33 protein-coding genes, 2 rRNA genes and 1 pseudogene are annotated in these 48,342 nt (G+C 42.7%); 16 read left to right on the top strand and 20 right to left on the bottom strand.

Going from position 1 to position 48,342, the window contains the following annotated elements; translation table 11 throughout:
* Positions 1-290, top strand: a pseudogene (locus tag BWD47_RS20215) (IS4 family transposase); the annotation flags it as partial.
* A 71-nt stretch (positions 291-361) separates the two neighbouring features.
* On the opposite strand, the gene BWD47_RS18985 reads toward BWD47_RS20215, so the two are convergent.
* From BWD47_RS18985 to BWD47_RS19000, 4 genes are all read right to left on the bottom strand, one after another.
* Positions 362-778, bottom strand: a complete 417-nt coding sequence (locus BWD47_RS18985) for an FKBP-type peptidyl-prolyl cis-trans isomerase (RefSeq protein ID WP_075594485.1) — start codon at positions 776-778, stop codon at positions 362-364.
* A 10-nt stretch (positions 779-788) separates the two neighbouring features.
* Positions 789-3,233, bottom strand: coding sequence for a glycoside hydrolase family 127 protein (locus tag BWD47_RS18990; RefSeq protein WP_075594486.1), 2,445 nt, complete (start codon positions 3,231-3,233; stop codon positions 789-791).
* 77 nt (positions 3,234-3,310) lie between these two features.
* A complete protein-coding gene (locus BWD47_RS18995) occupies positions 3,311-4,648 on the bottom strand; it encodes an MFS transporter (RefSeq protein ID WP_036973616.1) in 1,338 nt (445 codons plus the stop codon).
* 268 nt (positions 4,649-4,916) lie between these two features.
* On the bottom strand, positions 4,917-7,733 hold the full coding sequence (locus tag BWD47_RS19000; RefSeq protein ID WP_036973617.1) for a TonB-dependent receptor: 2,817 nt from the start codon (positions 7,731-7,733) through the stop codon (positions 4,917-4,919).
* A gap of 599 nt (positions 7,734-8,332) precedes the next feature.
* On the opposite strand from BWD47_RS19000, the gene BWD47_RS19005 reads away from it, so the two are divergent.
* The 3 genes from BWD47_RS19005 to BWD47_RS19015 all read left to right on the top strand — a co-directional run bounded on the left by BWD47_RS19005 (position 8,333) and on the right by BWD47_RS19015 (position 13,452).
* Positions 8,333-9,295, top strand: a complete 963-nt coding sequence (locus tag BWD47_RS19005) for a glycoside hydrolase family 43 protein (RefSeq protein ID WP_036973618.1) — start codon at positions 8,333-8,335, stop codon at positions 9,293-9,295.
* Between the two features lie 332 nt (positions 9,296-9,627).
* Positions 9,628-13,050, top strand: a complete 3,423-nt coding sequence (locus BWD47_RS19010) for a LamG-like jellyroll fold domain-containing protein (RefSeq protein ID WP_075594487.1) — start codon at positions 9,628-9,630, stop codon at positions 13,048-13,050.
* 69 nt (positions 13,051-13,119) lie between these two features.
* The gene (locus tag BWD47_RS19015) at positions 13,120-13,452 is read left to right on the top strand and encodes a carboxylesterase family protein (protein WP_244223134.1); all 333 of its coding nucleotides are present in this window, start codon (positions 13,120-13,122) and stop codon (positions 13,450-13,452) included.
* A 13-nt stretch (positions 13,453-13,465) separates the two neighbouring features.
* Here BWD47_RS19015 and BWD47_RS19020 read toward each other — a convergent pair whose 3' ends face one another.
* The 7 genes from BWD47_RS19020 to BWD47_RS19050 all read right to left on the bottom strand — a co-directional run bounded on the left by BWD47_RS19020 (position 13,466) and on the right by BWD47_RS19050 (position 22,116).
* Positions 13,466-14,146, bottom strand: a complete 681-nt coding sequence (locus tag BWD47_RS19020; RefSeq protein WP_074989528.1) for a hypothetical protein — start codon at positions 14,144-14,146, stop codon at positions 13,466-13,468.
* Between the two features lie 141 nt (positions 14,147-14,287).
* A complete protein-coding gene (locus BWD47_RS19025) occupies positions 14,288-16,237 on the bottom strand; it encodes a family 43 glycosylhydrolase (RefSeq protein WP_256719447.1) in 1,950 nt (649 codons plus the stop codon).
* A gap of 12 nt (positions 16,238-16,249) precedes the next feature.
* Positions 16,250-17,317, bottom strand: a complete 1,068-nt coding sequence (locus BWD47_RS19030) for an aldose epimerase family protein (protein WP_227006791.1) — start codon at positions 17,315-17,317, stop codon at positions 16,250-16,252.
* Between the two features lie 215 nt (positions 17,318-17,532).
* Positions 17,533-18,117: an HAD family phosphatase gene (locus BWD47_RS19035; protein ID WP_065979503.1), complete on the bottom strand. Its 585-nt coding sequence runs from the start codon at positions 18,115-18,117 to the stop codon at positions 17,533-17,535.
* Positions 18,118-18,248: 131 nt separating this feature from the next.
* Positions 18,249-19,748, bottom strand: a complete 1,500-nt coding sequence (gene araA, locus BWD47_RS19040; protein ID WP_036973624.1) for an L-arabinose isomerase — start codon at positions 19,746-19,748, stop codon at positions 18,249-18,251.
* A gap of 23 nt (positions 19,749-19,771) precedes the next feature.
* On the bottom strand, positions 19,772-20,467 hold the full coding sequence (locus BWD47_RS19045; protein WP_075594488.1) for an L-ribulose-5-phosphate 4-epimerase: 696 nt from the start codon (positions 20,465-20,467) through the stop codon (positions 19,772-19,774).
* A complete protein-coding gene (locus BWD47_RS19050; protein ID WP_036973626.1) occupies positions 20,464-22,116 on the bottom strand; it encodes a ribulokinase in 1,653 nt (550 codons plus the stop codon). Before BWD47_RS19050 ends, BWD47_RS19045 begins: the two co-directional genes overlap by 4 nt.
* A gap of 231 nt (positions 22,117-22,347) precedes the next feature.
* Here BWD47_RS19050 and tal point away from each other — a divergent pair, with 231 nt between their 5' ends.
* On the top strand, positions 22,348-23,301 hold the full coding sequence (tal, locus tag BWD47_RS19055; RefSeq protein ID WP_075594489.1) for a transaldolase: 954 nt from the start codon (positions 22,348-22,350) through the stop codon (positions 23,299-23,301).
* 124 nt (positions 23,302-23,425) lie between these two features.
* On the opposite strand, the gene tkt is transcribed toward tal, so the two are convergent.
* On the bottom strand, positions 23,426-25,426 hold the full coding sequence (gene tkt, locus BWD47_RS19060; RefSeq protein WP_075594490.1) for a transketolase: 2,001 nt from the start codon (positions 25,424-25,426) through the stop codon (positions 23,426-23,428).
* Positions 25,427-25,773: 347 nt separating this feature from the next.
* Here tkt and BWD47_RS19065 point away from each other — a divergent pair, with 347 nt between their 5' ends.
* The 5 genes from BWD47_RS19065 to BWD47_RS19085 all read left to right on the top strand — a co-directional run bounded on the left by BWD47_RS19065 (position 25,774) and on the right by BWD47_RS19085 (position 34,066).
* Positions 25,774-26,661, top strand: coding sequence for a MipA/OmpV family protein (locus BWD47_RS19065; RefSeq protein WP_036973629.1), 888 nt, complete (start codon positions 25,774-25,776; stop codon positions 26,659-26,661).
* Between the two features lie 3 nt (positions 26,662-26,664).
* The gene (locus tag BWD47_RS19070) at positions 26,665-27,048 is read left to right on the top strand and encodes a DUF3019 domain-containing protein (RefSeq protein ID WP_036973630.1); all 384 of its coding nucleotides are present in this window, start codon (positions 26,665-26,667) and stop codon (positions 27,046-27,048) included.
* Complete coding sequence (locus BWD47_RS19075) at positions 27,048-27,761, top strand: response regulator transcription factor (RefSeq protein ID WP_036973631.1); 714 nt, start codon at positions 27,048-27,050, stop codon at positions 27,759-27,761. The genes BWD47_RS19070 and BWD47_RS19075 overlap by 1 nt, the downstream gene beginning before the upstream one ends.
* A 6-nt stretch (positions 27,762-27,767) precedes the next feature.
* Positions 27,768-28,961 carry an ATP-binding protein gene (locus tag BWD47_RS19080; protein WP_036973632.1) on the top strand — a complete coding sequence of 398 codons (1,194 nt, stop codon included), beginning with the start codon at positions 27,768-27,770 and terminating at the stop codon, positions 28,959-28,961.
* Positions 28,962-29,122: 161 nt separating this feature from the next.
* Positions 29,123-34,066: a S8 family serine peptidase gene (locus tag BWD47_RS19085; protein WP_036973633.1), complete on the top strand. Its 4,944-nt coding sequence runs from the start codon at positions 29,123-29,125 to the stop codon at positions 34,064-34,066.
* A gap of 64 nt (positions 34,067-34,130) precedes the next feature.
* Here BWD47_RS19085 and BWD47_RS19090 read toward each other — a convergent pair whose 3' ends face one another.
* Together BWD47_RS19090 and BWD47_RS19095 are read right to left on the bottom strand one after the other, a co-directional pair.
* Positions 34,131-35,276, bottom strand: a complete 1,146-nt coding sequence (locus tag BWD47_RS19090; RefSeq protein WP_036973634.1) for a DUF1624 domain-containing protein — start codon at positions 35,274-35,276, stop codon at positions 34,131-34,133.
* A complete protein-coding gene (locus tag BWD47_RS19095; protein WP_051501947.1) occupies positions 35,266-37,350 on the bottom strand; it encodes a TonB-dependent siderophore receptor in 2,085 nt (694 codons plus the stop codon). Before BWD47_RS19095 ends, BWD47_RS19090 begins: the two co-directional genes overlap by 11 nt.
* A 179-nt stretch (positions 37,351-37,529) precedes the next feature.
* On the opposite strand from BWD47_RS19095, the gene BWD47_RS19100 reads away from it, so the two are divergent.
* Positions 37,530-37,994 carry an energy transducer TonB gene (locus tag BWD47_RS19100; protein WP_036973635.1) on the top strand — a complete coding sequence of 155 codons (465 nt, stop codon included), beginning with the start codon at positions 37,530-37,532 and terminating at the stop codon, positions 37,992-37,994.
* Between the two features lie 85 nt (positions 37,995-38,079).
* Complete coding sequence (locus BWD47_RS19105) at positions 38,080-38,325, top strand: DUF3297 family protein (RefSeq protein WP_174403901.1); 246 nt, start codon at positions 38,080-38,082, stop codon at positions 38,323-38,325.
* A gap of 54 nt (positions 38,326-38,379) precedes the next feature.
* Here BWD47_RS19105 and BWD47_RS19110 read toward each other — a convergent pair whose 3' ends face one another.
* The 4 genes from BWD47_RS19110 to BWD47_RS19125 form a co-directional block, all read right to left on the bottom strand.
* Entirely contained in the window at positions 38,380-39,675 is a 1,296-nt protein-coding gene (locus BWD47_RS19110) for a DEAD/DEAH box helicase (RefSeq protein WP_036973637.1), read from the bottom strand.
* Between the two features lie 168 nt (positions 39,676-39,843).
* On the bottom strand, positions 39,844-41,028 hold the full coding sequence (locus BWD47_RS19115) for an alpha/beta hydrolase-fold protein (RefSeq protein ID WP_075594491.1): 1,185 nt from the start codon (positions 41,026-41,028) through the stop codon (positions 39,844-39,846).
* Between the two features lie 102 nt (positions 41,029-41,130).
* Positions 41,131-42,951, bottom strand: coding sequence for a glutamine--fructose-6-phosphate transaminase (isomerizing) (gene glmS / locus BWD47_RS19120; RefSeq protein WP_065979511.1), 1,821 nt, complete (start codon positions 42,949-42,951; stop codon positions 41,131-41,133).
* Between the two features lie 95 nt (positions 42,952-43,046).
* Positions 43,047-43,808 (bottom strand): DeoR/GlpR family DNA-binding transcription regulator, encoded by a 762-nt coding sequence (locus tag BWD47_RS19125; protein WP_036973640.1) that lies wholly within the window; start codon positions 43,806-43,808, stop codon positions 43,047-43,049.
* 154 nt (positions 43,809-43,962) lie between these two features.
* Between BWD47_RS19125 and BWD47_RS19130 the strand changes: the two genes are divergently transcribed.
* The 4 genes from BWD47_RS19130 (at position 43,963) to BWD47_RS19145 (ending at position 47,401) form a co-directional block, all read left to right on the top strand.
* Complete coding sequence (locus tag BWD47_RS19130; protein WP_075594492.1) at positions 43,963-44,490, top strand: sugar O-acetyltransferase; 528 nt, start codon at positions 43,963-43,965, stop codon at positions 44,488-44,490.
* 133 nt (positions 44,491-44,623) lie between these two features.
* Positions 44,624-45,163, top strand: a complete 540-nt coding sequence (locus BWD47_RS19135; protein ID WP_083633689.1) for a hypothetical protein — start codon at positions 44,624-44,626, stop codon at positions 45,161-45,163.
* 118 nt (positions 45,164-45,281) lie between these two features.
* On the top strand, positions 45,282-46,556 hold the full coding sequence (locus BWD47_RS19140; RefSeq protein ID WP_075594493.1) for a LysM peptidoglycan-binding domain-containing protein: 1,275 nt from the start codon (positions 45,282-45,284) through the stop codon (positions 46,554-46,556).
* Positions 46,557-46,648: 92 nt separating this feature from the next.
* Positions 46,649-47,401: a hypothetical protein gene (locus BWD47_RS19145; protein ID WP_075594494.1), complete on the top strand. Its 753-nt coding sequence runs from the start codon at positions 46,649-46,651 to the stop codon at positions 47,399-47,401.
* Positions 47,402-47,961: 560 nt separating this feature from the next.
* Here BWD47_RS19145 and rrf read toward each other — a convergent pair.
* A 5S ribosomal RNA gene (rrf, locus tag BWD47_RS19150) occupies positions 47,962-48,076 on the bottom strand.
* Between the two features lie 187 nt (positions 48,077-48,263).
* Positions 48,264-48,342, bottom strand: a 23S ribosomal RNA gene (locus BWD47_RS19155); the annotation flags it as partial.

Below are 48,342 nucleotides of genomic sequence, written 5' to 3' on the forward strand. Positions count from 1 at the left end.
TACTCGCTTACAACTTAATACGTATAATCATGCTTGATGCAACTAAAGAAGAAGATATCTTGCCTACTCAATTAAGCTTTAGCCAATCTATGCGGCAGGTAATCGCTTTCTTCATGTTTACGCCAATACATAGTGCAAGTAAGTTACCTGTTCATTATGATGAGTTACTGAAAACACTTAGGTTGTTTATCTTACCCGATAGGCTACCAGACAGGCATTATCCAAGGGTGATAAGAAGGAAACCAAATAAGTATCCTTACAAAAGAAAATGCCAGTCAGCTCTTAACTGACTGGCATTATGCAATTTTGCAGGTTTTTTATTTACTCAAGTGATCTATTTTGAGATTTTAAGTTGGTATTATTAATTAAAATCAAGCAGGGTGATATCAACTCGCATCGGGCTTTGGCAATCCTGTTCATGCTTTGTAGCAATAAATGTACTGTACACATCTCGCGCAAGATGAGGGGGTATTAATACTTCAAAACGACTGCCTTTACTCATCAGTTGCAATGCTTCTTGCAAGCCCACAATCGCCTCGGCAATTTCATACTCAACAGGTACACCCTCCGCACGGGTGTCAAATAACACCCGACCGTTATTAAGTACTACACGTTGATGCACAGTGACTGTTGCATCCCAGCGGGGCTTATCACCTGTTCCCTGCTCAATAACACGATAACCAAGGCCCGTAGGGGTTTGGTAAACGCTTTGCTGCTCTTTTAAGCATGACGAAAATACCGGCTTCACCGCTTTATCAAACACATTATTGCTTAACATAGCTCACTCTTTATTGCTCGTTGATCAATCGAATGCCATAGATACCACCCGCAACAGAATCTGGGTTGGCTGTGAAACGCAAGGTCAGCATTTCTGACTGTTTCATCGCCTCTGTTAATGGGTAATCAATGGTGTAAAACTCATCGCTTGGGTTGCCAACAGGTAAACTTACCGCGGCCAGTTTCTCCCCATTAAGGATGATTGAGAAATGACGATTCACATCACCGATAAAATAACGAATACGTAATGCTGCAGCGTTTTTATTGGGGTTACGAAGCTGATATTCAAACCAACCTGTTGCATCGCGCCAATGGTGGCCATTATTGACACCAGCGCGGGTTCCTTCACCTTTAAAGCTATGCTCTACTTCTGGTTGCTGCTCACCCGGCGTAATGTGATCAACGGTTAATAACCGAAGCTGCTCTTTCGCTTGCTCAGCCGCTTTTGCGTCAGCTACAAATTGTGTGAATTCAGCTTTGCTTTGCTGTGGCCAATACACTTGATAGCGGCTGTCGTGTAAGCGGAAAAATGGGATAAGTTCCGTGCGTTCCGTCTGTCCAATGCCTTGCTTTGCAATCGCCACATTTTTGTCTGCGATAAATGCCAACGCTTGGCCCGGTTTACGAGTTAAATCAGCAACAAATTGCGCAGGTTCACTGAGCATAATGGGTAATGCTTCTGGTGGGCACGTCGGTCCAGCAGCAATGTGACCCATACGGCTGTTATCAGCAACAAAGCTTAACTGCTCATTCGCAAAAGCCTGTACTTTGGTGGCCATAACCACGGGGCCATACATGACAGAATAATAATCTTGGCCATCCGGTAACTGCTCGGTATAAAGCTTAGGCGCTAATTCAAAGGCAAGCTTATCGCCACTTTGCCATGCATGGCTGATACTGTAGTAACCGTCTTTTTCGCTCGCGGTCACGGCTTTTCCATTTAACGTAAAGCGCAGTTCACCTTGTTGCCAAGACGGTTTACGAATATTAATCACAGACTCTGAGCTTTGTCCCTCAGACAACCGGTTCACCGTGAGTGAAACCTTGGTATCATCAGGGAATTGGCTGTCTTGGGTGATCTGTAAGCCTTGTTGTTGCCAATTTAACGTACTGGGAATAAATAAGTTCACCCATAGCTCTTTACCCGTATTGCTATAAATTAACTCACCATACTTGCTGTGATTCTCAATACCCGAGCCCACACAACACCACATAGAGTCTTGCACTGACGAGTACATACGGTAATGTCCTGGGCGCATTGAGGTAAAGTAAACAAGGCCACCATGTTCTGGGTGCTGTGACGATAAAATATGGTTATATGTGGCGCGCTCATAATAGTCTAAATAACGCGTATCAGCGGTTTTCAAAAACAGTAACTTGCTGAGTTTCATCATATTGTAGGTATTGCAGGTTTCTGGGCCTTCAACATCTTCAACCATTGGCGTAAAGTCACTTTTATCATGAAAATGTTCACGTACTGAATTACCACCAATGGACACCGAGCGCTCTTGGCTCACTGTTTTCCAGAAAAAGTCAGCGCCTTGCTGCCATGCTTTATCATCGCTGGCATTCGCCACTTTCAACATACCAATAATTTTGGGAATTTGCGTATTGGCATGCAGGCCTGTTAACTTATCTTCTGTGTGTAATAGTGGTTCAATAATGATGTTATGAGAGAACTGGCGCGCTAGTTTTAAGTAACGCTCATCGTCACTAATAACATACATATCCGCAAACACATCATTTAAGCCACCATGCTCTGAGTACAGCATCTGCTGAACTTGTTCATCAGTTAGCTTCGCTGTGGTTGCTAAGAACCATTCGCCTAGCTTAAATAACATGTGCTTTGCTTGGCTACTTCCTGCAACTTCGTAGGCATCACGAAGGCCATGGAAGATTTTATCTATATTGTAAAGTGGTACCCAACGGTCGTTTAAACTGAATAAATCAGCCTTGATTTCACCGTTTTCAATCTGCTGCCACATTTCATCGCCATTAGGAATACCGCCTAAGTAACCACCTGTGGCTTGTTGAGCACGATTAAGCTCGCTTAGCATGTAATCTAAACGCAGCTTTAATTCTTCATCCCCTGTTGCAGCCCAAGCAAGGCTCAATGCTGATAAATAATGACCCCCAATATGACCATCAAGACCGGTATTTTCCCAGTTACCATAATTGGGCGCTTTTGGTGTCAGGCCCGCCTCACGCAGGTAAGGAGCAAGCAGCTGATCAGGATGAAGTGCTAATAAATAACGCACATTAGTTTGCTGCGCATGTAAAAACGGGCTGGCGCTTAAGCTTACTTGGTTTAGCGCAAATAAATGTTGTTCGCTGGCATGTTCAGCATGCGCAACAGAGGCGACTTGTTTGCTGTCAATTGGCAACTCACTGCATGCAGTCACCGTTAATATTGCAGCACACAGACTTGCTAAATAACTCACTTTAAATGTGTTCATGCTTACTGTCTCCCAGCGAACCGTTATTTTAAAGAGCAAAGCGCACACTGTGTTAGCGTGCGCGTTTTAAGAGGAGGTTACTTTGGTAGGCGTTTTTGAATGACCATGTCCGTATAGTACTCATCGGTAATCTTGTATTTTTTAAGAATAAGACCAAGTAACGCGTGGAATACACCGGGGATAATAGTAAGCATGAGTGCTAAGCCCATTAAGGTAAACTCCGTTTGCTCAACGTTGGGTTTGTACTCGAAAAATGCCAGTAATAATCCCCCTGCTAAACCAGCTAAACCGCCACCAGCTTTTTGGCAGAATGAAATACCACCAAATGATAAGCCCGATGCACGCACACCGTCTTTAATTTCACCGTAATCCACAGCTTCTGCAATCGCAGACCAGAACACAGGCGCATGTAAATCAACCACAAATGACAAGATGATATAAAGCACGAATGCCATCATTACATCACCCGGTTGGACCACAAAATACATAAGCAATGAAATAAATAACACGGCGATTTGTGATTGACGGAATAGCTTCATTTTACAGTAACGCTGCGTGATCCACGTACTTGCCACCATCGATACGATTGACGCCGCAATACCCGCACTGGTGAATGCCCCCGCTAAATCGGGCACCCCTAAATAATAGGTTGCATAGTACATTGCCACACTACCGCGAATTGCATACCCTAAGGTACCAAGTACACACGCTGCACACAGTAACAACCACTGGTCGTTTTTAAGCAGCACTTTTAATTGTGTAAGCACACTCTCTGTTTGTGGCTCGTGAGTAATACGTTCGCGTGTAGTAAAAAAACAAAATAAGAACAGTGCCACGGCACACGCAGAGACCAGTGCCATTGCGAGTTTATAACCGTACGACAAGCTGCCATTTCCCCAGTAAGACGCAAGTAGCGGTACTGAGAATACAATCACTACATTGGCAATTTTTGCGAAAAACATACGGTAACCATTAGCAGATAAACGCTCTTTAGGATCCGCAGTGAGTACACCAATATAAGAGATATAAGGGATTGCTACACCGGTAAACATCAACGTAGCAAACAGGTAAGTTGCATAGGCCCACGCCAGCTTCATGTTGTAATCAAGATCTGGCGTAGTAAATAGTAATATAACCGACAAACCATACGGTACAGACAAGAATAAGAACCAGTGGCGGAACTGACCCCAGCGGGTTTTCACTTTATCGGTGATGACCCCCATTAATGGATCGGTAAAAGCATCAACAAAACGCGCCACTAAAAACAACACACCCATATCAACCGGATCCAGTCCGTAGATATCGGTGTAGAAAAAAGACATAAAATAAAATAACGCTGCAACCATGACATTCACTGCCATGTCGCCGGCACCAAAGCCAACTTTTTCTACAACGGATAACTTTTGAGATTCCATACCACACCCTAATTGGAAAATATTAAGCCAATACTCAATATTTTAAGCAATGAACACCTTTCAATACTGTGTATCAACTATGTGATACTACACAGCTTGGCCACTGCATTCGTTATTTTTGTAAATTTAATGCTAACCCGAATGATAGTATTATCATACTAATTAAATCGCAACTCTTTTCGTTTAATAACAAACACGCCCACTTTCTAGCAAATCTGAAAAATAAAAAACCCCAGCAAAGCCGGGGTTTTGGGTCTATTCAAGAATTTTAGAAAGAATAACGTGCACCAAGCGCGAATGTACGTGAATAGATACCGTTACCGAAATTAAATAAGTTATCGTTACCTTTACCGTAGTAGTTCTGATACACATCATCTAGGATATTAGTTGCATCAAATGTCACAACAAAGTCATCATTTACATTGTAACTAAACTGGAAGTCTAAACTTTGCTCTGGGCGGCTCCAGAACTGAATCGGATTAGCAAAGCTAGCTGCTTCGTTACCGGTGTAAAACTCTGAACGCCACACGTAAGATAAACGCATGTCAAATGAATCACGCTCGTAAATACCGACGATGCTGTAAGACTCATCAGATACGCCAGCCATTTGCGACTTAACATATTCTGTAATCTCTCCAGCACGATTAAAGTCAGGAGTTTCTTGTGATGAATCAAGTAGTGTGAAACTTGCTTGTACACCAAAACCATTTAACATTTCTGGCAAGTTTTCAGGAAAATAGACAGCCCCCAGTTCAAAGCCCGAAAGCTCCCCGTTTGACGCATTCACTGATGTACTAATCACATAAGGTCTAGTTACACCATCATTACCTTCAAGAATCTCAGTCTTACGTCCAGGTAACACTAAGCCTTCAATTTCGCGGTTAAAGTAAGCAGCGTAAATTGAGCTTGTATCAGCAAAGTACCACTCAAGTGATAAGTCATAGTTTTTTGACTCTGTCGGTTGTAAATTAGAATTACCACCCGTTCCCGTACCATAAGGTATATCAGTTAGTGGGTCTTGTAATCTTACAACCGTGTTCAGGTCAGCAAAATTAGGCATACGCAGTGTTTCTGTATATGCTACACGTCCTACCACGTCATCAGTGATGTTCCAGTTAAGTACTAGACTTGGTAAAATTTTATCTGTTTTATTTTTACCTGTTGTTAGCTCACCATTGTTATCTGTATCATAAAACTTCATGTCTTGTTCATAGTTCACATAACGTAAACCAAATTCACCACTAATATCTTCCGTTAAAAAGAAATTAGTGGTTGCATAAAATGCATAAGAAGTTTCATCAATATCAAAAGATTTAGCTATACCTTCAACTTGAGTATCATATACTTGGCGAACCGCATCGGCATTTTTCAGTAAATAACTACCATCTGCAGTAATGAAACTATCAAATACATCTGCACGACCATCAAAATAATCATCTACTTTAAAAATTAAGCCACTTCCATCTCCTGATGCGCCTGCAGCGACTAGCTGTTCCATTAGGCTTGCAACTGAAGTATTGCCAATAACTTTATTATCATCTCTAGTAAATTCTTGTGCTGAACGGTTTTCGAAACGCCCACCAAATCGAACTTTATCTATGTAAGTACCGCCAAAAAGATACTCACCGTCAATTGTGAAAGTGATGGCATCACCGCTATTACCAGCAGCACTGTCATAAATAGTACTAGCATTCCAATTTTCTATCGCAGCCATATCAGCTTCGTTTACTGTGGTGTTTGGATCATCCCAAAATGAGATACTTGGCACACCATCATTGTCATTAAAGTCAACATCTAAACCATACGAAGTGCGATCAAAACGCATTGCAAAAAAGTCCGACTTATATTCACTGTCTTGATAAACCACTTCAGATTTAATAGTTAGATAATCGCTTGCTTGCCACTCGGCACCTAATGCATATAAGTAGCTATCTGTTGTTTCAGAGTTATAGTCACCACTTTGGAAGCCACCAGCACCGATTGCTTGTTTTTCTTTAACGACGTTAGTGCCATCAAATACTGTGGGGGTTTCAATAAAGCCGTTACCAGTTTCAAAGGTATTTGAAAACCATAACGCATTTTGAGATTGATTCTCGTAACCCGTGTAGAAACCTTCCGCCGTAATTTCAAGTGTTTCATTTGGTGCCCACTGCAAAGATATTGATGCTGCAGGGCGCTTACGCAAACCTGTAAATGAAGTACCGAAAATAGCATCTCGCGCTAATAAATACTCAGTTGGTTCACCTTCTACGTTCAACGTAGAACCCTCTGATGATGGTAGACCATTTTCTAAACCACCTTGCCAAATTAGATTATCTTGAGAGTCACGGTCAGGGATTCGAGAATACGGTGAATAATTATGATGCGGCTTGTCAGTAAAAAATGGAAATGCTGCACCTGCTGTAATTGTATCATCGCGATAATGTGTTTCAGCGTATGAAATATTAACTAAAGCACCAAACTCACCTGCACCATCGATGTCCCAACGGTTAGAGAGTAACGCACTGATATTTGGATCAACTTTATCTGGCTGATCAGCATAAATAGCACGTGCCGCTAAAACGACTTTTTCACCGTCAAAGTTGAATGGGCGATGCGTTTTAATGTCGATCGCCCCTGCGATACCACGCTCAATTTGATCTGCCGAACGAGTTTTATAAACTGTAACACCTGATAGTAAGCTTGCTGGAATGTCTTGCAGTGCCACATCACGGCCCGCACCAGTAAATATAGCACGACCATTAATAGTCGTATTGACGTCAGTAAGGCCACGGATTGAAACCGCACTTACTTCACCTGCACCACGGCCCGTTGTTTGTACACCCGTCACACGTTGAAGCGCTTCAACTACGTTGTTATCAGGGAATTTACCAATATCTTCTGCAACAATAGCATCCACGATTTGAACGCTTGCACGTTTTTCATCAAGTGCTTTGTTTAAACTGCCGCGAATACCTGATACCTGAATAACTTCCATTTCATCGACGTTCTTTTCAGGAGTATTTGGTGCTTGCTCTTGAGCGAAAGCAAATTGACAGGTAAATGCCATAACTACAGCACTGGCTATGTGTGTTCTTTTAAACATAAGCGGTGTTCTCCAAATTATAGTTATATCGGCCCGCTGAACTTTCCCCATTCAGTTACCGAAGAGTGACCACTTTATTGTGCATCGTGTGTTGTCAAAACGGTGCGCAAGTGAGTCTATATTTTATTATGTTAATACATTGCTGCCTGAACTTTAATCATATTGTATGATTATTTGACAGTCAACTCAAAAAGCCAAATTAAAATAACTGCCATTATGTTTACAAAAAATGCCGCAATTATAACATGTTACAAACTTAAAGCGTGCTGCGTTTATGCTTTGGTTATTCATTAATACCGATTATTATCATAAACTTAGCATGTAATCATTTGCTTGTTTAATTTGTCTTTAGTTCACCTAGAGCGACAAAAAAGGGCTAACAAGTTATTTACCCAGCGAATTTTGATGCTACTATGATTAAAATACAATAATACAATATAGAATTAATTTTTGCTGCACTTTTGCTGATTTGTTTCGATGTAAACAATCAGTTACTCAGTATAATCAGGCGTACACTGTGTATTATCTGGTCATTTAGAATGAGTTTTAAGCACAAAAGCAGCAGTTCGTACAACAATCATTAGTCACAGAGGACACTCATGAAGAAATTGAAAGCGTTAGCACTGCCATTGCTTTTTTCGAGCAGCTTAGCCGTTGCACAAAACCCATTATTTACCGATGTTTTTACAGCAGATCCCGCAGCACTTGTTCACAACGACACCGTATACCTTTATACAGGCCATGATGAAGCACCTAATAACGATGTATTTTTCGAAATGCATGACTGGCTCGCCTTTTCGTCTACCGACATGGTGAATTGGAAAAAGCATGGCCCAATTATGAAAGCCACTGACTTTAAGTGGGCAAAAGGCGAAGCGTGGGCTTCACACATGATTGAGCGTGATGGCACCTTTTACTTCTTTACCACAGTTCGCCACAACGATACAAAACCGGGCTTTGCTATTGGTGTTGCAACGTCTAAGTCACCGACAGGCCCATTTAAAGACGCCATAGGCCATGCGCTTGTTACAGACGATATGACCAAGCACACACCGAATGATTGGGATGATATTGATCCTGCTATTTATACCGAAGAAAACGGCGATACATACATGTTCTTTGGTAACTTAGTGCCAAAATATGTAAAGCTGAGCGATGACTTACTTTCGCTTGATGGGGAAATAAAAACAATCGATTTGCCAAACTTTACAGAAGCATTATGGGTGCATAAAAAAAATGATAACTACTATGTATCGTACGCCTGTGAGTTCCCTGAGAAGATCTGTTATGCAATGAGTAAAAGTATTCATGGACCGTGGGAATATAAAGGTATCTTGAATGAAATCGCGGGCAACAGTGAAACAAACCACCAATCAATTATCGAATACAAAGGTAAAGATTATTTTATTTACCATACAGGTGCAGTACCACCAATTGATGGCAAACCAAGTGGTGGGCGTTTTCGTCGTTCCGTGGCTATCGAACCACTTTACTACAATGAAGACGGCACACTTAAACGTATTATCATGACCACTGAAGGTCTCAGTAAACAAGACAAGTAATCTCAAAAAGGGCTCTTAAAGAGCCCTTTTTAGCGCTTAAATGTAATACAAATAAACATATTTACTGGAAAATCCTCACTTTCAGATAAGTAAAAACAGCGAAAAAAACGCCCAAATTGGCAACTTGAAAAAATTAAAATCACGCTGTACATATTGTAAACACTGACACTTCATGTTTACATATCAATTACCTTTGCAAAAGTATTTGCACATTTTAAATCGTACTATAAAATTACAATACTACGTTCTTATTAGTTTGATATAGGCACGCGGCAATTTTATTGACAACAATCGAATAAAAAATGAATCCCAGTTTCAAGAGGACACATAAAATGAAATTAAATAAATTAGCCATGGTCATAGCCTGCTCTTTGGCTGTGACAGGTTGTGGCAAAGAAGAGGGTACTAAGCTTAACTCGTCTCTTGCAGTTACCGAACCCCAAAGCGCAAAACCCAGTGTAAGTAGCAGTGTTGAATACACAGAATCAGGGAGCGTGATGGTTACTAATGTCAGTGTACATGACCCTTCTGTCGTTAAAGTTGACGACACTTATTATATTTTTGGTTCACACCTTGCTGCCGCTAAATCAACTGATCTCTTGAACTGGGAAATGATTTCTAGCCTTTCAGCTAACGCAGCCGTTAATGAAAGCCCCCTATTTGATTACAACTACACAGGTGAAATTGCCGAGGGTATTGAATGGACAGATGGCTTTACTGGCAACTGGGCTGCTGATGTTATTAAAGCCCCAAATGGCAAGTTTTGGTTTTATTATAACCACTGTGCACAAGATAACCCAGATACACCGGATGTTGTTGATGAAGTGTGTTGGAACCGCTCTTACCTTGGTTTAGCTGAAGCTGACAACATTGAAGGCCCCTATAAAAATAAAGGCATTTTCTTACGCAGTGGCTACCGCAATGAGGCGGAATTTACAGCCTACCCACTCGATAACGGCCAAACAACATGGAATGGCGCCGTTGATCCAAACGCCATTGACCCTGCAGCATTCTATGATGCAAACGGCAAGCTTTGGATGGTTTACGGCTCTTACTCCGGCGGTATTTTCGTTTTAGCAATGGACGAAGAGACCGGTATGCCAGAAGCCGGTCAAGGATACGGTAAAAAACTAGTCGGCGGTGACTTCCGTGCGATAGAAGGCGCCTTTGCAATGTATAGCCCAGAGAGCGAGTACTATTACCTATTCTTCTCCGTCGCAGGCTATGATTTAAACGGTGGCTATAACATTCGTGTTGCTCGTTCAAAAACACCTGATGGTCCGTACCTAGATAACGCGGGTAATGACATTGCAGCAATAGGGGGCCTAGAAGTCGGTGAAAAACTAATGGGCGGCTTTGAGTACACCCAAGAACTTGGCGAAACAGCACCTGCTTGGGGCTATCAATCACCGGGGCATAACTCGGCTTACTACGATGAAGCAACAGGTCGTCATTTATTAGTAACACACACCCGTTTTCCACAAACATCAACTGAGTTCCCTAACAATACTGAAGCACACCAAGTTCGTGTGCATGAAATGTTTATTAACTCATTAGGTTGGCCGATGGCTTCACCACAACGTTATGTGCCGCTTGAGGGCGACAACATGGTGGTTGCTGATGAGCTTTACGGTTACTACAAATTTATCAATCACGGCACTGATGTAAACACTGATGCTATTCGTTCAATGCATATTGCATTAAACCAAGATCACTCAGTAACAGGTGATGATCCCGGTATCTGGTACATGATTGATGACTCTAATATCAAACTAGAGCTTGATTCTGGTACTTACTTCGGCGTGGCTAAATGGCAATGGGATGACGCCACCAAAGCGATGGCCGTCACTGTATCGGCAAGATCAAGCGAAGGCGCTACCATTTGGGCAAGTAAACGTGATGAAATTACGGATACTGCAAACGTGCTGGGCACTGTTCAAGAAGCACTTGATATAAAAACTGAATTATCAATTGCAGACGAAGGCTATTCATTACCAACTAAAGGTAAAGATGGTGCAGCGATTAACTGGCAAAGTAGTGATGAATACTACATCACCAGCGAAGGGTCTGTGTTTATCCCTACGCCAGACCGTGGTGATAAATCCGTTACTTTAACGGCTAATATCTCTTTAAATGGCGAGAGCACAACCAAGACATTTAATGTAAACCTTGAAGCGCGTCCAGAATTTAAAAATGCGATTGCACACTACAAATTCGAAGAATCACTAAGCGATGGTTTAGGCAATCTAGGTGATGCAGGGGTGACAGACAACAACCTATTAAATGTGGGTGCAGGCACAGCCGCTTTCGCTGAAGGTCAAACAGGCAAAGCGTTTAACTTTGACGGTTCAACGGGTGTACGTTTACCTGATGACTTAGTGACAAGCGATGAGTACACAATCTCATATTGGTTTAAACCGACTGTGTTGACCGACTTCACGCCAACATTTTTTGCTGCATCATCAGATGCGCGTTGGATGAGCTTGATTCCGGGTAGCACGCACTTTACAACAACACCAATGCTGTGGAGCCGTTACCTTGCTGAAGATGGCACAGAAATGTGGAACCAAATCATTTCTGGCTCTCCTGCGGTAATGGACTGGAATCACATTGCAATTACGTATGCTAACGGGACTACTACGCTTTATCGAGATGGTATCAGAGCAGGGTCAATGCCACGTCCGGATTTCTTCAGCACGCAAACAGGCAATTTTGCTCTCGGTGTTAACTACGGGTGGGATTTACCTTTCCAAGGTCAAATTGACGAATTTATCGTGTATGACTACGCCTTAAACAGCTTAGACATCAATGGTGCAGCAATCAACAACCTAACAGATCCGACTAAGTTCGAAAGTTTCATCACTGATGCGCTTGATTTAGGTGATGTATCTGCAGTACGTGAAAGCTTCGAGTTACCACGTGTCGGTCCATTTGTGTCAGGTATTAGCTGGACGTCAAACAACGAAGAGTATTTAAAACCAGTTAACGGCACGGCTGTTGTGACTCAACCAAGTGCCTCTGCTGGCGACCAAGTAGTGACATTAACTGCAACTATTAAGTACAAAGACTTTACTGATACTAAGTCATTCGATGTAACCTTAAAATCACTTGCACCAGCTGAATACAGCTTCGAAGGTGACTTAAGCGCGCTTAATGGTGCCTACGCAACAGCTAAACCAACAGGTGGGTTAATCAATAATACTGGCGGTAATGTTACATACGTTGACGGTATCATTGGTCAAGCCGTATTCCTTGACGGTTCAGGTGTCCGCTTACCAGATAACCTTATTACAACCAATGATTACTCTGTATCTATGTGGTTAAAACCAGAAAGCTTTTCAGATTACACAACCGCATTCTTTGCAGGTGCAAATGCAGATACTTGGTTGAGTTATGTGCCTTCGATGGCTGGCTCTAGTCTAACTCGTTTGTGGGCAAATAATGGCGCATTCTTTGATAATGCAGAGCTAGATAGCCGCATCCCTCTCAAAGAGTGGACACATGTTGCCTTCACGGTTGATGGCACCAACGGCGATACGATAAAAATGTACGTCAATGGTGAACTTCAGCTAGAAGCGGGCGGTTTCCCTCGCGTGTTCACTGTACCTGGTGAAACCAATGAATTTGCATTGGGTGTTAATTACTGGGATACCCCTTATAACGGGGCTATTGATGAACTGAAAATTTTCAACGGTGCGATTAGTGCTGAAGAAATAAAAGCACTCTTTGACGCAGCTTCTGCACAAGAAGAGTAATAAGTAAGGTGAGCTGTCTCACCTTCCTTATTCGTTGTCGTAAAAAGCCAGACTCTGTCTGGCTTTTTTATGCAAACATGGAGCTGGGCAAAGTTACAAACACAATATGGTAATGCGCCTGTGTACCTGTACTACTTCGATCATCACCCTGCCCGAAAGAGTGGTGCAAAAGATGAAGATCATGGCTCTGCTCACGGTCATGAAATTGCGTACGTGTTTAAAAACTTGAATAAGTCAGATCCCAATGTCACACCAAACGACTTAAAAATGTCAGAGGTTATGGCAACGTATTGGACTAATTTCGCTAAAAACGGGAATCCCAATAATGACGCACTACCAAACTGGCCAGCTTTTGATGATGAAAAGCCGAGTACCATGTACTTCCAACAACAGCCAAAGTAACTAGTGAGCAGTTTTACTCACTTTTCCAAAACTGCCACCACTTTTTGTTACTCGCGGTATCTGCTTTACTCAACGCTGAGCTTGCTGTTTCATGGGGATACCTTATACGATAAGACGGATCACTAAAGGCAGGGTTCAGCGCCGTTGAGTTATTCATTCGATCATAGTCATCTAAGTGGGGATTAGAATAAAACTCTTCGACTGGATACGGTAAATAAGCCTCGTCATACCCTGAATATTCAAAAATAAAACGTTTCGCTTTTTCATTTCTAAGGAATGCATTCCGAAACAAATGCCATTCAGCATCATCAATATTCATATAAAAATATTCACTCGCATCCAGAATGAGATACTCGTACTCTAGCTCATCAAAAAGCGCGATTGTCTTATCTAAATACCCTATCGCTATTTCAGGCTCTTGAAATAACTCAGTAAAAAACCGATGTGAGTTTTCTATATTTTCTTTCGCTTTTTTGACCGTCGTACACGGTAAAGAGATCGTATCGTAGTGTAAATTACCCTCTCCATCCATGTATTCAATTTTAGACTCGATGAAATCATCTTCATTGAAAAACATTAACCAGACTATTGGTATTTGATAACCTGCTTCAGCTAACTCAATGTACTGACCACCTTCACTTTGCAGCTGATGCACACTTGAAATTGGTTTACTTGAATTAATTAAATAAGACATTTACAACTCCTACTCCCTGAGAAAGCAACCAGCGCATTCCCTTAAACTGAATAATTATACCTTCACGTTATATTAACAGGAACAAAAAAAGCCACTCATAAATGAAGTGGCTTTGGTTTGAGTCGATTTTTTACTTATGACTTAATGTGGTTCACGCAGGTGGAACACTTGGCACTTGTTACCTAAATCGGGTTGTTGTGCAAAGTTAGTGTTTTCAGCCAAACCACAGTTACTTAAGCCTAATGCTTGTTTTGTGTAACGGTTGATAAGCATGATGCCACCGCCTTCAACTGGGGCAATGCGCCACTGTGCTGTTTTCGCGGCACACGAAGCCATTTCTACATTGGCACCCGGCACGAGTGCATTATCGGCTACTGCAGCACAGAACTCGCTGTCAGCGCTTTGTTTCAGGCTTACATAACCCGTATCTGTTGGTGTGAAGAACCACTGCTGTGCGTCTTTATGCGTATAAGCGTGTTGCTCAACATTAGTACCAGCTTTAACTGTACCAGCTACGCTCAACGCTTTACCACTTTGTTGGCTTAATACCACAACACTGCCCATAGGGCGTAATTGCCAGTCGCCACACGCTGTTGTGTCGCTTTGCTGTAACACCGCTTGATTTTGCGCTGCCGAACACCCTGCAACCGCTAAAGGTTTGTCTGTGTAACGGTTAGTAATAGACACATTACCGTCTGTGCTTGGAGCTACTTTCCATTGCTGGCAGAAGTTATTGCGCCATGCCGCAGATTGTACTTTAGCGTTGTCAGCCTCGTTACAGCTTTCAAGTTCAAGGAACTTGCTGTCTTCGCGGTTGGCTAAACGAACAAAACCGTCTGTTGTTGCATCAATAACCCACTGACCATTGGTGCTTGCACACTGGCGCTGCACTGCGCGCGCATCTTGTGGGTCTGCAGCGATGTCTAAACATAGGCCACTTGTGGCATTCACTAATTGGTAGCGTTGACCTTGTACACGTGTTACCAGCGGGCCATATTCACCTGATGGTGGGGCGACTTCAACACCCGGCGTTAATGGTTTACCAAAGTTTGGCGTTCCATCGTTGTTCCAAGTGAATTTTTGCGCACGTAAAGAACGCGTTGCGCTACAACCGTGCTCTACTGAATCATTACCATGGTAAACCAGCCAATCTTCAGTACCATCTGGCGACGTGAAGAAACCATTATGACCTGGGCCAAATACGTCTTCTGTGCGCTCAAATACCGGCTTGTCGTATTTTTTCCAGCTGCTGGCTTTAAGTGGATCATCACCTACAAGCTCAAGCATACCCAGCTTGTAGTCAGGGGTATTACAGAAGCTTGCTGAGTACGTCATAAACGTACGCCCATTGTGCTGTATAATTTCAGCGCCTTCCGTTACTTTACGACCACTAATTTCCCAGTCTAGCTCAGGACGCGTGATTACCGTGTGTGGAGAGTTCTTTTTCAGTGTCCATGGGTTTTCCATTTCAGCAATAATGTTTAACTGTTGATCGCCCTGCCACTGTGAGTAAATCACATACAGTTTATCGTTGTATGTAAGGTAGTTACCGTCGATATTCCATACGTTTGGCATTAATGCCCCTTTGTATTCGTATGGACCCATAGGGTCATCACCGGCACTTTCTAAAACATTTAAGTGTTGGTTATCTAGCGTGCCATCGGTACCGGCTGTGTACATCATGTACCAACGATAGCCATTTGGCCCTTTTAAGCGATGGAATTCAAACGCCCAGAAGTTACAACAACGTTCAGGGTTTGAATCAGACCACACATTGACAGGTGTTGCATCTGCAAGACCAGCAAGCGTGGGCGATTTTCGCATCACTAATTCAGAAGTCCATGTTGTTGTGGTTAAGTAATAGTTACCATCCCAATACTCAAGCCATGGATCGGCGCCATTAGGAAACAGCGGATTGGTAAATATGCCATTATCTTGAATGGGCGCTTTTTCTGTGGCTGCTACATCAGTTTTTTTAGCGGTGTTGTCTTCAGCCGTTGTCTGACAGCCAGTCAGCGCGCCAAACGACAAGGCAAATAGGCTGGCTAAACCGGCCTTTTGCATTGCGCTTTTAAGCTTTGTTGTTTTCACGTTTGTGTTCCTTTATTTTGTACCAAATTCGTACACGATGCGTGTTGAGTACACGTCACCCGGTAATAATGTTGTGCTTGGGAACGTTGGCTGATTGGGTGCATCAGGGAAGTGTTGTGGCTCTAAACAAAAACCACTTCTGAAGTTATGCACTAAGCCAGACGCTTGCTTGCTACTACCGTCTAAGAAGTTACCTGAATAAAACTGTACGGCAGGCTCTTCGGTGTAAACGGTTAATGTACGACCTGAGTTTGCTTCGTAAACCGTTGCCGCTTCTACAAGCTCTTTGCTTGGTGTGTCTTTTAGTACAAAGTTATGGTCGTAGCCTTTACCAAGCTGAAGCTGTTCATTGCTTACTTTTATATCTTGACCAATTGCTTTAGCAGTACGGAAGTCAAACGGTGTGCCTGCTACATCCATTAACTCTCCCGTTGGGATTAAGCCACCATCTACAGGCGTAATCGCTTTGGCGTTAATTTGCATTTGGTGATCAAGAATGTCGCCTTTACCCGCTAAGTTAAAGTAGCTGTGCTGCGTCATATTGATAATGGTAGGCTTGTTCGTTGTAGCAATAAACTGCATGTCTAGCGTGTTGTTATTGGTTAACGTGTAAGTCACTTCAGTGGTTACTTCACCTGGGTATCCTTGGTCACCATCGGGGCTAACAAGGCTTAGGGTCACGCCTGCACTGTTTTGCGTAGTGAACGGTGTCATGTTCCATACTTTTTTGTCGAAACCTTGCACACCCCCGTGTAAATGATTGTCGCCGTCGTTAGTGGCAAGCTGATATTCGGTGCCATTTAACGTGAATTTACCGTTCGCAATACGGTTACCAAAACGACCAATAATAGCGCCAAAGTAAGTCGTTGCTTTTGTGTAAGCGTCTAGGTTATCTAAACCCAGTACAATATTACCCATTTCGCCTTTTGCATCTGGCGTTTCAATGCGCGTGATAATACCGCCGTAGTTGATTACATCAACACTAATGCCATTGCTGTTAGTGAGTGTTACTTGATTTACAGGGGTTTGATCTGCAAGCACGCCGTAAGCCGTCATAGATGCTGAAGGGGAAGTTGTCATATTGTCTCCTTGATGAGCACACGCTGGTGTAAGGGCAATCCCACATGTCACCAACAATGCATAAAGCCCGCGCGACTTTTTCGTGTTCGAACCGGCTGTTTGATGAGTTGTTTTTAAACCTTGGAAAACACATTGCAATGACATATGAATAACCTTTTTTTAATTGTATTTATAGTTTTATAATACAAATAAGGGGATCATTGCAAATTTAATCGCTAAAATTGGATTTTGCCGTCTTTTACCATAATGCAGTCCATGCCCGCACTTTTTGCTGCTTGATAGCCAATTTGCGTATCTTCAAACACCACGCATTTACTGGGTTCAACACCTAATTGATCAGCCACTTTTAAAAACGTTTCTGGGTCTGGCTTACCTTTACTCACATCACTTGCGGTAACTAAGGCGCCTATTTTATTAATTAAATTAGTATCTGTTAGGTGATCAATTGCATGCTCGCGGTCAGCCCCTGTACCCACTCCCATTGGCAGTACGCCATGGTATTTCTCAAGTACAGCGACGGTTTCGTCAATTACCAACGGATGGTGCTGTAAATCAACCCAAAATTGGTGCTTGTCTTTAGCAACAACGAGAGGGTCGTGATCTAAACCAAATTTTTCATTGAGCATTTCAATGGTTTTAACGGTCGGTATGCCACCCAAGCTATACATGTAGTCGTAATCGAACGGATAACCATACGCTTCACAGGCTTTCTGCCATGCTTGCAAATGACTGCCCATTGAGTCAATTAAGGTGCCGTCCATATCAAAAATAATGCCTTGGTAGGCGCTTAAGTCGATCATATCTACTCCTAAAAAGTGTTACTTCACAATAGCATAAGCCAGCGAGGAGCGAGGCTCATCACTGGCTTAATCGACAACAAAATTTGATTGAACATGCTAAAAGCATGCCCTAGTACTTTATGTACTCGTTTTTACAGGCCACGTTTTAGCATGTAATAAGCTGCGTTATGACGAAGCTCTGTTTTGAAACCACGAATTGTCGTATCGTTATCGATGATCATCGTTTCAACGCCAGCCATTTCAGCAAAATCAACGATCATATCAGTTGTGACTGCTTGGCTGTATGCAGTGTGGTGTGCACCACCAGCGTGGATCCATGCAGCAGATGCAACAGATAGATTTGGTTTTGGTTCCCACAGTGCTGAAGCCACTGGTAAGTGAGGTAAATCAGCTGGCGGAGCCACTGTATCTACTTCGTTGATTAGAATGCGGAAACGGTTACCCATATCAATTGGTGATACGTTAATTGCAGCGCCTGGCTTTGCAGTAAACAATAAACGGCCTACATCACACTTCACACCAATAGTGTGTTGGTGAACTTCTAAGCGTGGTTTTTGTGCTGCAATTGAAGGACATACTTCTAACATGTGCGCGCCAAGTACTTGGTCAGTCTCACCCATGTTGTAAGTGTAATCTTCCATGAATGAACAACCGCCTTCACGGCCTTCACCCATTACTTTCATGATGCGAACCATCGCAGCTGTTTTCCAGTCACCCTCACCACCGTAGCCATAGCCTTTCGACATTAGGCGCTGTGTAGCAAGACCCGGAAGACCCGAAAGACCTGATAAGTCTTCAAAACAGTTTGTGAATGCTTTAAAGCCGCCTTTCTCTAAGAAACGCTCCATACCAAGCTCTAAACGTGCTTCGTTGCGCAGCATTTTTACGGCGTAATCGTCTTGTAGAGTTTCGTCAGAAATCACATAGTCTTGCTTATAAAGCGCTAACTGTGCATCGATTTCGTCTTCTGTGATTGTATCAACCACTTTTACAAGCTCAGCGACACCAAACGCGTGTACTTCATAACCAAAGGTGATTTGTGCTGAAACTTTATTACCTTCCGTTACCGCTACTTGACGCATGTTGTCGCCAAAACGCGCTACTTTAAGTGTTTGGCTTTCTGCCCAGCCTTTCGCCGCACGACACCAGTCATCTAACTGCTGTTGTACGTCAGCACGTTGCCAGTGACCCGCAACCACTTTGCGCTCTTTACGCATTACTGTACCGATGAAACCGAACTCACGGTCACCGTGTGCACTTTGGTGCGTATTCATGTAGTTCATGTTGATGTCAGACCAAGGAAGGGCTGCATTGAACTGAGTATGAAGGTGTAACCAAGGCTTACGTAATTCGCTTAGGCCAGCAATCCACATTTTCGCAGGTGAAAAAGTGTGCATCCATAATACTAAACCAACACAGTTAGGATCGGTATTTGCCGCTTGGCAAACAGCGTGAATTTCTTCAGGTGACTTAACGGTAGGCTTACATACCAAGTTTACTGGTAGGTTCGCTTCGCTGTTTAAGCCCGCTACAATTGCTTCGCTGTCTTTGGCAACCGTTTCTAACACCTTAGGACCATAAAGATGTTGTGAGCCGGTAACAAACCAGACTTCTTTCGTCATCGTCGTCATGTTAATAATCCTCTAAATTCTTGCTATTTGCTCTGACCGTAATACGCGTTTTTACCGTGCTTACGTAGATAATGTTTATCCATCACGGCTTTTTTAAGTTCAGCTGCGTGTGGATCTAAAGTGCGTGTTAAATACGCCATGCGAGCAATCTCTTCGAGTAGCGCGGCATGGTATACAGACTGAGCGGCATCTTTACCCCACGTGAAAGGCGCATGACCCGCAACAATCACCATAGGTGCAGCTTTCGGATCGCGGTCTTTATACGCATCAGTAATTTGAATACCGGTTTCTAACTCATAATCGCCATTCACTTGCTCATCAGTTAGTTCACGCGTACAGGTGATGTCACCGTGTACATAGTCAGCGTGAGTTGTGCCAAGGCAAGGAATGCTTTGCTTTGCTTGTGCCCATGCAGTTGCATAGGTCGAATGCGTGTGTGTTACACCGCCAATCTCATCGAAGTGGCGATATAAATGAACATGTGTTTTGGTGTCAGAAGACGGACGCATAACACCTTCAACAATGGTGTTTTCAAGGTCGACGATCACCATGTCGTCGGCTTTCATTTGGTCGTACGATACACCACTTGGTTTAATCGCAATCACGCCTTTGTCGCGGTCGATTTGCGATACGTTACCAAAGGTATAAATTACTAAGCCACGACGTTGAAGCTCCATATTCGCTTCATAAACTTCACGTTTTAGTTCAGTAAAACTCATGCTTTGTCTCCGTTTACATAGCTTGCAAGTGCTTGGTAGTTGGCATAAAGCGCGTCATACACCGCTACACGCTCAGGGTTTGGTAAGTACTGATGACAGACTGATGACGCCATCACTTTTTGCGCATCAGCCACTGTTGCGTGCTCACCCGCAGCAACCGCAGCCATAATTGCCGCACCCAATGCACAACTTTGCTCACTCTCTAAAACGTCGATTGGACAGTTCCAAACATCAGCACAGGTTTGCATTACGTAGTCTGATTTTTTAGAAATACCGCCGATAACAACCACTGACTCAATTGGCACGCCTTCACTTTGAAAACGCTCAGTGATAGCACGTGCGCCAAACGCCGTTGCTTCAACAAGTGCTTTAAAGAATTTAGGTGCATCTGTACCCATTTTTAATCCAGTTAATGCCATTGCAACGCTTTGATCAGCATCTGGCGTACGACGACCATTTACCCAATCAAGCGCAGTTACGTCGCTGCTTGTTACAGGGAGTGCTGCCGCCGCATTTGATAAATCAACTAAGATTGAATCTTCTAGCTTGTTAACTAACGCCTGCTCAGCGTCAGATAGATTTGTAAGTTGGCGAGTTGGCCAAAGTACTAGATTTTTAAACCATGCGTATAAGTCACCAAAAGCAGACTGACCGGCTTCTAAGCCAATTAATCCTGGGATCACTGAGCCATCAACTTGACCACAAATACCTTTAACGCAGGTATCACCTAGTTGCTCTTTAGACGTTACCGTGATGTCACAGGTTGAGGTACCCATTACCTTAGTTAGAACGCCTGGGCGAACATTGGCAGCTACTGCTCCCATGTGACAGTCAAATGCACCGTAACCAATCACGATGCCTTGTGGTAAACCTAGCTTCTCGGCCCACTCAGCGGTTAAGTTGCCAGCAACTTGGTCGCTTGGCTCTGTGGTTGCATTTAAAGTATCAACAACACCATCTAATAGTGGATCGATACTTGTAAAGAAACTGTTTGGTGGGAAACCGCCCCACTGCTCGTTCCACATTTGTTTGTGGCCCGTTGCACAACGCCCTAGCTTTAATGCTTCAGGGTGAGTTGTGCCGCACATGAGCGCGGTCATCCAATCACAGTGTTCAACCCATGAATAAGTGGCTGCTTTAACACTGCTATCAACGCGGAAAATATGTAATGCTTTAGCCCAGTACCACTCAGAAGAGTAAATACCGCCCATGTGTGAAAGGTAGTTCACATCGTTGTTAGTTGCAGCTTGAGTGATTTCATTTGCTTCTTTAATAGACGTATGGTCTTTCCACAAAATGAACATTGCATTTGGGTTTTCTGCAAACTCTTCAGTTAATGCCAGTGGTGTACCTTGGCTATTAATAGCCACAGGCGTTGAGCCTGTCGTATCAAAGCTCATACCCACTACTTTGTCTGCGGTACCTGCTGGAACATGCGACCAAAGACCATTCACTACTTCAACAAGGCTATCAATGTAGTCTTGTGGATGCTGACGAAACTGATCTTTACTTGGGTCACAATATAAACCTTGTGCCCAGCGCGGGTAGTTCACTAAATGGCTGGCTAGTTCTTCACCAGTTGCAACATCAACGAGTAATGCTCTTACCGAGTCTGACCCGTAGTCTAATCCCAACGTATAACGAGACATAATTACCTTTCACTAATTGCTTACTAACATTGTTAGTCATTATCTTTATTTGTATGATAATATCAACAATACCAGATTGTAAAGGTATTATAAAAATATTATTAACAGGATTATTTGCTGCTGGCGGGCGATTTATTGCGCAGTTTTTCTGGAAGATTAGATTGTTTTTTCAGCACAAATAACAGGTTAAAGCCACTAAATTAACTTTTGTATGATAAGAATGGGATAATTATGTCTAACCAACTAGAACAACTTAAAGCAATGACAACCGTTGTTGCTGACACGGGTGATTTTGAAGCAATCAACGAATACAAACCGCAAGATGCAACAACGAACCCATCACTCATCTTAAATGCGATTCAAATTGAGAAATACCGTCCACTTGCTGCCGAAGCCGTATCATGGGCAAAAGCACAAAGTAACGATACAAATGAAGTAATAAGCAAAGCAGCTGATAAACTAGCAGTGTTAATTGGCTCTAAATTAATGGAGCAAGTACCGGGTTTAGTGTCAACTGAAGTTGATGCGCGTTTATCATTTGATACTCAAGCAACCGTTGATAAAGCTCTTGAGCTTGTTGCTCTATATAAAGAGCAAGGCATCGACACATCGCGCGTGTTAATCAAAATTGCTTCTACATGGGAAGGTATTCAAGCCGCTAAAGTACTTGAAGCACAAGGCATCCGTTGTAACCTAACACTGGTGTTTGCATTTGCTCAAGCGCGTGCTTGTGCCGAAGTAGGTGCATACCTAATCTCTCCTTTCGTAGGGCGTATTCTTGATTGGTATAAAGCACAAGATGTAAGCGCAGATTTCGACGGTGCAAACGATCCGGGCGTTAAGTCAGTGACTCACATCTACAACTATTTCAAAAAACATGGTTTTGAAACAATCGTTATGGGTGCAAGCTTCCGTAACATTGGTGAAATTCAAGAACTAGCAGGCTGTGACCGCTTAACTATCAGCCCTAAACTTCTTGCAGAACTGGCAGCAACGCAAGCACCTTTGACACAAAAGCTACAACCTGCGACTGAAAAAGCAGACGCGCCAGCAGCGATGACAGAGCACGCATTCCGCTGGGAAATGAATGAAGATGCAATGGCCACTGAAAAGCTAAGCCAAGGTATTCGCCAGTTCGCCATTGACCAAGAGAAACTAGAGTCAATCTTAAGCGAATTAGTTTAAACCTGATTGTTTAAGCAGAAAAAAGCCCGCAAACTAAGGTTTGCGGGCTTTTTTTGTGCCTGTGTTATAATCGTGAAGGCAGGCTTATCGTGTTGCGATTACGATAAATTTTTAGCTAACAACATTATTCAGCAAGTAATGCGTTTGCTTTAGCGACGAGGTTAGCAACCGTGAAACCAAAGTGCTCTAGCAATACAGCACCAGGCGCTGATTCACCAAATGTATCCATACCGAGTACGTCACCATCTTGGCCAACATACTTGAACCAGAAGTCACGGTGCGCAGCTTCAACTGCAATTTTTGGAGTACCCGCTGGTAGTACGCTTTGACGGTATGCTTTGTCTTGGCTATCAAACTGATTAGTCGACGGCATAGATACCACGCGAACTTGCTTGCCTTGTGCTGTCAGTTCAGCGGCAGCATTAACCGCCAGTTCAACCTCTGAACCTGTTGCAATTAGGATAAGTTCAGCTGTTTGTTCGCTATCAACAAGTACGTAACCACCTTTAGCGATATCGGCTACTTGCTGCTCATCGCGCGCCATCGCTTTCGTGCCTTGGCGGCTGAAAATGAGTGAGCTTGGGCCTGTTTCTTTTAATAACGCTTGACGCCAAGCAACCGCTGTTTCTGTTTCATCACACGGACGCCACGCAGTCATATTCGGGGTCATACGTAGGTTTGCAATTTGCTCGATTGGTTGGTGAGTTGGACCATCTTCACCTTGACCAATTGAATCATGAGTATACACAAAGATGCTTTGTGCTTTCATTAATGCAGCCATACGCACAGCATTTCGCGCGTATTCCATAAACATTAAGAAAGTCGCACCGAATGGGATAAAGCCACCGTGTAGTGCAATACCATTCATGATAGCGCTCATACCAAATTCACGTACACCGTAAAAAACATAGTTACCATCAGCGGCATCTTGTAAGCCTTTAGCGTCTGGCCACAATGTTAAGTTTGAACCGGCAAGGTCAGCAGAGCCACCCATTAGTTCAGGAAGCTGCTTTGCAAAGAAAGTAATTGCGTTTTGTGAAGCTTTACGCGTTGCAATGTTTTGCATGCCAGCTTGGCATTTAGCAATGTACTCATCAGCTAATTCTGCGAAGTTAGCAGGGAGTGTTTTTTCAAGTACGCGACGAGTATATTCTTTAGCTAGTTCAGGGTGTGCTTTGCTATAGGCAGCAAACGTTTGTTGCCATGCACTTTCTAACTCTTGACCTTTCGCTTGAGTATTCCACTCGTTGTACACGTCTTGCGGTACTTCGAATGCAGGGTGTGGCCAGTTTAATTGCTCACGTACCGCAGCGATTTCATCGTGACCAAGTGGCGCACCATGACAGTCGTGGCTACCCGATTTGTTTGGCGAACCAAAACCAATCACAGTTTTACAGCAAATCAGTGTAGGTTGCGTGGTATTGCTTTGCGCCGCTTCGATTGCGCCCGCAATTGCATTCATATCGTGACCATCAACATCACGAATAACCTGCCAGCCATACGACTCAAAACGCGCAGGTGTATCATCAGTGAACCAACCTTCTACTTCACCATCGATCGAGATACCGTTGTCATCCCAAAATGCAATGAGTTTTCCAAGGCCTAACGTACCTGCCAACGAACATGCTTCGTGCGAGATACCTTCCATTAGACAGCCGTCACCCATAAAGCAGTATGTAAAGTGATCAACAATATCAAAGTTCGGTTTATTGAATTGTGCCGCTAAGGTTTTTTCAGCGATAGCCATACCGACTGCGTTAGCAATCCCCGAACCTAATGGGCCTGTTGTTGTTTCAACACCCGGTGTGTAACCGTATTCAGGGTGACCCGGTGTTTTAGAATGAAGCTGACGGAATTGCTTAATATCTTCGATGCTAACGTCGTAGCCGCTTAGATGTAACAATGCATATTGCAACATTGAGCCATGCCCATTTGATAACACAAAACGGTCACGGTTAGACCAGTCTGGGTTTAATGGGTTATGACGATGAAAGTTTTGCCACAATACTGCGGCAATATCAGCCATCCCCATGGGCGCACCTGGGTGACCTGAGTTAGCTTGTTGAACAGCATCGACAGCAAGTATGCGAATAGCATTTGCAGATTGAGAACTAGGCAGAGTCATCTTATTAGCTTCCTGTTAATATTATAATATAATTAATATCGCAAAAACTCAGTCAAATAGCAACTTAATAAAGTGTCATGTCAGTAATGACGTGCCCCTAACGCGGTTTTAAAGTGTTAAATGAGCGTGAATATGCACCGTTTAATACTTTGTAATACTCTGTTTATGTTGCTCACGCTTTTTTTTAGCGACCTCAGCATCACAAACACATTAATTATTAATTCATGCGCTTACATTATTTAGTTTACAAAAACCAACCAATGCTACAATTTGGTACATTATTTCATTGTTCAAGTTAACAAGAACACCTTAGTGTTAACACGTTTTTTCGCTGAGGTTTTTTATTTGTGATAGTTAACAGTGGTTGCTCTATTGGGCTTCGCATTATTTTACTCTTAAGCACGCTTTACTTGTCTCCTCAGGCTCACAGTACCGCGCCTGCCTATTTAGCAGATGAAGGGTTGAGCCTTGGCATTAGCTTAGGGTATGGGCAGCTCGATAATCCGGTTTATAATAAAGGGGATATTCCACTTTATGTGCTGCCGCGCGTAGAACTGTTTGTCGGTGATTTCTCGTTCGCAAATACGCAACTAACCTGGACACCGATAACACGTGAAAACTATCAACTCTCAGTGTTCACTCAACTCAACGAAGACGGGCTTTACTTTGCTAAGCATTCCGCTGCACTCGCAGCAATAAGGACTATAAGTGGCCGCCCTCCAATGGGGTCAATTCCACCGGCAATGGGTGACATGCCGCCCACGACCCAAAAAAGACGCGGCGATATAGGCAGTATTAGTAACCGTAAACTCTCTTTTATGACTGGCGCAGAAGCGCTATACGATTGGCAAAACTGGCGCTTTAGCGTGAGTTGGGCAATGGAGCTAACCAACTATCATAAGGGTTTACAAGGCGCACTTTCTGCACAGCGCTTATATAAAATTGATCAGCATCTACTTTTATTGGGTATCGAAGTACAGCATTTAAACAGAGGGTTAGTCGATTACTATTATGGCACTAGCCAACAAGACGTGCAGGTGGGGTTTAGCCGCTTTGAAGGTCGCTCAAGTCAAAAGTATGGCCTTAAGGCCAGCTACCAATACCACTTTAGTCAGCAATGGCAATTTATTAGTGATGTAAAGTACCAGCGCTTATCTTCGGGCATCGCCGACAGTCCACTCATAAACGATAGCAACTTGCTTTCTTTTTATGCTGGCATTGCATGGAATTACTAAACAATGCTGCGAACTAACTCATTTTTACTCATGATGCTTATCCTCAGCTTCACCCTTAGTAAACTTGCCTTTGCTGAGTCGAGTCATATTGAAGTAACACCCAGTAACTGTGTAACTAATGAGCAAGATTGTGTGATGAATATTAAGGTAGATTGGTTCACAGAGGCCACCAGCACGGTGTGCATTCGTGTTACTGATCAGCAAGTCAGGCTATTTTGTCAAAAGCCAAAACAAGGGCACAACTTCCTTATCGCTGTACGAAACAATCGAAATATTGTTCTAGAGCTATTAACCGAGCAACTTATCCCGTTAGAAAGCACTGAAATAAACGTTTTTTATCAAAATATTAAAAAACGTCGCCGTGATATCGCATGGAGTATTTTTTAATGACCAAGCATAATAAAATTTTATATATTGAAGATGACCTAAAACTGGCTCAATTAGTCGTAAATTACCTGATGAGTAATGGGTATGAGGTTGATCATTTTGATAATGGCTGCCATGCGTGTTACCAGGCAAGTATGAAGAAGTTCGACTTAATTTTACTCGATATCGGCCTTGGTAACGAAGATGGTTTTGACGTATTCAAAGAGCTAAAACGCTATCAAGACAGTCCGATTATTTTTATGACAGCCAGACAAAGTCAGGTTGATCATATAACAGGGCTAGAATTAGGAGCCGATGACTACCTTACCAAGCCTGTATCACCGTCTATTTTATTAGCAAAAATTAACAACACGATTCGCCGCACTCAACAGGTTAAGCCTCAAAGTACTGTACACAACGCCCATAACATACGGTTTGGCTCACTGAGTATAAATACCATTCAGCGCGAAGCTTATTTGCATAGCCAACCTCTTGAATTAACCAGTGCAGAGTTTGAATTACTAATACAGTTAGCCAAGGCTCCAGGGCAACTTATCAGTCGCGATCAGCTTTTTGATAGTGCAATTGGTCGTAAATATGATGGTCAAAGCCGCACAATTGATGGCCGTATAAGTCGGCTCCGAAAAAAGCTCGGAGACGAGTCTGTGCCACCCCAAAAAATAGTCACCGTGTGGGGCAAAGGGTATATTTTTTCACCTCAAGCTTGGAGCTAACTTGCCTTGTTTAGGCTGTATTTTTACCTCTATTTAACCCTCGCTGTTTGCCTAAGTAGCGCAGCGTGGGTACTAGAGACTTATTTTCCTTCTCCTCCCGCTCACTCGTTAGAACAGCAACTCGCACACCACCTGCTAAGTGTAGAAAGCCAAGTCGATAATGCGTTAATAAAAAAATCGCCCCTTGCCAGTTTCTACTTAGGCGATGCTTTAAAACAACCCCTGTTACGAGGCGAAGTGATCAGTGTTAATGACCCTGAAGGGAATGTGTATTTTCATCGACTTGCTGTCGATGGTGACACCATTTTAAGCGCTGGCCCTTACGTACAAACAGAAGAAACAGCATCACAATCCCTCGTGAGTCTGGTTTTTTATAGTAGTGTTGCATTAGCGGTGGTTATTTTTACCGGCCCATTACTGATTGATTTAAGTAAACTACGTAGAGCAAGTAGCAAAATTTCAAATGCTGATTTTAGCCCGCAAGTTCAATTTAGCCGCTTTAGTTTATTAAAAAGCATAGGCGATACCTTTGATAATATGGCACAGGCACTTTATAACCGAAACCAAAGTCAGCGCGAACTTATCAACGCCGTTTCACATGACTTTTTAACCCCGATTTCACGCGCTAAGTTTGCCCTCGAAGCCGTTGACGATAACAACCATTATCGCCACAGTATTTTGCAAGACATTATTGAGTTAGAGCTATTAGTTGAAGAGTTTTTAACTTATGCAGAGCTTGAACAGTGTGAGCCACGCATATTAATTAAAGACTACAGCCCTGATGAATTACTCCAGCCCTGTATTGCTAAGTTTATGAGTTATTGTCAGCTTGATATTCGTATTGATTGCCAACTAGAAAAAATAAGTGTTGATAAGCAAAGCTTTCAGCGCTTACTGCAAAACTTACTTGGTAACGCTGTGCGGTTTGCTAAACAACATATTGAGATCACCTTAAAACACACTAAAAAAGGCACGTTACTCATCATCGAAGATGACGGGCCAGGTATACCAGAAGCGATGCGCGCAACCTTAATGCAGCCTTTTTCTAAAACGGCCTCTGTGCATCAACGTGGCTATAAGGGAGTCGGCTTAGGCTTGTCAATCGTGAAGCAACTCTGTATTTGGAATAACGCACAGTTTAGTTTAGACAATAGCAGCCAGCTCACTGGCGCCAAGGCAAGTATTCATTTTTTGCGTTAATACCCCCTCCCCGAAAATGTACCAAGATGTATCAGTGTGTGCCATTTATTTACATTATATTGATGTTAGATACACAACTGAACACTATCCCTAGTGATTAAAATCGTTCGCAACAAATAGCGAGCTCATAATTAAAAAATCCTTCTAGGGAACTAAAGCACATGTTCAATATGAAAAAAGTATCAGTGATGGTCGCTTCTGCACTGTATATCAGTGCTGGCACTTCACATGCTGCACTGAATCAAGCACAAGAATGGGCTGAACAACCCGCTGATTATGCGCCAAAACCAATGGTTTCTGCTGAAACTAATTGGGATGGTAAAATCAACCAAACGGTAAAGAAACAAAGCCGTATTTTCACGCCAGAAAAAGACATCACAGGTGTTCAAACTTATATTGTTCAATTAATTGATGCACCTATTTCAGCTTATGATGGCGGCCTAAAAGGCCTAGCAAGTACACGTGAAACAGTGGCAACAGCTAGACAAACAACCGCAAAGCCACTTGATTTAAATAAACCTGAAATTGCAAGCTACTCAAATCACCTCGCAAGCAAGCGTCAAAATGTTGTGAACTCTGCACTGACACTTCAAGGCCTGCAATTAAAAGTAGATCGTGAATTTAGCGTCACTTTAAACGGCTTCACCACCCGAATGACCCAAGAAGAAGCTGCGCGTTTAGCAAAAGTGCCTGGCATTAAGCACATCGCACGCTCTAAGATATACCCATTAACTACGTTTAACACGATTGAGCAAACAGGTGCAAAAGCACTGTGGAGCAACAGTCAAAGTGGCCTAGCAAGTAACAAAGGTGAAGGCGTTGTTGTCGGTATAATCGATACAGGCATTAATACTGATCACCCATCATTTGCTGCCGTAGGCGATGATGGCTATACACACACCAATCCACTGGGTGATACTTACTTAGGTGATTGTGCTAAAGCTGAATTCGCAGATCGCTGTAACGATAAGCTCATTGGTGTGTATTCATACCCAGAAATCACGGTAGCGTATTCTGATCCTGTATTTGAAGAATCGCGTCCAGCGTATGGTGAAGATTATAACTCTCACGGTTCTCACGTTGCAGGCACCGCAGCGGGTAACGTGCTTTATGATATTACTTATAAAGAACCTGGTTACGGTAGCCAAAACTCTGGGACTGAAACGAACCTTATCTTCCCGCAAGTGTCAGGTATGGCACCGCATGCAAATATCATTTCTTACCAAGTTTGTTGGCCTGGTGCTGCTGGCGACCCATATGCGGGCTGTCCAGGTAGTGCAATTATTGCCGCTATCGAGCAATCAGCAATTGATAACGTTGATGTCATTAATGCCTCACTCGGTGGTTTTGAGGAAGATCCTTGGGTTGAACCTATTGAGCAAGCATTTTTCAATGCGGCAAACTCAGGTGTATTCGTTGCTGTTGCAGCCGGTAACAGTGGCCCTTATTTACAATCAGCTGATCACTCATCTCCTTGGGTAACAACGGTTGCTGCGCATACTCCATCTTCGCAAGTTGTGTTTAGCGATAAAACTCTTGAGAACTTATCAGGTGGCGACACTGACGCACCAACAGACATGATTGCTGCTGGCATTACCTTTGACGAGCTAACGGGTTTAATTGTTTCTGCGTCTGATTACCCTAACCCAAATGAGCCAGTGTCACGCTACCAAACAGACTGTGATCAGCCTTATCCAGCGGGCACCTTTGACTTTACCGATGACCCTAACACGCCGGATATCGACGAAAGCCAAGAAGACGTTATTGTTGTGTGTAAGCGAAGCAATAAACCGCTTTACGCAAAAGCAAATAACGTATTAGCCGGTGGCGCTGAGGGTGTCATTATTTACAACCTATCGTCATACCAAGACCGTAGCCCAGCACCTCAACTGCCTTACCCTGCGCCTACAGCACATGTAACCAATGCAGAAGGTGTTAAACTACTTAATTGGTTAAGCACAGGCTCAGGTCATAAAGGAACCATTACAGCAAACTCAGCTAGCACAGAAGAAGTAGATGAAGAGCGCATTGCGTACTTCTCAAGTCGCGGTCCATCATACTTTGGTTTTGATACCTTGTTAGTTGATGTTGCTGCACCGGGTGTTGATGTGTTCGCAGCGAGTTCAGACGACCAACCGTTTTCTAAAAACCCATCATCAACAGACTGGCAAACGATGTCGGGAACATCAATGGCAAGTCCGCACGTTGCTGGTGCTGCCGCATTGCTTAAACAGTCTCATCCTGAATGGTCTTTAATGGAGATTCAATCAGCGCTAATGTTAACAGCAAGCAACAACCTTAAAAATGCACAATACCTTGATAACTATAAAGATGAAGGCTTTGATTCATCTTTACAAGATATGGGTGCGGGTCGTATGCATGTTGACCTTGCTGATAAAGCCGGTTTAGTGATGCATGAAAGCATCGAAAATATGAAAGCGGCAAATCCTAATTTAGGCGGCCGCTTAAAAGCACTTAACACGGCTTACATGGTTGATAATAACTGTGGCCTAGAATGTAGCTTTATGCGTACAGTGACAGCAACAGAAGATGCAACGTGGAGCGTATCAGCTGAAGAGTGGATTGGTAACAGCACAATTACTGTAACGCCGAGTGAGTTTTCACTAAAAGCCGGTGAAACACAAAACATTGTTGTTGAAGTGAAAATGAACCAAGTTGCTCAAGCAATTGATAATATCGAGGTATCAGGAAACCAAGGTCAAATAAAATTGGTTTCGAGCAACCCTAATTCACCCGTTCTAGAAATGCCAGTATGGACATTTAACGGTGATACAGGATTACCGAGCTTTATTAAAGTAGATGCGCATCGTCGTTCTTCAACAATTAATGTAGGTCCTTTCAACACCGATGAAGTGAGTGATTTCACATCGCGCTCTTTTGGGTTAGTGGAAGGCCAACAAAACACCGTAAAATTATTCACAGACACCACCAGCGGCGACCCATTTGATTTAGTCGACGTCGATGGTGAAATGGTTAACCCTAACCATATTGAGTGGACTACCGTACCACAAGACGCAAAAATGCTGAGCGCAAGCCCAGTAGGCGAAGCCTCTCGCGTGCTTATGTTTATGGGTAAAGACAGTAATAACGATGGTTTAGCAAGCATGGATGAAACTATCTGTATGTCTACCAGCTTTACTGTTACCAACTTCTGTAACATTGTTGACCCAGAAGCAGGTGAATATTTCACCGTTTACATGAGCTTAGCAAATGTTCCTTCGGGTGAAGAAGACCAAGGCCGAGATATCACTTTTGCAACAGCAGTGGTTCAAGAAGGTCAAAGCAACCTAACAGTCAGTGCTCCAGAGAAAATTGCAGGTTACAAAGACTACGAACTAACACTGTCGTACAACTTACCTGACATGGAAGTAGGCGATATATATTTTGGTGGTTTTGACTTAGGTAGCAACCCTGAAGACGCTGGTAACCTTGGTTTTGTTCCTGTCATTATCAATCAAATTGATAAAGACATGCGCTTTACAGCAAATAAAGAACAAGCGACTGTGGGTGAATTAGTTGATTTCAAAATTGAAGTAATCGCAAATAATGAACAAGCGGCTCGTAATTTCACAATTGATACTGCTTTCCCAGAAGGCATCGAAATTATTGAAGACAGCATTGTTGCGACAGCATCAACTCCAGCAACACCTGAACTGGTAGACAACGTATTATCACTTCAAGGTACGCAAGAGACGACCAAAGATGTGGCTCGTAACTATAAAATTACCACGAATCTAACAGATGAAATGTGTTCTCTTGGAGCAGCTAAATCTCCGTACCCTAACTATTTAGACTTGCGTACACTTGGCTGGCGTACACTTGAAGGAGTTCAAGGCCAATACTGGAACGAGTTTGAGTATTCATTTAAAGAGTTAATGGCAACAGATCTCGATGTTTCTTTCCCATTCTTTAATAAATACCATTTTGATTCAATCAAACTTAACCCAGCTGGTTTAGTGACGTTTGGCTCTAACGGCCGCACAACGCCATTCCATGTAGAACTTCCATCAGGCGGCGGTTTCCCACCACCACCTCCGTATCTTATTGCGCCTTTCTGGGTTGGTGATAACACAATCCCTGAGCGTGTAGATGGCACTTATGGTAACTATGACGCTAACGCGGGTATTACACCAACTTATACTCAAGCACGTGATTGGCTTGTCCTTGAGTGGGATAATATCCAACGCTCTCAAGTAGAAGGGCAATCAGTTGACGTTGAATTGTTCATGCGTATGAATATTGCTTATGAGCCAGGCGAATATGAAATGATGTTTGCTTATGACAACGTTAACCTCGCTGATAACCAAGGTTCTATTGGTTTCAAAGCTGCTGACGGTCGTATTATTGTTAATGGTGATATGCCTGTAGATCTTAATATTGGTGATGGTTTTGCATACGACAATCTTGATGAAGTTGTTCATGATGAGCTTGTCGTATGTATGGATTATGTAGGCCCTGAAGTGTCTAAGTTTGACGTTCAGTTCCAAGCGTATATTGGCGAAGCAGCTGCAGCACAAATGCATACGCTGACGGTTAATAACGGCTTAGAAGGCGCTGATGACGAAGTGTTAACCTTAGAGCTTAACGTACTGGGTAATATTTCATTATCTGACTTCCCTGATATGCAAGTTGAAGAAAACAACTCTATTAGCTTCGATGTACTTTACGCGGATGAAAACAACGTAAGTAACGTGATTGAAGTGATGGGTGAAAACTTTACTTCTGAAGTTTCAGGTCACACATCAGGTAGCACAGTAACAATCACACCTACAGAGCACTTTAATGGTGAAATTGATGTCATGGTAAAAGTAAGCGACAGAGTAAACTCTGCAGATGCTGCAATGAGCTCATTCTCATTAATGGTTATGTCAGATGGTATTGAGTTGGGTTGTACTGACAGCGCAGCAACAAATTATGATGAAAATGCAAATACTGACAATGGTAGTTGTACTTTCCCTGAGGCCGTTATCCCAGACCCTGAAGTGGAAGAAAGCAAAAAATCATCAAGTGGCTCATTTGGCTGGTTATTACTAGCGTTTGCACCACTTCTGACGCTTCGTCGTAAGAAATCTCAAATTAACTAAGGATGAGTTAATTAGGATAGTTAAGAAGTAATGCCGATATGCTTGCATATCGGCATTTTTCATTTTACAAATACTTAAGCCACGGTTTTTTAGTTTTACGTTTGTATTCACTAAACTTTTTGGTTGGCCAATAGAGTCCAATTATTAAGAGTAAAGTAATTAACCAAACACTTGATATATCACTTACCCCAAAATAGTGCCCTTGGTTTGCCCCCCATATCAACATACCGACTTGATACATGGCGAGCAGCACATACAGGTGTAATATATAAAAAAACATAGGCACAGAACCATAAACGCGCAGCGCATTGGTCACGCGGTTAAGGGGTCGCTCAAACGCCCATAAACCGAGAAACATCCCCGCCAAGGTTATCAATAAAAAGTTTAATGATGGCGGATACTTCGTTACATTGAATACCGACATGATCGTTTCTGTGGTGGTGCTAAATGTTTGCCAAGGCAGCGTTTCACCATAAATATTAAAACCACGCAGTACCGCGAATAATCCTACACATAATAGTGCTAACAGCAGCAATGCTCGTTTACGCGACTGCGCTTTTTGCGTATGTGCATATAGTGGCCCTGCGCAATAACCCAGTAAAATCACACCAATCCACGGCAATACAGGGTAGCTAATTTTTACGTCAATTAAGCCACCTTGTGATAAATAACCTCGATCATGCAAAATCGTCCACAGCGAATAACCAAACTCATCGGGCGTGAAACTGATTGGAGTAAGTAAGTTATGGCCGAATACAATCACTAAACCAAGGACGAGTAATACCCTCTGAGGTAGCTTTATAAGTAAAGCAAGCACCAACATACACAAGCCAATAGCCCACATCACTTGAAGCCAAATCGTGTGGTAATACCCCATCCACGAAAAGCAAATTAACGTTACTTCAAGCGCAATTAAAAACAGCCCTCGTTTTACTAAAAAGCCGCGAGCAGAGCGTGCGACACCCGTTGCTGGGTGACTGTACAACCACGCCGACAGCCCCGTTAAAAAGATAAAGGTTGGTGCACAAAAGTGGGCCGCAAAACGACTCCAAAATAAGCTGGGTGAAGTAACATCAACGTCCATCGGATCAGACACTTGCATATGCAAAAAGAAGCGTTCTCTGACATGATCTAGGAGCATAATTAAAATAACGACCCCCCGCATAATGTCGATACTATGAATACGACTTTTAAGCTGCTCAGAAGTCATAGCTCACCCCCAGTTTAAATTGCGTTGGCGCTCCAGGATAAGCCCACAGTGCATTGTAGCTACTGGCAATATATTTTTCGTTAAAGATATTATCGACATTTAGTGACACGGTTGTTTGCTCTGTTGCACGCCATTTTGCGAATAAACCCACTAATTGATAGCGTGGGATGCGAAAAGTTAAATCGGCTGGGTCCCCTAAACGATCTGACACATATTGATAATGCCCCCCGACCTTAAGCTCTTGAGAAAATAGTGTCAGATCATGATTAAAACTTGCAGAAAAGTTATTCTTTGGCACGTTAACAAGCGGGCTGCCCTTTGGAATAGGCACTATCCACTCAACATTTAAACTGTCTGTTGCTGTCTCAGCGTCAACATAGGCATAAGATAGGTTGTACTCAGTGTTCGCGCCCAGTGAGCCTGTTAAATCAAGCTCAACACCTTTACTTTTGGCTTTGCCTATTGGGGCTGAATACCCCACATTAACAGGATCTGCCACCAGCATATTGCTCTTAGTCGCATCAAATATTGCCACTGTACCAGTGATTTTTTCGCTGCTAAATTTCACACCGACTTCGAACGAGTCACTCTCTTCAAAGCCAAATGGCTTACCTTCAGCGTCGGTGCCACTTAGAGGTAAAAAACCCTCTGAGTAACTTGAGTACAGATTAATGTTATCGTTTAGCACGTACACCATACCAAAACGTGGGCTAATACGATTTTTTTTACTGTGTGATGCAACGCCCGACTTCGTTTCGAAAATATCTTGTTCTATTTCATCAAAACGTAACCCAACCATCACTTTTAGGTTGTCAGTTATATCTAACTGATCTTGTATATAAAGACCGTAAGCACGTTGTTCCTCATTGTTCTCATATTGCATACCCATTTCAGGGCCTTCGATAGGCGTGTAATCTGGCTCATGGATATCAATTGTATAAGTGCCATAACCACCGCGGTAACGATATAACCCTGTACGTAACTCGTATTCATATGCATCAGCACCGAATAAAACATGATTGGTAATACTTGCAATATCAAACTGACCGCTCAGCTCAAAACGCACGGAAACATCCTCAGATTCATAATCTCGATAGCGGTGCTGGCGCGTTAAGGTTGTTCCATCATCAAATAATGATTGGCGCGATGGCGATAATTCCGCATCTGAAGACTCACCAGTTAAAGTGGCTGCACGATAATTAGCGCCAGCAAGTAATGACCAATCATTATTAAAATTATAGTTATAGTTGAGTTGATGGCCTCTGGAGTGAACTTTTGTTGGCGCATCATTTGGGTTACCTAAAAAGCGTGACTCCGGCACAGTCTCAATATTGCCATTAAGAATCACAACACCTCGGTCGTACATTTGTTGTTGGTCAACATATTCAAACTCATAGGTGAGCGATGAGTTATCAGTCACTTGATAGTAAAGCGAAGGTGTAATCACTAATTTATCGTGGTGCACATAATCACGAAAACTATCGCTATCTTGCCATGCACCATTGATTCTAAATGCTAAATCATCGGTTAAGCCATTGGTGTAATCACCTTGAATACGCGTGTGGTCATCACTGCCGAACTCCGCTTTAAGTTGACCTTGCTGATAAAACTGCGGTTTTTTCGTGATGATGTTAATCGTACCGCCCGGTTCAGAACGACCATAAAGCGCAGAGCCAGGCCCTTTTAACACCTCAATGTATTCAATATTCGACACATCTCTTGGCCCTGCAAAGCCTCTTCCACCACTAAAGCCATTAATTAAATACCCCGAAGGCATGTTTTCATTACCAGACAAACCGCGAATAGAGTAGCTATCCCACAAGCCCCCTCCATTATTTTTACGGCTGATACTCGCCGAAAAATCGAGCGCATCACGAAACTTAGTTATGCCATTATTAGTGAGCATATCTTTACTTAAGGTCGTGATCGATTGCGGTAGCTCTTTGGCGGGTATATCCCCCCGAAACGCTTGCTTGTGTTCAATAATAATAGTTTCTATATCACTGTTATCAGTTGCATTCACAGCCGTGCTTATTACAACAGCTAAACTAAGGGGAAGGGTTGAAAACGTCATAGGTTGGTACTTCAAAAAGATTAAACGATTATTTGTTATAAAATAACACAAATAATCGTATCGATATAGTATAACAAATCATTTTGTTGCTGTTTTATACCCACACCACTTATTTACATCCGGCTTTCTTATCTTTAGTATTTATCGCTGAACAAAAAACAAACATGTTACGGATGACTATGTACAAATCGCTATTCGCACTATCACTGGCTTGCACATCTGTAAGCGCATACGCCAACCCAGACTTATCACGTAAAGTACCGTTTGTGGATATTCAAGCACAGGTACTTGATACCTCAGCCGGTGGGCTAACATGGCAGCGACTGCAGCAAATTCCAAATGTTCAATACCCTCGTGAGCTTTTAAATAAGCAAGGCAGTGGTTGCGCGATTGTTAATTTTAAAGTCACACCACAAGGCCAAGTAAAAGCGATAAATATTGAAAAATCTGCACCTAAGCGATACAGCAAAGAAGTCAGAAAAGCCGCAAGGAAAATCGTCAGAGACTGGCGCTGGCCAGAGCGCACCGATGAGCAGGTGGTTGATTTAACCATGCGTTTTGACTACTGCCTAACCCATGATTTCGATAAAAAGAGTGATGCCATTGCACAGTGTATAGATCATTCAGCGCAAGCGTGTGAGTAAACAACAAATTTGCACCACTGATACTTGAGCGAATGCGCGGTATTGCCTACAATGGCGCACAATTTATTCAATGCAGATCGCAACTATGACCGATACAACAAAACCAGCACTACCTGATCAACTTTCTATCAACCCACGTAGCAAATTTTATGTAGAAGAAGTATTCGAACATGAAATTGGTGTAAAACTAAACGGTAAAGAGCGTTTTGACGTAGAAGAATACTGCATCAGCGAAGGCTGGATCAAAATTGCAGCACCTAAAGCACTAGACCGTCGCGGCCAGCCATTACTTATGAAAGTAAAAGGCACTGTTGAGGTTTTTTATAAGTAAACTCTGTCTTACTGTAAATGAACAAGCCGACTTTCGTCGGCTTGTTCATTTTTGTTACTTACGACGCCAGCTACTCCAAACATCGTCTTCTTTGTTCACTTTATTTTTCTTCTTTTTCTTACCCGTGCCTTCCGGTTTTGCCATTGGCTTATCGCTTTTAAGCGCCTGTGCAGCATCAAGGTTTGCTTTATTCACTTCAAAACCTCCCACTTGCTCTCGCTCCAAGCGTAACTTATTTTTCTTTTCGATGATTCTAAAGTGATGAAAGTCTTCATAATCAATCAGTGATAACGCTAAACCCACTTCACCAGCACGGCCACTTCGACCAATGCGATGCATGTAATCAGCAGGGCTGCGCGGTAAATTAAAGTTAATCACCACTGGCAGTTTTTCAATATCTAAACCACGGGCAGCAATATCAGTGGCAATTAGTACGTCAATTTCACCCGCTTTGAATTTCTCGATTACGCGTGTACGCTCGCTTTGGCCTTTATCGCCATGGAATACTTGTGCGTTAATACCGCGTTTTTCTAGTTTATTGGCTAAGTGCTCACAGTCTTTTTTGGCGTTCACAAAAATAAGTGCTTGGCGCCATTGCTGCTGTTTAATTAAATGCGCTAAAACGGTGGTTTTCTCGCCTTTATTTACCGTGAATACACGCTGCACCAAGGTGCTTTCATCTTTGTTTTGTAACTGAATCTCTAGCGGATTTTTTAACAGCTCTTGCGTTAATAGCATTACTTGCTCAGGGAACGTAGCTGAAAACAACATCGTTTGCTTTTTAGCAGGCATTAACGCCAACAACTCAGCAAGCTCTTCTGTAAAACCAAGGCTCAATAGTCGGTCAGCTTCATCAAGCACTAAGGTGTTTACTTTATCTAGCTTAATGGCATTGCTTGAAATTAAGTCGAGCAAACGCCCAGGAGTTGCCACAATAATATCGGCACCGCCGCGTAGTGCCTGCATTTGTGTATTAACCGACACCCCACCAAATACAGCCATCGTTTTAATCGCGCCATTAAAATAAGCAGAATACGATTTAACATTATCAGCCACTTGCGTTGCAAGCTCACGCGTCGGCACCAAAATAAGCGCCGATACATAGTTACCTTTAGCATCTCGCTTTAATGCACCCTGTGATATTTTTTGCAATATAGGTAGTGCAAACGCCGCTGTTTTACCTGAGCCCGTATTCGCTCCTGCAATTAAGTCATGTCCCGCCAAGATACTTGGAATTGCTTTTGCCTGAATAGGTGTAGGCTGGGTATATTCAAGATCAGACAATCGAGCAACTAGCTCTGGAATAAGGCCAAGTGCATTGAAATTACTAGGGTTTGAGGCTGAGGTCATAAAGGTGTGGGCTCATTACTAAAATAGCCTGCAATTTTAACGCATTTATTGCCCGGTAAGTAGGGATTAGTGATTTAAATACCTTTTAGATGATAGCCACTGGTTTATGATAATTGCTCAATATTAAAAGAGGCACTTAAAAAGCCAACAACTAAGTTGGCCATATTATTAACTCTTACTCAACTGTGCTTCTAACCTCGTTTTTGTCTCTTTTAAGTAATCTAGATAAGGGTAAGTGTCATCTGCTACCGCTATTGCAGCTTCGATTTGAACCAGAGCTTGTCGAGTATTACCTTGCATTTCATAGCCATATGACAAAGCTGACAGTGCATACGCTGATTTAGGATAGTTTTTGATATTGTACTTAAACACCTCAATAGCCCGCTCAAATTGCTGGTTATCCGTTAAGCTGTAACCTAGTAGCCTAACAGCACGGTCTGGTGGCGCTATTTGCTCGCCCCATTGCTGAGATAAGCGTTGATAATAAGCATCAATTGATGAAACATCATCGCTCAATGCACTCAAAGGCATCTGTTTAGATAAAAATAAGCCATGGTAAGCATTAAATGCTCCGGCAGCTGAGGTTAAGTTATGCGAAACGCCAGCAAAGGCGTCGCTCTTAAAACGCAGATTTTGCACCTTACTATTTTGCATAGTTTGCTGCATATCATCGTATCTTTCACGCATAATGCCGGCTTCTTCGCCGATATTCATATATACATAGCTGTTGATACTGTTAGCTTTAGTAACAAAGGTTTTCAAGCTCTTAGCCGGAGCGCCATAGTTCCACCATACCGCGGGGCTATAAGCAATATGCGCTTGAAATAGCTCTGGCTTAGCCTGCATAGCGTAAAGAGCAAATACACCAGCAGCTGAGGCTCCCGCAATAACGCTATAATCATGAGTGCGATACTGTTTATTAACCAGAGGCATCAGCTCTTGCTCTACGAAAGCTAAAAACTTTGCTGCACCACCGCCCTCGCCAACGGGTCCTTGCGGTTCTTTGTTCACGGTGGGATAAAAATCTCTAAGTCGATTGGTGCTTTCAATCGCGACTACAATCACCTCTGGCGCTTGGTCATCTTGTTGTAAGCGCTCAAGCACTGCATTAATTAATGGCACATTACCAGCCCCATCTAAACGATATATAACGGGATATTTCTTATTTGGATGAGTTTGATAGCTTTTCGGTAATTGCACAACGACAGTGCGCTGCTCATTAAGCATACTTGATTCAAAAGTATGCGTTTGTTGGCTGTAATTTATAACCGGCTCATCTGCCGCTGGTTGAGCCATTACATGGTTAGTACAGAGTAAAAAACCGCTAATACAGAGTAACTTAAATAATCGCACGACTTATCCTTAAGAAATATTGGTAATTTTTTAAGCTAACAGAATTACAGGTATAAAAAAAGGCGCCTAGAACGCCTTTTTTAAAAATTCAACTAATTGATTTTACTCAACTGTCACCGATTTCGCTAGGTTACGTGGTTGGTCTACGTCGGTGCCTTTAATCACCGCTACGTAGTATGAGAGTAACTGTAGTGGAATTGTATATACAACTGGTGCAATCACGTCATCAACATGGTTTACATTGATCACACGCATTGTTTCGTCAGATTCGAAGTGTGAATCTTTATCTGCGAATACATAAATAATACCGCCACGAGCACGTACTTCTTCTACGTTTGATTTAAGCTTTTCAAGTAGCTCGTTGTTGGGTGCTACAACAATAATTGGCATGTCGGCATCAATTAAAGCTAGCGGGCCATGTTTAAGCTCACCTGCTGCGTATGCTTCCGCGTGAATGTATGAAATTTCTTTCAGCTTAAGCGCACCTTCCATCGCGATTGGGTATTGTGAGCCACGACCTAAGAATAGTGAGTGGTGCTTGTCGGCAAATTCTTCTGCTAACTCTTCAATGCCATCCGCTAATAACAATGCTTCTTCAAGCTTGTTAGGGAGTGTTTTAATTGCATTGACAATTACACGTTGGTCGAGGCCTTTTTCTTGCGCAATAGACGCTGTTAGCATTAGTAAGCCAACAAGTTGTGTTGTGAAGGCTTTCGTTGATGCAACGCCAATTTCGGCACCCGCTTTCGTCATAAAGGCTAAATCAGATTCACGTACTAAAGATGAACCCGGTACGTTACAAATGGTCATCGATGCCATGTAACCTTGCTGTTTAGCTAATCGCAATGCAGCTAGGGTATCGGCTGTTTCACCTGACTGAGAAATAGTGACTAATAGGCTGTTTTCATGCACAAATGATTCGCGGTAACGGAACTCTGATGCAATCTCAACGTTACAACTCACACCCGCAAACTGTTCAAGCCAGTAACGAGCCACCATTCCTGAGTGATAAGACGTACCACAGGCTATAATTTGCACGTGTTTTACATCTTTAAAGATTTGCTGGGCACTGTCGCCAAAGGCATCAATCGCTACAGTGTCATTAACAAGGCGACCTTCAAGTGTATTACGAACCGCAAGTGGCTGTTCGTAAATTTCTTTCAGCATGTAATGACGATATTCGCCTTTACCTGATGCATCTTGGGTGATGTTTGATTCAATCACTTCACGCTCTACAGCTTCGCCATTCGCATCAAAAATTTCCACGCTATCACGGGTAATACGCGCTACATCACCTTCTTCAAGGTAAATAAAGCTGCGTGTAACAGGTAGTAAGGCAAGTTGGTCAGATGCAATAAAGTTCTCACCAAGACCTAAACCAATCACCAGTGGGCTACCTGAGCGCGCTACAATGATTTCGTTGTCGTTCGCTTTATCGAAAACAACAGTACCAAATGCACCTTCAAACTGCTTAACTGCAGCTTGTACTGCTGCTAATAGCGTGTCATGTTGCTGACGTAACTGGTGAATAAGGTGCACCATTACTTCGGTATCAGTTTCTGATAAAAACTCATACCCATCGCCTTTTAACGCTTCACGCAGGCTGGCATGGTTTTCAATAATACCATTATGAACAAGGGCAATTTCGCTTTTTGAAATATGCGGGTGCGCATTGGCCTCTGTTACACCACCATGCGTTGCCCAACGCGTATGTGCAATACCGGTAGTGCCATTAACAGCGGCATCATTAAGTGCAGCTTCTAAGTTTGCAACCTTACCCACTGCTTTAACTGTGTTTAGTTCATTACCTTTAAGTAAAGCCACACCTGCTGAGTCATAGCCACGGTATTCAAGGCGCTTTAAGCCTTCAACAAGAATTTTATTTACTGGGCGTTCTGCAACAGCCCCAACGATTCCACACATAATCTCTCCTTTTGCACATGCCAAAGTGTCTCACTTTGGGCAGTATGTGTTGTCATAAAATTTATGTAATAAGATGTTGTCGGTCTTATTACGGGTTATTCAATGTCTGCACAAATCAGCTGCACACCACATTTTCTTATCGCCTCGCGTTTCTCTTCGCTAAGGTTGTTGTCTGTGATAAGTGTGGTAATTTGCTGCCAAGGCAGTTCTAAATTCGGTATTTTTCGGCCTATTTTATCTGACTCAACAAGAACAACGACTTCACGAGCCGATTCAGCCATTACTTGGCTAAGGCCCACTAATTCATTAAAGGTCGTTGTGCCTCTATCTACATCAATGCCATCGGCACCAATAAACAGTTGGTCAAAGTCATAAGAGCGCAAAACGTTCTCTGCAACTTGGCCTTGAAACGATTCTGAATGCGGATCCCAGGTGCCGCCGGTCATCAATAATGTCGGTTCGTTTTCCAGTGCTAATAAACGGTTAGCGACTTTAATGGCATTCGTCATTACTACTAGGCCACGTTTACTTGCAAGCTCAGGGATCATGGCAGCCGTTGTGCGACCACTGTCTATGATCACTCTGTTATGATCTTTAATAAGGCCCGCAGCCGCTTTAGCGATTGCTATTTTACGTACTGAGTCTTCTTCATCACTCACGATCTCTTGCGGTAATGCAATAGCCCCACCATAGCGGCGCAGTAATAAGCCACTTTTCTCAAGCGCTGTTAAATCTTTACGAATGGTCACTTCGGAGGTTTGAAACTGCTCAGCCAGCGCTTCAACGGCTACTTCGCCAAGTTCATTAACCTGACTTAATATTGTATGACGACGTTGTTGAGTGTTTCGTTTTGTCATTAACCTGATCACATAAGTTTCGTTTCGAAAGTTACGGGATTTTAAACGAAACAATATAAATGGCAAGTGAATGTTTTATAACCCCACTAAGTTTATTTTGATCTCTGACTTTTACGCGATAAGCTATCTTTAGAATTTACTAAGACTGATCACCATGAAAGAGTTTAATAGCCTAGATAAATCCCTGATTGAACAGCGTAAAAACGCACATGAGATTTGCCGTTTATTTGCCAAAAGTCCCAGTAAAGGCAATTTAAAACGACTAAAATGCATGTTTGCTCAGTGTGGTGAACAGGTCGTTATTGAAGCGGGTTTTCATTGTGATTATGGCAGTGGTATTAAAATAGGTGATCGAACCTTCATAAATATTAACTGTACAATACTTGATGCGCCGCTATCAGATGCACAAATTACCATAGGCAATGACTGCTTAATTGGCCCAAATGTGCAAATTCTTGCAGTATCGCATGCAGCAAACCCCACCGAGCGTTTAGCTAAAGCTAATTTTGCAGCGCCGATTAGCATTGGTAATAATGTATGGATTGGTGCTGGCGCGATTATACTTGCAGGTATTAAAGTTGCTGATAATGCCGTAGTTGGCGCAGGGGCAATAGTTACTAAAGATGTCGCGGCAAATACCCTAGTAGCAGGTAACCCCGCAGTGAAGATTAAAGACCTTTAAAAATTACAATATAGCGATATTAAATTGAGCACACATTGTCGGCTAACCTGCCAATTTAGAACATTTTCTTACAATTAGAACTCACCAAGATTGATATTATTGTACCCATTACAGTTAATGGATTAAATTCAATATGAAATACCTCGGCTTAGCACTTTTTGCACCACTTGCCTTAATTCCTTCTACAAGCTTTGCAGGGGTTTATGACAACCCTAATATAAACCTGTTTGTGAAGTCAGAACGTAATAGCACTGATTCAATCACCTCGGCAGGTGTCGAATTTATAGCTAAAAATAACAACAGCAATTTTGGCGCAGCATTGACAACAGCGCTTGGGTCAGCTGAAGTGTTTACTAAAAAAGGTGATCGGGAGACATTTTTAACCCTCGATACTGGCATAAAATTTGGCTATTTCAGTGACTTTTTTGTCTATGGCGAAGTGGGCTTAGATTTAATTGAGCTTGCTTTCTACGACGACCGAAAAGACCATGACTATAACGACCGCTTCGATGACGATAACAATAGTATCGATGGCTATGTGGGTGTTGGTATAGGCGTGGACTCTAAGCCATTCAGAATAGAGATCTATGCCAGAGCCCGAGAAATAGACAGCCGCTATTGGGAGGCACAAAACCATGGTTATGCTGGGTTACAAGTTAGTATTTCGTTTTAATTTCAATTGGGTGAGAGAGTTAGCACGTTGTTAATCTAATGGTCATTTTTAGCTCACCCTATGTTAAGCTTAGGCGCTTTAGTTTACCCGCACCTAAGTTAACGGAGTATTTTAATACGTGTTTTTAAATCGATTTTTAGGCCTTGTTGTTTGTCTTATTGTAACAGGCTGTCAGACTGCCCCTGAGTCTCTTACTGAAAAGAAGCCCATAATTAAGGCAAATCCAGATACTGTGGTTACAGAATCTAAAACAGAACAAGTAGATGCGGTGCCACCGCTAAAACCAAGTGAACTTGAAGATGTGTGGCAGCGTATTCGCGTTCAACTGCAGTTTAGCGATTCAAGTCATCCTGATGTACAAAAGCGCATTGCTTGGTACCTTACTCATCCGAATTATATGGAAGAAATAAGCCGTCGGGCAGCGCCGTATTTGTATCATATCGTCACAGCAGTAGAAAACCGTGACTTACCCATAGAACTTGCCCTAATGCCGCTTATAGAGAGCGATTTTGATGCCAGTGCCTATTCGCACAAGCATGCATCGGGTTTATGGCAACTCACTCCTTCAATTGCCAAATACTTTAAAGTAAAAATTACTCCTTGGTATGATGGTCGCCAAGATGTGATTGACAGCACACGTGCAGCTCTCGATTTTATGGAGTATCTTTATAAACGCTTTGATGGCGATTGGTATCATGCTATTGCTGCCTACAATATCGGTGAGGGGCGAGTGTTACAAGCTATTGCTCGTAATCAGAAGCAAGCTAAACCAACCGATTTTTTCAGCTTAAAACTGCCATCACAAACTCGTCAATATGTGCCCAAGTTGCTCGCTGCGGCACAGTTGCTTAAACATCAAAAAATGGTCTTTCCGTCGATTAAAAATGAAGAAGCAATTAGCATCTTGCCTGTGTCAGGGGCTGTGATCTTAGCTGACAAAGCAAAATGGCAAGAACTCGAAGAGTTAAACCATGGCGTAATTCGCTACCCTGCAGTAATAGATGCGCCACATATTGTGGTACCAAAAGATCAACAGTCGACTTTTAAAACACTGTTAGCAAATCAGAAAAGTAATGATTACAGCCAGTGGCAACATTACACCGTAAAACGCGGCGATAGCTTAAGCGTGATAGCAAAACGTTATAAAGTGACTGTCAGCCAGCTTAAAACCTTTAATAGCTTAAAAACGAACATTATTCGCGTAGGTCAAAAACTCATATTACCGCATTTAGCTGATCAACAAATTGAGTACAAAGTAAGAGCAGGCGACAGCTTATGGAAAATAGCAAAGCAATACAAAGTCAGCATAACAAAACTAAAGCAATGGAATAACCTTTCTAGGGATAGTCTAAGAGTAGGCGAAAAGCTCACCGTATTTATCTCAAATAGTTAATACCAAATCAGGGAGTTTTACTCCCTGTCTCTTTTATATATCCAATTAAAGTTGTATCTTTAGTAGTCTATAAAAATAACAACGACAAAGTCATGGATAATCAACAAAAGGACGTCACCGAATCCACTCTTGAGACACATCAGCAAGAGGCAAGCGATGAACACCAACCAAAATCAACCACGGCAAGCACTAAACCCGACGACTCTAAACAGCCTAAAGCTTGGTTTACCAATGAGCGCCTAAACCTCTTTCTCGCACTGTGTGCCATTATTATTTCAGCAGCGTCTTTTTATGCCACATACCTGCAAGCAAATGCTGCAGAACGACAAGTAAAAGCCGCCACATGGCCTTGGCTTGAAGTTATAACGGGGAATTTTGATGAAGAAAAAAATCTACCTAAAATCACCTTTGTACTCACTAATTCAGGATCAGGACCTGCGATAGTAAAGTATGTGAAGTATCACTATAACGACCAATCATATTTAGATATCTATAAAGTAATTTCTGCATGTTGTTTTGATACACAAGCATATGAAACACAGCTACAAACTCTGCAAGATGATTCTCCCGACATAAATATTTTCGAAGCATTTGGCTGGATTATGACGAGTGCCAGTGATAACCGTTTACTGGCATCTGGCAGCGAACTTAAACTTTTTGGTTTCAAGCGAACGGGATTTAATGAAACTCAATGGGACAAAGTAAACAAGCAACGTAATAACATCAAAACCGAGATCTGCTATTGCTCTTTACTAGAACAATGCTACCTAAGCGATGGCCGCGCAGATGTAAAAGAAATAGAACAGTGTGATATATCAAGTAATTCGCCAGACACAGCGCCGTGAATATTAGGGGTTATGTATGAAGAGCATATCAGACACTTTCGGCACTCAAGTGCCTCCACGCCCTAATTAGGTTAGCGTAAAGTGAAGTAGCCCATTTTAGAGTCCCTTCATTCTTGTCATCATGATTAAGCAACGTGGGAACCGTGATTGAACATCGTGATTAAGAAGCGTAGGAACGGCTTTAGCCGTGAATCTCAGGGGTTATGTATGAAGGCCATATCAGACCCTTTCGGCACTAAACTGCCTCCTACTACGCCTAGTTATTTGAGCCAGAAGCGAAGTGAGCAATTTAAGGGAATCTTTCATTCTTGTCGTCATGATTAAACAACATGGGAATCGTGATTAAACATCTGATTATAAAGCGTGGGAACGGCTTTAGCCGTGAATGTCAGGGGTGTTGTATGAAGACACTTTCGGCACTCAAGTACCTCCTACGCCTCTTCATCTTGCGCTTATGCCTACAAGGATATAGGTCGTAGGGGGTCTTGGTTGGGTGTTTTATTTTTCTACAGGCAACAAAAAACCCGCTGCATTGCTGCAACGGGTTTCTTTAATTAGGAGCCTGGCGATGTCCTACTTTCACATGGCAAATGCCACACTATCATCGGCGCTGTTTCGTTTCACTACTGAGTTCGGCATGGRGTCAGGTGGGTCCAAAACGCTATTGTCACCAAGCAAAATGCGTGGAAAGGATTCTCGACAAAGCGCATCGCGCTTACGAGTCCTTTGCGCAAGGTGAACTGATTTCGCATTAAGCGCTGCGGTTCACCCTACATAAAATTCGGAAATCTGATAATCGTAAATCTACTTTAGTATACTAACTTCTGTCTGTTACGCTGTCATAAAACGCGTTTGGCGTTGTATGGTTAAGCCTCACGGGTAATTAGTACAGGTTAGCTTAATGGCTCACACCACTTCCACATCCTGCCTATCAACGTTGT

Origin of the sequence: Pseudoalteromonas sp. PAB 2.2 (assembly GCF_001938575.1) — a bacterium.
Taxonomy (GTDB): Bacteria; Pseudomonadota; Gammaproteobacteria; order Enterobacterales; family Alteromonadaceae; genus Pseudoalteromonas; species Pseudoalteromonas lipolytica.

Excerpts from the sequence above, each read along its gene's own strand:
- BWD47_RS18985 (WP_075594485.1), bottom strand. The coding sequence starts at position 778 with ATGTTAAGCAATAATGTGTTTGATAAAGCGGTGAAGCCGGTATTTTCG.
- BWD47_RS18990 (WP_075594486.1), bottom strand. The coding sequence starts at position 3,233 with ATGAACACATTTAAAGTGAGTTATTTAGCAAGTCTGTGTGCTGCAATA.
- BWD47_RS18995 (WP_036973616.1), bottom strand. The coding sequence starts at position 4,648 with ATGGAATCTCAAAAGTTATCCGTTGTAGAAAAAGTTGGCTTTGGTGCC.
- BWD47_RS19000 (WP_036973617.1), bottom strand. The coding sequence starts at position 7,733 with ATGTTTAAAAGAACACACATAGCCAGTGCTGTAGTTATGGCATTTACC.
- BWD47_RS19005 (WP_036973618.1), top strand. The coding sequence starts at position 8,333 with ATGAAGAAATTGAAAGCGTTAGCACTGCCATTGCTTTTTTCGAGCAGC.
- BWD47_RS19010 (WP_075594487.1), top strand. The coding sequence starts at position 9,628 with ATGAAATTAAATAAATTAGCCATGGTCATAGCCTGCTCTTTGGCTGTG.
- BWD47_RS19015 (WP_244223134.1), top strand. The coding sequence starts at position 13,120 with ATGCAAACATGGAGCTGGGCAAAGTTACAAACACAATATGGTAATGCG.
- BWD47_RS19020 (WP_074989528.1), bottom strand. The coding sequence starts at position 14,146 with ATGTCTTATTTAATTAATTCAAGTAAACCAATTTCAAGTGTGCATCAG.
- BWD47_RS19030 (WP_227006791.1), bottom strand. The coding sequence starts at position 17,317 with ATGACAACTTCCCCTTCAGCATCTATGACGGCTTACGGCGTGCTTGCA.
- BWD47_RS19035 (WP_065979503.1), bottom strand. The coding sequence starts at position 18,117 with ATGATCGACTTAAGCGCCTACCAAGGCATTATTTTTGATATGGACGGC.
- araA (WP_036973624.1), bottom strand. The coding sequence starts at position 19,748 with ATGACGACGATGACGAAAGAAGTCTGGTTTGTTACCGGCTCACAACAT.
- BWD47_RS19045 (WP_075594488.1), bottom strand. The coding sequence starts at position 20,467 with ATGAGTTTTACTGAACTAAAACGTGAAGTTTATGAAGCGAATATGGAG.
- BWD47_RS19050 (WP_036973626.1), bottom strand. The coding sequence starts at position 22,116 with ATGTCTCGTTATACGTTGGGATTAGACTACGGGTCAGACTCGGTAAGA.
- tal (WP_075594489.1), top strand. The coding sequence starts at position 22,348 with ATGTCTAACCAACTAGAACAACTTAAAGCAATGACAACCGTTGTTGCT.
- tkt (WP_075594490.1), bottom strand. The coding sequence starts at position 25,426 with ATGACTCTGCCTAGTTCTCAATCTGCAAATGCTATTCGCATACTTGCT.
- BWD47_RS19070 (WP_036973630.1), top strand. The coding sequence starts at position 26,665 with ATGCTGCGAACTAACTCATTTTTACTCATGATGCTTATCCTCAGCTTC.
- BWD47_RS19075 (WP_036973631.1), top strand. The coding sequence starts at position 27,048 with ATGACCAAGCATAATAAAATTTTATATATTGAAGATGACCTAAAACTG.
- BWD47_RS19085 (WP_036973633.1), top strand. The coding sequence starts at position 29,123 with ATGTTCAATATGAAAAAAGTATCAGTGATGGTCGCTTCTGCACTGTAT.
- BWD47_RS19090 (WP_036973634.1), bottom strand. The coding sequence starts at position 35,276 with ATGACTTCTGAGCAGCTTAAAAGTCGTATTCATAGTATCGACATTATG.
- BWD47_RS19095 (WP_051501947.1), bottom strand. The coding sequence starts at position 37,350 with ATGACGTTTTCAACCCTTCCCCTTAGTTTAGCTGTTGTAATAAGCACG.
- BWD47_RS19100 (WP_036973635.1), top strand. The coding sequence starts at position 37,530 with ATGTACAAATCGCTATTCGCACTATCACTGGCTTGCACATCTGTAAGC.
- BWD47_RS19105 (WP_174403901.1), top strand. The coding sequence starts at position 38,080 with ATGACCGATACAACAAAACCAGCACTACCTGATCAACTTTCTATCAAC.
- BWD47_RS19110 (WP_036973637.1), bottom strand. The coding sequence starts at position 39,675 with ATGACCTCAGCCTCAAACCCTAGTAATTTCAATGCACTTGGCCTTATT.
- glmS (WP_065979511.1), bottom strand. The coding sequence starts at position 42,951 with ATGTGTGGAATCGTTGGGGCTGTTGCAGAACGCCCAGTAAATAAAATT.
- BWD47_RS19125 (WP_036973640.1), bottom strand. The coding sequence starts at position 43,808 with ATGACAAAACGAAACACTCAACAACGTCGTCATACAATATTAAGTCAG.
- BWD47_RS19130 (WP_075594492.1), top strand. The coding sequence starts at position 43,963 with ATGAAAGAGTTTAATAGCCTAGATAAATCCCTGATTGAACAGCGTAAA.
- BWD47_RS19135 (WP_083633689.1), top strand. The coding sequence starts at position 44,624 with ATGAAATACCTCGGCTTAGCACTTTTTGCACCACTTGCCTTAATTCCT.
- BWD47_RS19145 (WP_075594494.1), top strand. The coding sequence starts at position 46,649 with ATGGATAATCAACAAAAGGACGTCACCGAATCCACTCTTGAGACACAT.